We start from the raw sequence: 56,408 nt of genomic DNA on the forward strand, positions 1-56,408 counted from the left end.
TGCCGCCGTCGACGGTGCCGAGATCGGCCGCGTCGAGGACCGCATCCACGGTGCCGGTGTCGACGATGCCGAGGTCGGCCGCGTCGAGCACGGCGTCCACGGTGCCGGTGTCGACGGTGCCGATGTCGCCGACGTCGAGGGTGGCGTCGACGAGGCCGTCCTCCGTGCCGAGGGTCACGTCGGCGGAGATGGGCGCATCGCCGGTGAGGCCGTCGATGAGGTCGAGGTCTGCATCGGCGGACACGGCGAGGGGGGCGCCGTCCTCCAGACCGAGGTCGGCGTCGGCGGTGATGTCGATGTCACCGACGATGGCCTCGACCGGATCGAGAACGACGTCCGCGTCGGCGACGAGATCCTCGCCCGGCAGGTCCACGCCGAGGTCGACGGCAAGGTCGCTGTCGCCTTCGGCCGGCGCATACCCGCCGAGATCGACGGCGCCCAGCACATCATCCACGGTGCCGGTGTCGACGGTGCCGAGATCGGCCGCGTCGAGGACTGCGTCCACGGTGCCGGTATCGATGGTGCCGGTGTCGGCCGCGTCGAGGGCAGCGTCCACGGTACCGGCGTCGACGGTGCCGAGGTCGCCGGCGTCGAGCGTGGCGTCGACGAGGTCGTCCACCGTGCCGAGGGTCACGTCGGCGGAGATGGGCGCATCGCCGGTGAGGCCGTCGATGAGGTCGAGGTCTGCGTCGGCGGACACGGCGAGGGGGGCGCCGTCCTCCAGACCGAGGTCGGCGTCGGCGGTGATGTCGATGTCGCCGACGATGGCCTCGACCGGATCGAGAACAACGTCCGCGTCGGCGACGAGATCCTCGCCCGGCAGGTCCACGCCGAGGTCGACGGCAAGGTCGCTGTCGCCTTCGGCCGGCGCATCCCCGCCGAGGTCGACGGCGTCCAACACATCATCCACGGTGCCGCCGTCGACGGTGCCGAGATCGGCCGCGTCGAGAACAGTGTTCACCGTACCGGTGTCGACGGTGCCAAGGTCGGCTGTGTCGAGCACCGCATCCACGGTGCCGGCGTCGACGGTGCCGAGATCGGCCGTGTCGAGCGTGGCGTCCACGGTGCCGGTGTCGACGGTGCCGAGATCGGCCGCGTCGAGGACAGCGTCCACGGTGCCGGTGTCGATGGTGCCGAGGTCGGCCGCGTCGAGGACGGCATCCACCGTGCCGGTGTCGATGGTGCCGAGGTCGGCCGCGTCGAGGACGGCATCCACCGTGCCGGTGTCGATGGTGCCGAGGTCGGTCGCGTCGAGGACAGCATCCACGGTGCCGGGGTCGACGGTACCGAGGTCACCGGCGTCGACGCTGGCGTCGACGAGACCGTCCTCCGTGCCGAGGGTCACGTCGGCGGAGATGGAGGCATCGGCGGGCAGGCCGTCGTCGGCCGGGTCGGGGGTGGGGGCAGCGGGGAGGATGTCGTCGGCGGGGCCGGATGAGGGCGGGGTGGCGTCCACGGGGGCGTCGGTGTCGGCGACGACCGGGTGGGCCGGGCCTTCGGGCGCACCGGCACCGGCGGTGTCAGCCGCGTCGGCATGCTCGGCGCCAGGAGCCTGCGCGGCGTCGGTCGGCGTCTCGTCGGCAGTTTCGCCCACGGGGGCGGGCGGCGCGCCGAGCTCGGCCGGAGACGCAGCCAATCCGGACGCTGCGGGGGAGGGGATGGCGGCGCCGGCCGAAAACCCAGGCGCGGACGTGCCGAGGCCGGCCGATCCGGCCGCAGCCGGACCACCCGCAGCCGATCCGGCCGCAGCGGGACCACCCGTGGCCGGATTGCCGGAGGCGGCAGGATCGGCGGCAGACGGGGCGGACCCGCCCTCTTCGGGGGCATCCGTGGTGGACGGTGCCGCGCCGACGGGATCGGACTCGGCGGAACCGGCGGGCTGACCGGGAAGGGACGGGGCCGCCGCGGCAGGGTCGAAGTCCTGCGCCTCGGGGGCGAGCCCGTTCAGCTGAACGCCGACCGGCACAGCCGCCGGCGCGGCGGAGGCCGCAGGGGCCGGAGGCGTGGCCGCCGGCTCAGAGCCGATGGTCCCCGCCTCTTCGATGTCGAGTTCGAGTTCGGTGACAACGCCGTCGCGCTGCGACGCGGCCGAGCGGTCGGAGCCGGTAGTGGGCACGGAGTCCGGACGCACGTCGCCGAACAGGTCGAGCTGGTTTTGCGGCTCGACGACCCCTTGCGGCGCGGCGCTGGTCAGCGTCGCCGTCGGACTGGACTCGGCGCGGTCCAGCCCCATCGGCGCCATCGGCGTGGCGGTGGTGGTATCGAGCGTGCCGACACCGTTCGCACTGTCTGCGGACACTTCACCTGCGGGATCGAAGACATCGATCGCCTCGTAGAGCTTCGACTCCAGCGGCGTGCTCATTTGGTCGACCATAACAAATCCCTCCGCAAAACACCGAACTTGACTGCAAGATATATGCAGAGAAGCGTCCGTCGTTCCACGCGCGGCCCGGCATATCAAAGTGTAAATCCTGGAATATTCTTTGGATTTAAAGAAAAGAAGCGCGCCGTATCCAAAGGAACAGCGGTGCGGTGCGGCAAGCTCCAAGGAATGGCAAGGCTGTAATCATCGGGAGGCACCCCTTGTGCGAACGGGACCGCAATCGGCTCGTTCGCGCCCGGGGTCTGCTGAAGAGGACATTGCGTCTTCCCCGCCATTCAACCTTGCGACGGCTTCGTTGGACCGGTCCCTTCCGCTTCTGGACCGGACGCACTGAGGACGCCGCCCAGCCGGGCCCGAAAGAACCATGACGAAAACCCGCCGCCTCCAAAGGTCACTGCCCATCCTCGTGGTGACCGTGATGCTGACGCTCGTCGCCGCGATGCTCAGTTGGTACCTCGCGCAGGAAATCAAGGTTTCACGCAACCGCTTCAAAATCGAAGTGGAGCTCTATGCGCAGGCCTTCCACCAGCAGATCGATGCCAACCTGTTGCGCCTCAAGGACGCGATGGGGTTCGTTCTCGCCGGAAAGGGGGACGACATCGCCAGAGACATGGCGGACCTGGGCGGTCAACCGACCAGCATCACCGAGCTCGGATACTTTACCTTGTCGGGCCTCGCCTTCCATGCGTCGCACCGCACCCCGCTCGCGGTCGAGCGTGTGATGGGCGAAAGCGTGGTCTTCGATAATCCGTCCTATGGGGACGCCACGAAGATCGGCGCCCGTCTGATGCAGAACCCGGGTGAAACCGTCGCGCTGAGCCCCACGATGTGGCGCAACGTCATGCCTCATCTGTCCGCCGACCATATCGTGATCGCGCAGGCTCTTCCCACCGGTGAGGGCAATCGCCTCGTCGTCTATGCGGCGATCGACATGCGGCTCGCAGCGCTTCAGGTGCAATCGGGTCTTCTGGTCAATGCCGGGCTCACGAGGATCGAGCTGAACTCCGACAACGCCGAGGTCACCCTCAACTTCGACCCGCCGCCGCAAAACCTCGACAGGCTGTTCGGCGTGACCTTCGGAGACGCGGAAGTTCATGTGACGCCGAATTTCACCGTCACCGCAACCCTGCGCTCCTACATGAAGGGGCTCTTCAGCGTCATCGTCATGATCGCGGGGGTCCTGCTGATCGGTCTCGCCGGTCTGACGATGGTTCTCTTCTATGCGCGCATGCAAAGCCGCGCCGATGCCGCGATGAAGAAGGCCCTGAAAAAGGCAGAGCAAGCCTCCGAGGCGAAATCGGTCTTCCTCGCCAACATGAGCCACGAGATCCGCACGCCGCTGAACGGCGCGTTGGGCATGGCCGAACTCCTGACCCGCACGGACCTGACCGAGAGCCAGCGCCGCTATGCCGAGCAGATCAAATCGTCCGGCCACACGCTTCTCGCCATCCTCAACGACATTCTCGACATCTCGAAGCTCGAAAGCGGTGAGCTCGCGATCGATCCCGTTCGCACGAGCCTCAACCATCTCATCACCGATATCGTGCGCTTCTACGCCCCCAGCGCACAGCACAAGGGGCTCGGCTTCCTCCTCGACCTCGACCCCAATCTCCCGGCCGTGGTCGAAGTTGATCCGACACGTCTGCGCCAAGTGCTCGGCAATCTCATCTCCAACGCGTTGAAGTTCACCAACCACGGCAACATCATCGTGCGCGCCCGCTCGGTGTGGGACGAGGAGACAGGCGAGAAGCGGATCTATTTCGCGATCGAAGACCGCGGGATCGGCATCGCGCCGGAGAACATCCACAAGCTGTTCTCGCGGTTCAGCCAGGCGGAGGAGAGCACCACCCGCCGGTTCGGCGGAACCGGCCTCGGGTTGAACATCAGCAAGCAGATCGTGGAGCTGATGAACGGCTCGATCGGTGTCGAGAGCACGGTCGGAGAAGGGTCGACCTTCCACTTCGAATTGCCGCTGACGGAGCTCGAAGGCCCGCTGGTGACTGAAGGTGCCGGACGGCGCGTCGCTCTCATCGCCAGCGATCCGGACGTCACCCTCATCGTCGAGAGCAACCTCGAGAACCGGGGCATCGAGGTGGTCACCTTCGCGCCGCACGTGCGCACGCTGCGCTTGATCGCCGAGGAGCACGAGCTCGAGCCCTTCGACGCCATCCTGCTCGACGACAAGCCGAACATTCAGGACGCGGTGACGCTCGCCGAGCGGATGAAGCGGAGCGGGGCGCTGGTGGACGTGCCGACGATCGTGCTCGGATCGCAGGAAGCCTGCGAAGATTATCTCAAGTTCGATATGGCCGTGGTGAAGCCGTTCAACGGTCATGCCCTTGTCTACAAGATCATCCGGATCGCACGCAGCGATAGCGACGACAGCGAGGCTGAAATGGCTGCCATTCCCTCTGCGCCGACGGGGCCGCTTTACGAAGGGCGCCGGGCTCTTCTCGTCGACGACAATAACGTCAACCTGATGTTCGGCAGCGAAATCTTGTCCGATCTCGGATTCGAGGTGACCCAGGCCAACAACGGTCTGCGGGCCGTGGAGGCAGCGGCGACGGGCGATTTCGACGTGATCCTGATGGATTGCCAGATGCCCGTCATGGACGGCTACAAGGCGACCGGTGAAATTCGCGCGGCGATGGACCGGGGCGACGTGCGGCGCGTGCGGATCATCGCGCTGACGGCCAATGCGCTGAAGGGCGACCGTGAGAAATGCCTCGCCGCGGGCATGGACGACTTCCTGACCAAGCCGCTGATCCTGCGCGATCTGGAGCGAGTGCTGGGAGATATTGAAGGGCTGCGGCGCGATCCCGCCGCCGAGCACGCCGCCGCACGGGCCCAGCGCCAGGCCTCGGCGCCGCAGCCCCAGGCAGCCTCGGCCCAGACTACCCTTCCCCAGGCTGCACCGGCTAAAACTGCTCCGGCCAAGGCTGCTCCGGCTCAGGCTACAGCGGCGAAGACTGCTCCGGCTCAGGCTGCTGCGGTGAAGGCCGCGCCCGCCGCTGGACGGGCCGCGCCACAGGCGTCTCAGGGGGCCCCTGGATCCGCTGCGAAGGCATCGACCGGAGCGGCGCGAGCCCAGCGTGAGGCGGCCCCGTCCGCCGGGCCGGCGGCCCCGGCACCGGCGCGGAAGGCGGCACCGACGTCTGCCGCACAGGCGAATGCCGCGCCCGCGGCGCAAGCGGCCCAACCTGCGGCGGCAGGATCGCCCCAGGCCGCCAAGGGTCCGAAGGCGAAGATGGCGGCTTTGGCGGCGAAAGTCGCCGCTGCGAAGGCGGACGCGGCGGCTTCGGTGGCGAAGCCGGCGACGGCGCAACCGGCAGGAGCGCGATCCGAGGCGGCGCAACCCGCTCCGGCGCAACCCGCTGCGGCCAAGCCGGCCGTGGCCACGGCCGCCACGCCGGCTGCTGCACCGGCAAAGGCGGCCACCCGAACCGCTGCGCCCGCTCAGGCCAGTGCCCCTGCCAGCGCTCCGGCGGCGCGTGCCTCAGCAAGCGCTCCCGCGGCGGGTGCACCGGCGGCGAGCGCCAAACGGACGCCCGCAGCGAACCCGGCGCCGGCGCCCGCTGCGGCGGCCAGCGGTGCCCCGGCCGCAGCCGCGAAGCCCAAGGTGCCGGTGCTCGACCTCGCGATTTTCGAGGAAACACGCCGCTCCATGAAGAAATTCCAGACCCTGCTGGACTTCTACAAGTCCGACACCGAGGCCTATCTCGAAACCATCACCCAGGCGCTGGCGGAGGGGAAGATCGAGGATGCGGTCATGCCGGCTCATACGATCAAAAGCTCTAGCCGCATCATCGGCGCATCGGGCCTCGCCCTTCTCGCCGAACGGTTCGAGACGAGCGCCCGGAGGGACACGCCTCCCGTGGCCGAGCTCAACGCGCTGCGGCAGCACATGGAGCGCATCTTCGCGATGACCCTCACCGCGATCGCCAAGCAAATGCCGCCCGAAACCAACGCGGCATCCGACGCGGCCTGAGGGCCACGAAACGGACGGAAGGCGGGATAGGGCAACCCATCCCGCCTTTTCGCGTCTGGTGGATCTCCGGGCCGCCGCCTCCGCCGGCTCATCCGGCGACGTCGATCGACGAAGACGAGGAGCGCGACCGCGGATTCCGGTCGCGCGCCTCGTCCGCGCTGTCAGCACAGGCGGCAGCGAGGGTGAAGGCCCAACCCCCTGGGGCCTTCACCGCGATCACCGCCGACCTTCCCGCGAGGGATTTCTCTTCCCGCGCACGGCCGTCGCACCGCCGGAGCGCGACGTTCAGCGCACGCCAGCCCGGTAGAAGACACGGCCCTCGGCGGCCTCACCGCCGAATGCGAAGACGTCGTAACGGGCCTGCGGATCATTGCCCATTCCGACCGATCCGGCCGGCATGCCGGGCACCGCGATCCCGCGCACGTCCGGCTTCTCGCTCAGCAGGCGCGCGATCGCCTCCGGCGGAACATGGCCCTCCAGCACATAGCCTTCGACCACCGCCATGTGGCAGCCCTCCATCGCCTGCGGGACACCGACGCGCGAGCGCAACTGCGACAGGTCCGTGAGTTCGGTCACCTCCACCTCGTAGCCGAGCCGCGCCATATGGTCCGCCCAATCGCCGCAGCAGCCGCACCACGGTGTCTTCGCGACGTTGATCCTGTGTTCCGCGGGGTCCGCGTCGGCCGGTGCAGGCCTCGCGATCGCGGTAACGCAGACGAGTGCGAGCGCCGCAGCCGCCCATCCGCCTTGCCGTGTCATCATGCCCGCTCTCCCTCGATCTCGACGTAAGCCATCATCCCGGCGGACTGGTGTTCGATCATGTGGCAATGGAACATCCACTTGCCCGGCTGCTCGGCGACGAAGACGACCGACACTCGGTCCTCCGGCGCCATGACCGTGGTGTCGCGCCATGCGCCGTCCACCTGCGAGCCGTTGCGCTCAATTTCGCGGAAGTGCGTGCCGTGCAGGTGCATCGCGTGCGGGAAGGCTGTGGCGTTCACCATGTCGACGACGACCGTCTCGCCCGTCTTCAGCGTGGCGAGCGGCGCCTCCATGCCTCCCGCGACACCGTTGAAGGCCCAGACGCGCCCGGCCGCGACGAGTTCGCGCATTCCCATCATGCGGCCGCCCATCATCGCCCCGCTCATTCGACCCATGGCGCCGCCCTCCATCGTCAGCGGGATGCGCCGGGCGTTGGCAAGGTCCGGCGTCGGCCGCGCATTGGGCTCCAGCGGCGCGACAGGGCGGCCCGCAAGCCCGCTGCCGCCCGGCGCGTCGCCGTAGACGAAGCGCGCCAGGTGGAGCTGGTCGGTCAGCGTATCGGCGTCGAGCTGCAGCGTTGCGCCGGGCTCGGCCGTCGCGTCGAGGATCAAGTCGGCGCGCTGGCCGGGGCCGAGAACCAGATGCTCGTCGCCGAGCGGTCGCGGCGTGACGGGGTTGCCATCCTCGGCGATCAGAACGGGCGCATGTCCGGGAAACTTCAGCGCGAAGATCTGCGCGTTCGCGACGTTGACGAGCCGCAGCCTGACGCGCTCGCCCGCGCTCAAGCCGATCGCGAGATCGGAGCTGTTATTGACCGTCGCGACGTTGCCGAGGCGCCCGGCGTGGGCCGCGCTGTGCATGTCGCCGAAGGAGGTGTCCAGCGTGAAATCGCGCGTGACCACCCAATCGTCGATCACCAGGACCAGGTCCCGGTCGACCTGAGGCGGGTTCCGCTCGTCGACGATCAAGACGCCATAGAGCCCGCGGTCCTGCTGGTTCCAGCCGCGGAAGTGGGTGTGATACCAGTAGGTTCCGGCGTCCGTCAGGTCGAACTCGTAGGTCATGCGCGCACCGGGTTGGACGGGCGGCTGAGTGAGCGGCGCTGCGCCGTCCATCGCGTTCGGGGGGCGCAGCCCGTGCCAATGGACGGAGGTCGGCTCGGGTAGCCGGTTCTCGAAGTCGACGCGGAGCCGGTCGCCGACGCTGTAACGCAGCAGTGGACCAGGGACCGCACCGCCATAGTTCCAGGTGTCGACGAGGTGCGTGGCCGTGCCGAAGGCGAGCGCCTGGCGGCCGGCCGCGGCGACGAGGGGGCGCGCGGGCGGGGCCTGCGGCGCCGCAAGGGCAGGGTAAGAGGCCACGAGCGCGGCACCGGCCGCGGTGCAGCCCAGGAACCGCCGGCGGGTGAGGTCCGCCACGGCCGTTTTGATCGTCATTGCAACATCCAATCCGTATGAGCGCCGCCATGTGGGGCGCATCGCATCAAATCCAGCGGCAGCGGGCCGTGAGGGCGCGCACCGCCGTTCGTGGACGCGGGCAGCCGGGCCGCCTGCGCCGATCAGATGGATGATTTGGGCGGCGGCGGATCTCTCGTGATCGCGAAGGCCTGCACCGCCTGGTCTCGCGTTACGGCGGGCATTGCCCCTCGCCGTCGTGCGAGGGAGGTTCGCGGCGGAAGGACGGCGAGAAGCTGTGCCCCGCAGGCCATGGTGGATGCGCAGTCGGTGAAGGTTTGGGGTGCGTCGCCGCAGTCCCCCATCGGGCATGGCGCCGCGGCCCCGTGCGTCTCGGCCGATCGATGCTCCGCGATCTTCCCCGGCGGTGCCGCCACGGCGACGGTCGTGGCCGCGATGGGCGGCGCCATGATGGTCGCCACAGTGGGAGTCGGCGCCGTCGTGGTCGTGGCCTCTGTGGTCGCAGCCGTGCCCAGCGCGCCATTCGTCGCCGCCGCCGCAAAGCCCGAGACCGGGGTGGCCAGGGCGAGGCATAAGGCGAGGGTCAAACGGAGGATCGGACCGGTCCAACTCATGGACCCGACGATGAAGCCGCCCGGCCCCGCCGTCAATCGACGTGCGTGCCGCAGGGGCCCCATCCCGCCGGCCCTACACCCACGCGCATCCGTCGCTGAGACACACGCGGCCACCGAGAGCCAGATCGCCGCTGCAAGGCTTCGGCTGGTGCCGTGAGTTGCCTGCGTCGAGAAATCCGGCGCGGGTGTCGCGGAACGCTCGCCCTGTCGGCGGGAAGGTCGGGCCCGGCGCGTTTCCGACGCCGCGATGCAGGTCGTGCTTGTTTCGTCCTGCGGGACCACCAATCGGTGATGCGCTGCGCCTATCGCACGGTCGCCGGACGGCTATCGGGCGGGTTTGACGCACCAAAGCGCGGGAGAACCGTTCAGGTTGGCGAAGCACGGGAGGCTATAGCGAGGGCCAATGGCGGAGGGAGAAGGTCTGGCAGCCAACGTTCTCCGCGTCTTACCATATGGAACAGCCACGATGTTTTTCGACTGCTCCACTTCGGCTTAAGTCGCATCCCCGTCAGAATGCTTCTTTCAGGATCAGTGCAATATGTCACCCTTCTCGAACAAGGCGCTGAGGCATCTCGACGTAACGAAATAGCCGATCGACCACTCACGGTTCAAAAATTCTGAATCTTTCTCTGTACTGCGCTGGTGTGAGGCTTGTGAGCTTCAGGAACGTCTTTCGGAACGCGCTCGTGTCGGCGTAGCCGACGCTCCAGGCGACGCGATCGACCGGCGTAGTTGTGCGCTCCAGCGCCTCCCGGGCCTTTGCGATCCGGACCTGCTGTAGGTAGTCGTTCGGTCCGTGCCCTGTGGCCGCCTTGAAGCGGCGCAGGAAGGTGCGCTCCGTCATCCCGGCAATACCGTGAAGCTCACTGATTTTGATTTGAGATGCAGCGTGTGCGTGCAGGTGGTGCTGGATGCGCAGGATCGCCTCGTCGCCGTGGTTGAATCGCGGAGTGAACTGCGCGAACAGCAGCTGGCTTCCCCGTGGCGGGTCGATCACCAGGAATCGGGCGGTCGATAACATTGTGGCGGGGCCGAGAAGGCGCTCCACAAGCGTGAGGCCGAGATCGGCCCAAGCGAGGATCCCGCCGGCCGTGATGATGTCGCCGTCATCGAGGACCACATGCTCTGCAGCGAGCTTCACCTTGGGGAACTGGGCGCCGAGATCCGCTGCGAACGCCCAATGCGTGGTCGCTCGGCGACCGTCGATCAGCCCGGTTGCAGCAAGCATGAATGCCCCTGCGCAAACCGAGCAGAGCGTCGCGCCCTTGCCGTGCAGCGCCGTCAGCCATTCCGTCGCAACGGGGCTCGATGCCATCTTTCTCGGCACGATTAGGCTCGGCGGTGCGATGACATGGGTGATGGCATGCGTGCCGGCCTGACTGTCCCACACGCATTCCATTCCAGCATCGGTGGGGCGCCAGTGGCTGACGCGGATCGGGAGTGTGCCCGCCGCCTCGGAGGCGATCCTGAAGACGTCGGTGAGGCCGTAGACGGCAGAGAGCTGACAGTCCGGATAGATCAGCAAGGCGATTTCCGCGCTCGCCGCTGTCCGCGGCGGCTGTGTCGGTTTCGCCCTGCTATTTGTCCGTTCCGCCACGCGCGAGCGTCCCATTGAGCACTTAGCTCTGTCTAAGCGAAATCGAGGGGATCGACGATGCCGCTCAAGGTCAACCGGCGCTCATTGATGTTGACGGCCGCAGCGACCGCCGTCGCGGCGGCCCTGCCGCGCCCCATCCACGCTCAGACACAAGGAGACTTCACCATGGCGACGATCGAAACACGCGACGGAACGGAAATCTTCTACAAGGACTGGGGACCGAAGGACGCGCAGCCCGTGGTCTTCCACCACGGCTGGCCGCTTTCGAGCGACGATTGGGACAACCAGATGCTGGTCTTCCTGGCGAACGGTTACCGGGTCATCGCCCATGACCGGCGCGGCCACGGCCGCTCCGAGCAGGTCTCGGGCGGGCATGACATGGACCATTACGCCGCCGACGTCGCGGATCTCGCCGCAGCGCTCGACCTGCGCAACGCGGTCCACATCGGTCACTCGACCGGCGGCGGCGAGGTTGCGCGCTACGTGGCGGGAGCCGAGGCGGGGCGTGTGGCGAAGGCTGCGTTACTCGGCGCCGTTCCGCCCGTGATGGTGCAGTCGGAGGCGAACCCGGACGGCATCCCGAAGGAGGTGTTCGACGGCTTCCGCGCCGCACTGACGGCAAACCGTGCGCAGTTCTACCGCGACGTGCCGTCCGGGCCGTTCTACGGCTTCAACCGCGACGGTGCCGAAGTCAGCCAGGGCTTGATCGACAACTGGTGGCGGCAGGGCATGGCCGGCGGTGCGAAGGCTCACTACGATGGGATCGCGGCCTTCTCCGAGACCGACTTCACGCAGGATCTGCAGTCGATCACGGTGCCGGTGCTGATCCTTCACGGCGAGGACGACCAGATCGTCCCGATCGAGAATTCGGCGCACAAGGCGATCAAGCTCCTGCGGAACGGCGAGCTGAAGACCTATCCGGGCCTGTCGCATGGCTTCTTTGCCACGCATCCCGATGTCGTGAATGCGGACCTTCTGGCGTTTGCCCGGAAGTGAGCAGTGCCCGGGTCCTCGTCCTGACGGCGAGGACCCGAGACCGCGGGTCAGTCTTGCGGCGCGACGAAGCGGAAGACCGGCGCGGGTGCGGGGGTGTCGACACCCGGTCCGGCCGGCGGTGGCACCTGATGGTCGACCGGCTCGAGCGATTGGAGGTAGGCGGCAAGGGCCGCGGCGTCTCCGTCGGTGAGGTGCGCGTAGTTTGCGAAGGGCATGGCGGGCGCCAGAATCCGGCCGTCCGGCCGCTTGCCCGATCGGATCGCGGCCATGATGTCGACGGTCGTCCAGCCGCCGAGGCCGGTGTCGTGAGGCGTAAGGTTGGGTGGCCAAAATGCGCCGAGCCCCGGAACCTCGAACCCGACCGTCCCCCCGGAAAGGCCGGCGCCGGGGAGGGGCACACCGTTTGCGTCCCGCGGCGCATGGCACCCGCCGCAGTCCATGATCGAAGCGAGATATCTGCCGCGGTCCACATCCGGTGTCTGTGCGCCGGCGGGCGATGCGGCGAGGATCAGGAGCGCCGACGCCGCCAAACGGCGAGCGATGTCGGGCCTTCTGATTTTGCCAGGAGCGTTCAAGCAGTCTGCGGGTTTCATTGCACGTCCTTTCGCCGGTGAGGTCGATCGGACCTGAGCCTTCTCGAATGCCGCCGGATGTCAGAACGCCGGCGTCTCGTTTCGGCTGAAACGGTTGTGGCGCGCCAGCCAGACCCTTTATCGCCGGCCGAGGTCGCGGGCGAGGGCGAGGAAGGCCTTCATCGCGGCGGATGCGTTGCGGCGGCCGGGGTAATAAAGGCAAAGGTCCGCGAGCGGCGGTGTCCAGTCTTCCAGGACGCGCACGAGATCGCCTGCCGCAATGTCGGCCCGGACGTTGGCTTCCATGAAGTAGCCGAGGCCGACACCGTCGAGCACCGCACTGCGCGCCAGCGACGCTTCGTCGAGCGTGAGCGGACCCGTGACGTCCACGTCCGCCGTTTGTCCATCCTTCTCGAAATGCCATCGGTAGAGGGCGCCGTTCGGCAGGCGGACGCGGATGCAGCGGTGGCCGGGTAGATCGGCCGGCGTGCGCGGCTGGGCGTGCGCCTCGAAATAGGCCGGCGACCCCACCACCGCGGCGCGCTGCGGGAGGCCGAGCGGCACGGCGATCATGTCGCTCGGCACGAGGTTGCGGGCCCGCACGCCGAGGTCGAACCCTTCCGAGACGATGTCCACCAGCCGGCCCTCGGTCACGAGATCGACGTGCACCTCCGGATATCGCCGGATGAAGGCGAGAATGAGCGGTGCGAGGATCTCGCGCGCCGCGGTCGCGAACGTGTTGATGCGCAGTGTTCCAGACGGTGTCGCCTGCTGCGAGCGTGCCGCATCCATCGCCGCCCGGATGTCTTCGAGCGGGGCGGCGATCTCGTCGACGAACGCGCGGCCGGCGCCGGTCAGCGAAACGCTGCGGGTGGTGCGATTGAAGAGCCGCACACCCAGATCGGCCTCCAGCTTCGCGACCACGTTGCTGAGTGCGGTGGTGGACATCCCGAGGTCTGCCGCAGCGGCACGAAACGAGCCCCTCCGCGCGATGGCGAGAACGGCGTGAAGGTCATTGAGCGCCGGCCGATACATTGTTGCGAAATCCGCAATGTCTCATCCCGATTCATCCCGCTAAACGGGATGGCTGTCGACCCTTAATTCCGATGCTCAAGCAGAGAGACGGAAGGGATACGACTCATGAAACTGCCATCGCCGATCAAGACGTACTTCGACGCCGACGGGAAAGCCGACGGAGCCGCGCCGATGAGCGCGTTCGCGATGGACGCCGTCGTCGAGGATGAGGGGAAGACCTACCGCGGCTCAGACGCCATCGAGACATGGTGGCGGGCCGCCAAAGCGAAGACCGAACACACCGCGGAGCCTTTCGCCATCGCGCAAAAGGGTGACGTCACCGAGGTGCAGGCGAAGGTCGCCGGCAACTTCCCCGGCAGTCCCGCCAATCTGACGTTCGCCTTCCGTGTTGCGGATGGGGCCATCACCCGGCTCCGGATCGGCGCATGAGCGGGTTTCTGACGCTTGAAGGTCGCCGCGCGGTGGTGACGTCCGGCACGCGCGGTGCGGGGGCGGCGACCGTGGCCCTGTTCCGCGAGCTCGGCGCCACCGTGCTGACCTCCGCACGCCGGAGGCCGGAAGACATGCCGGAGGAGATGTTCGTCGCCGCCGACCTCACGACGCCGGAGGGATGTGCCACGCTGGCGAAGGAAGCCCGAGCGCGGCTCGGTAGCGTCGACATCCTCGTCCACATGCTCGGCGGCTCATCGGCGCCGGCCGGCGGATTTGCCGTGCTGGGTGACGCGGAGTGGGCCGCAGAGATCGACCTCAACCTCATGGCCGCCGTCAGGCTCGACAGAGCGCTGGTGCCGGCCATGGCAGAGGAGGGAGAGGGCGTGGTGATCCACGTCAGCTCGATCCAGCGCCAGCTTCCTCTGCCGCAGTCCACCACCGCCTACGCCGCGGCAAAGGCGGCGCTGTCCGCCTACAGCAAGGCCCTGTCCAAGGAGGTTTCGCCGAAAGGCGTCCGCGTCCTGCGCGTCGCGCCGGGCTGGATTGCGACCGAATCCTCGCTGGAGCTCGCCGAGAGGCTTGCGCAGGAGGCCGGCACCGACCTCGAAGGCGGCAAGCGCATCATCATGGACGGGCTGGGCGGCATTCCGATCGGCCGCCCGTCTGCGCCGGAAGAGGTGGCGAGCTTGATCGCCTTTCTCGCGTCGGAGAGGGCGGCGACGATCACCGGCGCCGAATACGTCATCGACGGCGGCACCATCCCGACGGTCTGAACGATGCCGCACTCCGGAACGCGAGGCTCAGTAGGGCCACATCGGGATGGGCGGTTCGACGGGCGGTCCGAACGCGCGTTCGAGCCATCGCATCAGGTGTGGCGAGAGGGGATCCGGCTCCTCCAGCGATGCGATGTGCCCGGCGCGGGGGAGTGCCACGAACTCGGCGTCCATCGCGCTCGCCATCGCCTTGCCCTCGGCGATGGTGCGGGACCTGTCCTCGCCGCTCGCGATGACGAGGCGCGGCATCCTGAGCGCGCCGACGGCGGCGAGGCGATCCTCCCGGCCGAAGATCAGCTTGCCAAGCGGAACGATGCTGTCGAGGAGGCGCTCGGGGTGCCAGCCGAGAAGTCGGGCGCCGAAGTCGGCCATGAGGCGGGGCGAGCGCTCTTCCTGCGCCGGAGAGAAGAAGAGCTGCGCGACCGCCTCTGCGACGGCAAGCGGCACGCATCCGGCGGCCTCGACGGTGCGCAGCAAGGCGTCATAGCGGGCGCGGGTGGGTTCGGGTTCGGGCGTCAGCGCGCTGTTGATCAGCGCCACGCCGGCGACACGGTCGGGCGCCATGAGGGCGAGCTCGGCCGCCCACATCGCACCCACCGAAAGGCCGACGACCGCGAACCGACGGATCTTCATGCGGTCCATCAGCAGGAGATGATGCTCGGCAAGGTCGCGCATCGTCGTGCCGGCGGGAAGCGGGCCGGACCCGCCGTGGCCCCACAGATCCGGCGCGAACACGCGGTAGCGGCCGGCGAGCATCTCCATCTGCGGCCGCCACATCTCCCCGTCCCAGAGGTAGCTGTGGCCGAGGAGCACGGCATCGCCGGCGCCGGCCTCCCTGACGTGCATGTGCGAGCGCGCGATGGAGGCCGTGAATTTTGCTCGTTTGGAATTGCAGAACATCGAGATCTTCCTGATCCGCCCTGTGAAGATCTCAAGGTGGCGACGATCGGTTACACGCCCGCACTCGATCCGGGCCGCAATGGTTACAGCCGAAACCTTCCGCGACCGGATGCTGTGCAACACACGAGTGATTACAGAGGCAATACGCATCACCGGAACAGAAACACTGAGAACACACCGGGCCTCCAGCTAAGGCGGCAGCGGATCGACCCGTCGCGCTTTGCCAAGCAGGCGGCGACATCCGTGCCGATCCCAATGGAGTTCTCCGATGAACGTGAAGACCCTGACACTCGTCGCGATGTCCGCCCCGGTGCGGCAGACACCGTCGCACACCACCGCGCTCAGCCGCGTCCGCGCTCGGCTGCGCGATTTCTGGCGCGCCAGCCGGGAACGGGCGCGCCAGCGGCGCCAGGCCCGCCGCACGGCGGCCGCGCTGGAGCACCTCAGCCCGCGGGAGCTTCGCGACATCGGCCTCGTGCGCCTCAGCGACGCGCGCCGGACGCGCTACGTCAGTCACCCCGAGTTCGGCTAGCCGAGACGCGGCCGCACGCCCTCAAACATGGGCTGGCGGCCGCCGCACACGCAGTCCGGCAACAGGATTTACTCGGTGGCCGGGACGCCGGACGAGGCGCTCTCCGCGCCTCTCGGCTCGCCCGCCTGTGATGAACGTTCGTCGCCAGCCGCTGCGTGCGCTTGTGGAACGTCGCGGGGCGGACGCTGACGCGGTGTTCGCGCTCGGCACCTCCAAGCCGCCCCTCCGTCCGAAGCGTACGCACGATCCTGACCTCAATCCGGCCAGAAAGAATCTTCCATACTTTGGCGCATTATCGATGGATTTAGGATGATTTGTGCGGATGCGCGATATGTAGACGAAATTTTCAATTCAACTTAGAGAATACCTTTCAAACGAAAAGGTCTACTCTCCACCTATTCTCGAGACGAGGCTTTTCGATGCCGCTACTCACTCCGCCTGACCGCAACCCGCTCACCTCCGGCCCTGCGTCGACGGAGCGTCCTCCGCACTTGCCGGGTGCAATCGGCGGGTCGATGGAGATCTGGGCAAAGTGCGGTCACTGCAAGTCCAGCCACCCCCTTGGCGGCAGAAGGCTCGAGTCCATCATACCGGTGAGACGCAGTCATGGACAGACTTGACGATCGGACGGCCCCTCATCGGGCGGGCGCACGCGCCATGACCGGACTTGCAGGCGACATGCCGCAGCGCACCGGCTCCCTTCTCGTCGTTGACGACGATGAGACGATCCTGCGCATGATGGTCGACTTCCTGGGTGACAACGGCTTCTCCGTCCTGTCCGCGGCGAGCCGGGCGGAGATGCGCCGCCACCTCACCCATGCGCAGGTCAGCCTCGTCATTCTGGACGTACAGCTTGGCCAGGACGACGGATTCGATGTCCTGCGCGAGATCCGCTCCGGCTCGGACGTTCCGGTCGTGATCCTCACCGGCCACCGCCGCGACGAGATCGACCGCGTGGTCGGTCTTGAGCTCGGCGCCGACGATTACCTCACGAAGCCGTTTTCGCTCCGGGAGCTGATGGCGCGCATCCGCGCGATCCTGCGCCGGCAGGAATTCGGACGCACTCAGCGAAACCGCGATCCGGAGCGGGGAGGCTATCGCTTCGCGGGCTGGCAGCTGGCGCGGCGCCACCGCCGGCTCACCGACCCGTCCGGCAACCTCGTGCCGCTCACCAAGGGCGAATACACGCTCCTCCACGCGTTTCTGGAGTCGCCTCAGCGGCCGCTGTCGCGCGAGCGGCTGCTACAGGTGACGCGAGTGCACGAGGATGTCTTCGACCGCAGCATCGACGTGCAGGTGCTGCGGTTGCGCCGCAAGCTCGAAGCGGACCCGAGCGCGCCGCAGATGATCCTCACCGAACGCGGGATCGGCTATGTCTTCGCCGCCCGCGTCGAGCCGTTCTGATGCGCGATCGCGGTTGGCGGTGGGCCTGCGTTGCCCTCGCGGCCTTGACGGGCGCTGGCCTGATCTGGACCCGTGATGGCGTCGGCGACGCTTCGGCGCAGCCTCAGCCGGCGGGCGGCGCCGCCTTGGAGCCGATCGCGCCCCTTCCGGCCGAGCCCTGGCTCGACGAGGCGCGCGTCGCCCTCGGCGAGCGCCTCTTCCACGACACCCGGCTGTCCGGCTCCGGCACGCTGAGCTGCGCCTCATGCCACGACCTCGCGACCAACGGCGCGAGCGCCGCGGAGCTGGACACAGGCGATGCCGGCGACATGCTCGCCGTGAACACGCCGACGATATTCAACGTCGCACACAACTACCGTCTCGGCTGGGAGGGGCGCTTCCGAGACCCCGCCCGGCACGCCGTGGCACTCATCGAGAACCCGCGCATCATGGGGGCGTCCCTCCCGGCCGTCGTGGAGCGGTTGAGAGCGGATGGCGCGCTCACTGCCGCCTTCCGCAGCGCCTACGGGCAAAACATCAATGCCGCCAACGTCGTGGACGCGCTGGTCGAGTTCGAGCGCTCGCTCGCAACACCAAACGCGCCCTTCGACCGCTGGCTGAAGGGCGAGACGGATGCGCTCTCCGAGATCGAGTTCGAGGGTTATCGGCTCTTCAAGTCGACGGGCTGCTCGTCATGCCACCAGGGAATTGCCGTCGGCGCGAATCTCTTCCAGCGGCAGGGCGTGTTCCAGCCCCTCGTTCCGCCGCCGCCCGACATTGTGCGGGTCCCCGGCCTTCGCAATGTCGCGGCCACTGCGCCCTATTTCCACGACGGCAGCGCGGCGACGCTCGCCGAGGCGGTGCACCGGATGGCGCGGGCGCAGCTCAATGCATCGCTGTCGGACGAAGAGGTCGACAAGGTGGTCGCCTTTCTGAGGACGCTGACGGGTGAGTATCGCGGCGTTCCGGTCCATCCGGCCCCATGAAGGGGATCTGGCTCGCCGTCGGCGCGACGCTGATCCTCCTCGCCGCCAGCTGGGGATGGCTGCAGAGCATCCGCGCGAACGAACACGCGAGCGCCCACGCGATGGCAGCGTTCGACGACTTCGTCACTGCCGAGAACGATTTGCATCGCGCGGTCCTCTCCGCCCGTGCCGGCTCACTCCGACACTACGACCCGCTCGTACGCGCGCTCGACGCCATGCTGCGTGCGCAGGACCGTCTGCGGCGGACCGCACCGGCGCGCGACCTATTCATCCGTGCAGCCGATGCGCTGGGGCCGCGGATCGAGGCCGAGGACGCGTTGGTCGAGCGCTTCAAGAGCACGAACGCGCTGCTTCACAACTCGCTCGCCTACTTCAGCCGCCTCAGCGAAGACCTCGACGCGGCGGCGACACCTGCCGCCCGCAAGGCGGACGGGATCGCCACGGCGGTGCTCCACATCATCGTCGATCCGTCCCCGGCGAGCCTCGCGCAGCTCGATGCGGAGATCGCACGGATCGAGCCGATCCATCCGGAGCGTCATCCCGGTCTCTCTGCCCTCATCACGCACGCTCGCCAGCTTCGCCTCCTTCTGCCCGAGATGGAAGAGACGCTGGCCGCGCTCACCGATCTCGGGTCCGCGAACGGCCTCGCCACCGCACGCAACGCGCTTCTCTTCAGGCAGGCGAGCATCGCAGCGTCCGCCGATGCGGCCCGCTTTCTCCTCTACGCGATCGCACTCACGCTGGTCGGCCTGCTCGCCTGGGCTGGGGCTCAGCTTCGGGCGCGGATCCTACTGATCCGCCGGCGCGCAGCGATCGAGCATGTGGTCGCGACGATCTCGCTTCGCTTCCTCGACACGCCGCGCGGGACGATGGAAGCGCAGCTCCAGCGCGCGCTGGGGGAGCTGGGAACGAGTTTCGGCGCCACGCGCGGCTGGTTCATCGTAAGTGCGCCGCTGAAGAGCGTGTACTGGGCGCGCGGTGGCCCGCCTTTCCCGCCCGGCTGGCCACGGGACGTCGTGGCGTGCATGACGAAGGCAGATCGGGGGGACGGCGGCATCGTACACATCGAAAATCTTCGCGCACGACGCGCGAGGATGCACACGCCGCTCGCCGGATCCTGCGGCGGAAGCCTTCTCTCTATCGCGCGTGTCAGCGGCGGTGAGGTCCGCGCGGTGCTGGGGTTCGACTGCCTTCGCGCACGCACATTTCGCGAGTCGGGCGCCGACCAGCTCCTTGCCTTGGCGTTCGACGTGCTGACCAACGCCGTCGCCAAGAGCGCGTTGGAGGAGGAGCGGGAGCGCCTGGAGGCGCACCTCCAGCACGCGCGGCGCATGGAGACGGTGGGCGTCTTCACGAGCGGCATTGCGCATAACTTCAACAATATCATCGGCGCGATCATGGGCTATGCCGAGATGGCGTCGGTCGGCGCTGCGGCAGGCTCGCGCCTCGCCGAGCACATCGAGGCGATTGCGGCTGCGTCCGAGCGGGCACGACAGCTCGTGGATCAGATCCTCGGCTTCGGGCGCCGCAGCGAGAGCGTGCGCCGCGCGGTCCCCGTCGACGCGCTCCTCGCCGAGACCGTGTCGCTCCTTGCGACCTCGCTACCGCCGTGCGCGCGCCTCGACGTCGCACGACCGCCGGATTCCCTTTCGGTCACGGCGGACCCCGGCCAGTTGCAACAGATTCTCCTCAACCTGTGCCGTAACGCAGCCGAGGCGATGGACGGCGACGGGACGGTTTCGCTTTCCGCCCGCCCCGTCGACCTAGCGGAGCCGCAGGGCGCCGGGGCGGACACGCTGGCGGCGGGCGCATATGTCGTCATCAGCGTGGAGGACGCCGGACGCGGCATGGACGAGGCGACGCTGGGGCGGATCTTCGAGCCCTTTTTCACCACCCGGCGGCAGGGCAACGGTCTCGGCCTCGCCACGGCGCTGGAGATCGCCCGCGATCACCATGGCACGATCACCGTACAGAGCACGCCAGGGGCCGGCAGCCGCTTTGAGGTCTGGCTGCCGCAGGCACCCGCGGTGGCGGCATGCGCGGACGATCGAGCGCTCCCGTATGGCGCCGGAGAAACGGTCATGCTGGTGGAGGCGGACGAGCGGCAGCGCATGCGGCTCGAGGAGGTGCTGGCCGCGCTGGGGTACGAGCCCGTCGCCTTCGCCGAGTGGGCGCGCGCCGTCGAAGCCGTCCGCGCCGCGCCGATGCGATTCGATGCCGCCGTGATCGTCTCGGGCGACGGAGTGTTCCTCGGCGCCGAATGCCCGGGCGCGCTTCACGAGGCTGTGCCGGAGATGCCCATCATCCTCTCCGCCCGAACCGCGAAGCGGTTCGACATCGGGCGGCTGACGGGTGCCGGCATCGCCGAGATGATCCCTTACCCGCCGACGCCGGCACAGCTTGCCGACGCGCTCGCGACATGGCTGAGCGCGGCGCGCGACCCTCGGACAAGCCTCGTGCTGGACACCGCCCCGCCCGCGTAGGACGGGACGAGGCTGCAAGGGACGGCCGCAAGGCCACCCCTCATCGCGGGCGCGTCAGATCCCGTGGGACGCGCGGATCATGTCGGCGCAACGCTCGCCGATCACGACACAGGGGGCCATTGTATTGCCACTGGTCACGTTCGGCATCACCGAGGCGTCTGCAACCCGAAGGTGATCGACGCCATAGACCTTCAGCTCGCCATCGACGACCGACATCTCGTCCCGCCCCATCTTGGCGGTACCGGCCTGGTGCCAGAACGTCACCGCGGCGTTGCGCAGATAATCCTCCATCGCGGCGCGGGAGAGATTGCCGGGCAGGGCCTCGCCCTTCACAAGATCCTTGAACGCCGCGTCGCTGCCGAGTTCTCGCGCCAGCTCCAGCGTGGTGAACGCGGCCGCGATGTCATCCGGATGCGACAGCGTGTTGGCCACGATCCGGATCCGATCACGCGCATCACAGCCCGTCAGGTGCAGCGATCCGCGGCTTTTGGGGTGTGCGAGGCCGGCGAACATCGTCCACCCGTTGGCCGGGACCGCGGACGAGGCGGTCTCAGCGCTCGGCACCGGGAATTCCAGCTGGCAGTGGAAGATGTCTGGCCGATCCAGCGCCGCATCGCTCGTCCAGTAAAGCGTGGCTTCGGAGCCGCCGTAGTTGACCGCTTGCGGCGCCTTGCACTCGAAGATGCAGCCGAAGGCGACATGGTCCTGGTGGTTCTGGCCGACGCCTGCGAGGTGCTGGACAATATCGATCCCGTGACGGCGTAGCTCGTCTTCCGGCCCGATCCCCGACTGCATCAGGAGCTTCGGCGTATTCACGGCGCCCATCGACACGATGACCTCATGCCGTGCCTCATAGCGTGTGACCCGACCGTTCCTGATGACCTCGACGCCCCTGACCGCATCGCCGGAGTACGTGAGGCGGCTGACGAGCGTGTCCGTCAGGACGGTGAGGTTCGCCTGCCCCATCCGCGGGCGGACGTAGGAGCGGAAGACCGACGAACGCTGGCCGCCTTTCACCAGAAGATCGGTGATCGCCGCGCCACCGCGCCCTTCCATCATCGCGCCGTTCGGGCTGTCGAATGTGGGGATGCCGAGCCCGCGCGCTGCCTCCACCATCGCGGTGGCGACGGGTTGAGGGTCTTGCGCGGGGCTCACGTAGATCGGCCCGCCTTCGCCGCGGCGCTCCGGATCTCTGACGCCGTGCCAATCCTCGACCCGCTTGTAGATGTCGAGGACCGACTCGTAGCGCCACCCGGGATCGCCGGATGCTTCCGCGAAGTGCTCCCAGTCGTTCTTGTGGCCGCGCGCCCAGACGCCGACATTGATGCTGGAGCTGCCGCCGAGCAGCTTGCCCATGTTGAGCGCCATGCGTCGCCCGTTGAGGTGCTGGTTGGGCTCTGCCGAGAATGCCCAGTCGCGCGCCGAGCCGAGGTTTGCGGGCCATTGGCCCGGCGTCGTCACCTCGGGCACCTCATCGGTGCCGCCCGCCTCGATCAGAAGCACGCTCACCTGTGGGTTCTCCGCCAGGCGGCCCGCGACGACCGAACCGGCAGAGCCTGCGCCGCAGACGATGAAGTCGTAGGATCGATGGTGATCGCCGCCGTTGCCGCGCGCCGAAGCGGCACTCAGGGAGAATAATTCAGTCACATGCACCTCCGCAAACGGAACAAGCCGAAGGAATTTCCGGCGGACGTGCAGGTAGGCAGCGCGCATTACGGAGCGAGTACTGAAGAGTTACAGATGAAACACTTGCATGACACCGAAAGGGGAGCGGGGAGGTGGGCTCAGAATGGCAGTCGTGTGTTGTCCTTCACCTCCTTCATGACGAAGAACGTGCGGGTTTGGCGCACGCCGGGCAGTGCGATCAGCTTGGCTCCGTGCAGCTTGTTGAAGTCGGCCATGTCGCGCACGCGAATTTTGAGGAGATAGTCGAAGTCGCCGGCGACGAGGTTGCAGTCGAGGACCTCCTTCATCGCGAGGACCGCGGCTTCGAATTCGGCAAAGCTTTCGGGCGTCGAGCGGTCGAGCACCACGCCGACCATCACGAGCGCGCCGAGGCCGACTGCGGTGGGCGCGATCTCGGCCCGCACACCGGTGATGAAACCCTCCTCGAACAGCCGCTGCGTGCGCCTGTGGCACGTCGCGGCGCTGACGCTCACGCGCTGCGCAAGTTCGGCGTTCGTGAGCCGGCCCTCCGACTGAAGCAGGCGCAGGATCTTGAGGTCGATTCGATCAAGAGTGGCGGAAGAAACTTCCATTTTTGTTGCTTCTCTCGGACGATCTTCAAGGGATTTAACCAGGTACGCGCGCAAGTGGTAACTCAATCGCTCAACTTAGACAGCACCTTTCACAGTGAAAAGTCTAATCTCCAGCTGCTCCCAAGACGAGATTTCTCGATGTCGCTTCTGGCCCAATTCGACCGTCATCCGCTCACATTCGGCCCAACGCCGATCGAGCGTCTGCCGCGCCTCTCCGATGCGATTGGCGGGTCGGTGGAGATCTGGACCAAGCGGGACGATTGCAAACCCGGCCTCGCCATGGGCGGCAACAAACTACGAAAGCTCGAATACATCGTGCCGGACGCCAGACCCGGGCACAGGTGCGGCAGATCGTGGACGGCACGGCGGACCTCGTCGGCTTGGGACTCGCAGCCCGCACGGAGGCCATGATCATCGACCCCGTCTACGAGAGGAAGTCGATGCAGGGCCTCATCGACCTCACGCGCAAGGGCTTCTTCGCCGAAGGCTCGCGCGTGTCTTTCGCCCACCTCGGCGGCGCACCGGCCCTCAACGGGTACGGTTACACCTACCGCAACGGCTGAGCCCGCGTCAGCCAACCCCGCACTGAGGCTCGTACCGCCGGCGGTCCGTTCCGCCGGGGAACCCTTCCTGCAACCTCATCAACGGAGTCTGAAATGCAACTGACCATCAATGCCGTCTCCCTTGCCGGTGCGGCTCTCCTTGCCCTGACTGCCCCACTGCCTGCCGGGGCCGAGCCGATCAGGAACGTCGTCATCGTGCACGGCGCCCTCGTCGACGGGTCCGGCTGGCGCGGCGTCTACGACCGGCTGACCGACCGCGGCTACAACGTCACGATCGTGCAGCCGCCGATGACGACGCTTGCCGACGACGTCGCGGCGACCCACCGCGTCCTGGAGCTGCAGGACGGACCCTCGGTCCTCGTCGGACACAGCTATGGCGGCATGATCATCACCGAGGCCGGCACCACGGATGATGTGGCGGGCCTGGTCTACATCGCTGCCTTCCAGCCGGACGAAGGCGAGACCCTCGCGGGCCTCGCCGGAAAAACCCCGCCGGCCACCACCGGCATCAAGGCGACGTCCGACGGCTTCCTCTATCTCGACCCCGCCGTCTTCGCGGCCGACTTCGCGGCGGACCTGCCCGCGGCGGATGCCGAATTCCTGGCGCATTCGCAGGTCTTCCCCGCGACGGTGACGTTCGAGACGAAGATCTCTACTCCCTCCTGGAAGACAAAACCGAGCTGGGCGCTCATCCCGGGAAAAGACCGAGCGATCAACCCCGACCTGATGCGTGAAATGGCGGAGCGGGCCGGCAGCAAGGTCGAGGAGATCGACGCGAGCCACGCCGTCTTCATCTCACGGCCCGACGCCGTGGTAGCAATCATCGAGGATGCCGCCAACGCGCTCGCCGACTGAGCGCCGGCGAGCGGCTTCACTACAGCCGTAGTCTCGCCGCGCCCGGCTGAAATCGCGCGGTCGTCCGTCACTGTTCCCATCGAGCGTGACCCGTCACGGCGCGCTCGATGGCTCGCCTCAACCATGCGGGACGGAACAGGACTTCAGTCATGCAACGCTCAGCGACCCTCTCCCACGTCGACACCTCGCACGGCCGCGTGGCCGTGGAAGACAGCAGGGAGGACAGTGGCACCGGCGGAACGCCGGTTGTTCTCCTCCACGGCAACTCGTCCTCCCGCGAGATCTTCGAACACCAGCGCCACTCCCCCTTCGCGAGAGGCCGGCGACTGATCGCCGTCGACTTCCCCGGCCACGGGGCCTCCGGCGATGCACACGATCCGCTCCGCACCTACACACGCAGCGGTCTCGCCGACGTCATCACCGAGCTCTTCGCTATCATGCGCATCGGGGAGGCGATCGTCGTCGGCTGGTCGCTCGGCGGCCACGTCGGCATCGACCTCCTGTCGCGCTTCGCCGGGCTGAAGGGGCTCATGATCACCGGGACGCCGCCGGTGCGACCCGGCGCAATGGCGGAGGGATTCCACGCTTCTGCGCAACTCGGTTTCGCCGGCCGTCCCGATCTCTCGGACGAGGACGTGTCGGCCTTCGCGCGCGCAATGGTCGGCGACCCCGTCCCGCCGTTCCTCCCGGCTGCGATCCGCCGCACCGACAAGAGGTTCCGCGACGTCCTGTTCAAGGCCGCCCGCGCCGGCGCCGGAGGCGACCAGCGCGATGCGGTGGAGACCAGTAAGGTTCCAATCGCCGTGGTGAACGGCGCCGCCGATCCGCTGGTCAATCTCGATTATTTCGACAGGATCGCCTACGGCAACTTGTGGGACGGCCACTGCCACCGGCTGCCGGGCGCAGGCCATGCCCCGTTCTGGCAACAGCCGGCAGCATTCAACGCCGTCCTGGGACGCTTCCTCGACTCGGTCGCGTGAGAGGGAACGCAAGATGGACAAGGTCAAAACATCGGCGACCGTCGCGGGCGACGCGGCTCGCCGGCACCGCGCCACGGGGCTGACGGTGGCCGTGCTGGGCCTCGGCGGGATCGGCGCGGTCGCGGCCGGATATCTTCAGGCCGCAGGGCGCAATCGTATCATCGCCTGCGCCCGGCAGCCGCTCGAACGCATCGTGATCGAGCGGTCTCACGAGGAGCTCGCGGTCCAGCTCCAGGCGATCACCGATCCGAAAGACGCCGGCCCCGCCGATTGGGTCCTCCTCGCCACCAAGGCGCATCAAACGCTTTCGGTCGCGCCCTGGCTCGCGCGCCTGTGCCACCGCTCGACCCGCGTCGCGGTCTTGCAGAACGGGGTGCGACAGGTCGAAAGAACCGCGCCGTGGATCAGCGAGGCAACGGTCGTTCCCGCCGTCGTCAGCTACAGCGGCGAACGGGTCAGCGCTGATCGCGTGGTGCTGCGTCAGCCGGCGGCCTTCGACCTCGCGGTTCAGGCTGACGCAGACGGCCGTGCGTTCAGCGATCTCTTTGCCGGAACGCCGCTGCGGATCCTCATCAGCGATAATCTCTCCACACTCGCCTGGCGCAAGCTCCTCATCAATTCGGTTGCCAATCCGATCACCGCCCTCACGCTGCAGCGCCTCTCCGTCTTCCGGCGAGACGACATCCGCGCGCTCGCCGAGACCATGTTGAAGGAGGCCGTCGCGGTCGCTCGCGCAGACGGCGCACGGGTGACGGAGGACGACATCTCGCAGATCCTCGGCACCCTTCGCGACATCCCGGCTGACATGACCACCTCGATGCACCTCGATCGGCTGGCCGGCCGGGCGCTGGAGCTCGACGCCCTCAACGGGGCGATCGTGGCCGCCGGCGAAAGGCTCGGCTTTGCCGTGCCGCTCAACCGCGCGCTCCTGACTCTCCTGCGCGCGGCGCAAAGCGAGGAGCCCATGGTGCCGCGGCCGGATGACGCCGGGCGCCCCGACGATGGTGCGTCGCCGGCTGGCGCTCCGGCTGCGTTTGCGCCTGACGGTCCGCTCACAGAGCGCAATCGGCAAACCGCTCCAGCAGGAACTGCGTGAGAGCGCGCAGCTTTGCCGGCGGCGGACCGGCTGAGGGCGGGCGCACCACGTAGAGCCCGGCCCCGGGCGATCCAAATTGCGGCAGCACGACATCGAGCGCGCCCAACCGTAGCGGGCCCGCACAGGAAGAGTGGCTCGAGCTCGGTGACCAGCGCAGGAAGGCTTTCGGCCGCGATCGCCCCGCCGCTGGCGACGGCGATGCTCGTCCCTTGGACGACGCCGGACTTCGCCAGCGGCTCGATGTCAGGCGGCAGCGCGACGTCGCGCGGCCAGCGATAGCCGAGCAGCTGGCTCGCGGAGTACGGCCGGATGCTGACGGCATCGCCCTGGTTGCCGCCGAGGACGAGGATGACGCCGTTCTTCGCGCGACCGGCGTAGAACCCGACGTGTCGCTGCCAACTGTCGCGCCTGCCGCGACAGAACACGACGACGCAGCCGATCGTCGATTTGTCGAGGTTGCGGCCCCAGCTGAGCCTCTATTACAACAGCCACGACGCGCTGCGCCGCCACCTCGCCGACTTCGTCGCAGCCTACAACTTCGCACGCCGTCTCAAGACCCTCAAAGGCCTCACGCCCTGCGAGTTCATCTGCACGACTTGGACGAATCAACCCGAACGGTTCACTCTCAACCCGCTCCAGCAAATGCCGGGACTAAACATTTAGACGAAAACCCGGCCGCAACCGGATCGAGAGAACCGTTTTGCAAGGGGCAATGGCGGAGAGACAGGGAGCCATATCTCCCTGCTAGTTTGTTGCGATTGCTAGCTATATTGCGCCTTCTCGACTTTAAGCCCCACATTCCACCCCACATTTTCTGAAATGTGACTTTGGATCGATTGCTAGCGATGCGCGTACCCAAGACCGGCTGACTGTAGGCGTTACCGGCGCACGGCTTGTGGTGCGGCACAGTTCATGTAGCACAGATTGCGATTGGTCTGCCGCCTATCGCTCGTTTGCCGATGTCACCGCTTGGAGCCGGCCGAAGCCTACCGCCTACGGGTCCACCGGTCGTTTTTGCCACTACAGCGCTTCAAATAGAGGCGTATTTGAATGTGGCTGCACCCGAATTACTGGAAGGTGTGCTGCGCAGCGGTGCAGTGGGTCGGGGGGAGGTATCTTGTAAGTCCTTCAAGCCTGCCGGTGAGGCTGCCAGAGTACAGTCTAGAGGGACACACTAATGCATGGCTGAATTTGTTATTGAATGCGCTTCTTCTGGAGGGCGCGACAGGTACGGCAGCCCCATTTTGAATGAACGGCGCCTGTTGTCGGCTTGACCAGACAAGACTTGGCAAGGAAGCTTGCTTCTCCGAAAGCGCCATGTCGCCAGATTCCCATGGGGATCAGCTTGGCGTGGATTAGGGACTACAGAACTCCTTTGCGCGGGACAGGTTCACTATGTGGCATTTCCGTTGGCTCATCATTTTCGCGGGAATTATGGCTGCGGCTCCAGCTTTCAGCAAGACACGCTTTCACCGTGCAGCGAAGGCCGCCCGCGGGAACTGGCCTCCAGAGGTGGGAAGCAAGTTTTCATGTTGCCCATGCGCCCCCCCGCCAATAAGCGCTGCTCAATGCGAATGAATATGCCCGGTCATGTGCGCCTTTACGGTATCCGCGTGGCGAAAGCACCGAGCGTTAGCCGACTTGTGACGGTCCGGCGAAATCGGATCGTATATCAGGCCGGAACCGGCGCCGATGTGTTCACGCTCGAACTCGACGTATCGAACCGATATGGGCGGCGAAAGATTTTGTTCGACGTTCAAGTGAGGACGCACTAGGGCCTTTGTGGACCAGTCGAGGCCCCCCGTGGCGTATCAATCAATGCAAAGCCGCTTTGCGCATTGATGCAGGCCGAGCCAGCTGTCGAACCACTCCCGATCAACATCGACTTGATCTGTTCCCACAGAAGGGAGGGGGGATGCGCAATGCGGGGTGGGGGTGGTGCCTGAATAGGTTCCATACCTTTCCGACAGGCAGGCAATTTTTAGAAATGGCCGGTTTCACCGAGCAGGATGGCACCGCGCCGCAGCCGCGCTTGGGTGCGCGCTGCGACGACCAACGCAGTCGAAGGGGCGGAAGGTTCAGTACCCTTCCCATGGTATATACATGCGGTACCGAGATGGAGCCGGAGGAAGGCTCATTTAGGCCGTGACGGGTACTCATGCGGAGCCATCGAATTTGCTCGGGTACCGAGGTGAAGCCGTCGCCACACGGTTATGCTCCATATGAGTACCGTGTTCTAAATTTTGCGCCTTCCAGATCCGCTCCCAATCGCGCGTTGGCGGCATCCCATCGCAGGACTTGTCGGTCACGCGCCACTCGGTTGCCTGCCGTCCATACCATTGGCCCTGCTTCATTTTGACGATGAAGCCGGCAGCCTCCAGTTCGAGGAGGGCGCGGTGGACCGTGGCCTTGCTCATGTGCAGAAGTCGGGCGGCATCGTGCTGCGAAAGGGCGAGGGTGCCGTTGTTGTCCGTCCTGGCGTCGCCCCGCATGGTGTAGCGGCAGCGCAGCTCGATCAGGATTTTGACGGCGGGGCCGCTTAGTTGCCGGAAGGCGGGGTGCTGGGCCGTGCTGTAAGGGAGGGGCCAATACTGCCCCTCCGTATGTTTGGAGCGCCGACGCTTACCCATGGGCAGGCTCCAGCACGTTGATTGTCGAGCGGAGCACGTAGCGCGCATGCGTGCCGGAAAATGGCCCTCCGTGCGGCTCGTGGATCGTCTCCACCGAAACGCCGAGCCGACGCAGCTTGAACACGTAGGCGCTCCAGCGCGGCGCAGGGTTGTCTATCGGCGTGCAGCCGCGTTCGTCGGCGACAATGAGCTGTAGGAGTGCCCAGGCGACGCGACCTTCGGCGGTGATGGTCTCGGCTCCTTCACCGATGCAGAACCGGATGGATATGCGCCTAGTCATGGTAGCCCTCCGGCTCGACTCCATTCATGCGCGCGATGACGCCCGCGAGCGCCAAACTGCAACGGTTGCGGCGCTGGACAATCAGGCATGCGGGGGTGGGTGATGTTGGATGAGGAAGGACGGCCAGCTTTCGCTGCGCCCAGTCGAAGAGAGGCAGCCCGTTGAGGCGAGCGCCATCGTTCGGTAAGGTCATGGGACCTCCGTAAAGACCAGTTTCGGGGTGCCCCGGTCGCAAGCGGATCGCCGGCAAGCATTGGCTGGCGGCCGGGGCGATCAAATTTAAGAGGTGTCAGGCCTGATGGCGCACGACGGCCGCTTCGAGGTCCTTGCGAACCCAGCGTGTCACGCCGTGAATACGGACGGGCTTGGGAAAGGTGCCATCGTTGACGCGGCGCCAAAATGTGGCACGAGAAATCCCGAGCCATGACGCGGCAGCCGCGTCGGTTAGAAGAAGGGGGGCTGATTCGTTCATTTCAACGCGGCTCTCCATGTGGATTTGCGTTGCACGGAGAGTTGCGCCCCTACGCCTCTGATTGGAAGTCTATTCCCAATAGACCAATTGGCCGCCTCGCATCATTTAGGTCTTGCTCGGAGATGTTGGCGACGGCCGCTTCCGCAGCGGATTGCCCGTCTGTTCCTAAGCGCAAAAGGGCGCAGATTTCCGTAATAGCCTTTGCGAAGGGCGTGATTGGCTCTTGCTTCGAATTCCACCCAAGCTCTGGTTTTTCGCGTCGGCACCTGACATACGCTGCGGCAAGTCTTGCTGCTACAAAATGTGCTCTGGGGTTGATGGGGGCACCAGGTCCGCTGCTTGGAAAATGAAGGTTCATCTCATCTTCCAATTCGGTTCGGGCGAAATTCATGCGTTTCAACGTATTAACGCTAATTGCGACCGATGAAATCGTTAGACCTTCGAGGCGTGCGATGTTTTCTATGCTCGCCCTCTGATTTTTTTCTGGCAACTCGTCATCGACAATCTCCCGTATTGTAGTATTTTTTATGACTGTTAATATAGATGCGAAGTAGCTGTGAGAAAGTCTTTCGGCTTTCTTCAGGGTTGAGATTGCTTCCTTGTATTCTTTTCTAGATTTCAAGCGAGGCATGTTGCGGGCGAAATCGTTCATAAGATTTCCGATCCATATTGCCTCAGGATTGTACAAGGATGGTTCAGGTAGGAGTAGATCGGTGACAACGGCCCTTATTTCAGCAGCGTGCCCATTTAGAACCGTCGACTGATTGAGCAGAGTAGCGGCTAGCTCTCGTTTCTCGCTGTTCATAGGTGTGCCGAACCGCTTGCGTCACGGCCACTCAATGCGAACTTTGCCCAAGCTCCCATCATCTCGCGTCGCGGCTCAAACAGGTCCGTGCGTCGGTAGGCCCGCTCAGTCTTGCTCGCCACCGTATGAGCCAGCGCAGCCTCTTTGACCTCGTGCGGATAGTCCGTCACTTCCTCCGCCCAATCGCGAAAGGTGGAGCGAAAGCCGTGAACCGTGACGGCCACGCCGAGCCGCTTCATGACTGCGGCGAGCGTGGCGTCGCTCAGAGCGCGCCCCGGCACGCGGGAGGGGAAGACGAGGCCACCGTTGCCCGCCAAAGGACGGACAATCTCCAGAACCGCCACAGCGGCCTCTGAGAGCGGAACGCGATGCTCCGTCCGCGCCTTCATCCGATCAGCCGGCACGGTCCACACACGCGCGTCAAGATCAATTTCATCCCACCCGGCGCCGCGCACCTCGCCGGAGCGAGCGGCGGTGAGGATGGTGAAGCTGAGCGCAAGTGCGCCCATGCCGTTAACGGCGCCAAGCTTTGTCCAGAAGTCAGGAAGGGAGTTATAGGGCAGCGCCGCGTGATGCTCGGTCTTGTCGCGCTGTTTCGCGAGGCCCTTTTCTACGCCCTCAACTGGATTGACGCCTTCGCGATAACCAGCCGTCCGCGCCCAATCCAGCACCGTGCGCAGACGCTGCCGGACACGTCGCGCCGTCTCCGGGCACTCGGTCCAGATCGGCGCCAGAACGCGCAACACGTCTGCCTGCTCGACCGAGGCCACGGGAAGGTCGCCAATCGTCGGAAAAGCGTATCGCTCCAACGTCGCCAGCCACTGCTGGACATGCTTCCCGTTTCTCGAATTGGGAACGATGTGTTCGGCGTGGACCGAACAGGCCGCATCCGCAAAGGTCACGGCAGGCGCCCGGCCCTTGTCCCGCTCTGTTATCGGGTTGCCGCCGGAGCGCGCCACCGCGCGCAAGTGCTGCGCAGCGGTGCGCGCATCGGCAAGCGATACAATGGACGCAGAGCCAAGCCCAATGTCGCGCCGCCGCCCATGCACGACCGTGCGCAGCGTCCATCGTCGCGCGCCGCTCGGATCGACTTCGAGGTAAAGGCCGTTGCCGTCACTATGGCGTCCGGGCCCCGCGCGGCGCACATGGGCCGCTGTCAGTCTGCGTTGCGGGTGCGGCCCTTTGGGCTTTCCCGTCGTGTCCGTCCGAACGTCCGCTGAAACCGGCATCGCGTCCACCCCACATTCCACCCCACATTTATGATGCGATATGGTGAGACATGTCGAGCCTAGGTGAGAGCATCACCAGTCGGAAACACAGGCTATGTGAGGATATTTTGACGATACGAGAGCGAGTGAAAACGAAAGTGGCGGAGAGACAGGGATTCGAACCCTGGGTACGGTTGCCCGTACAACGGTTTTCGAGACCGCCCCGTTCGACCGCTCCGGCACCTCTCCCGTGACGCGCAACCTAGTCATGTTGCGCGGGTTCGGCAAGGACCAAACTCAGATCCCGAACGATGATTCTGGGGACAGCTCGGACGCTGTCCCATCGCGCCCACGGATGACGGTGCGGCCCCGTCTCCCGGGTCGGTCCCGCGTCGACCGTGCGCCATGGGCAGCGGTTCGGAGACCCGCGTGGAGAGACGCCCCGAGGGTGGGGCGCCTGGTGCCCGACTTTGGGCGGCGGAGGCGAACCGCCGCCCGTGGAACGGATCAGTAGGGGCTGTCGGGGTAGTAGAACTGCTCGGCATTTTCCGGAGTGATCACCTGGCTGCCGATGATGAAGCGGCCGGACACCGGCGTCGGCGAGACGAGGCCGAGCGCGGTCAGCTCGATCGCCGTGGCGATCTGGGCCGGCGGGTAGGTCACGTTCACCGGAAGCTGCGGATCGCCGTCCATGATGCGCTGGACGATCTCCTTCATGCCGGCGCCGCCGACCACCCACATCTCGTCCTCGCGCCCGGCCTGGGCGATCGCCTCAAGAACGCCGATCGCCATGTCGTCGTCGGCCGCCCACACGGCGTCGATGTCGTCGAACTTCGAGAGGAAGTCCTGCATCACGTTGAAGGCGTCGTCGCGGTTCCAGTTGCCGTGCTGCATGTCGAGCACGTTGATGCCGGAGCCTTCGATCGCCGCGGTGAAGGCGTCCACGCGCTCGTTGTCGAGCGTGGTCGGGATGCCGCGCAGCACCACCACGTTGTCGCCTTCGCCCAGATGCTCGGCGAAATATTCGCCCGCAGTGCGGCCGAAGCCGGTGTTGTCGCCGGCGACGTAGAGGTCCTCGATGCCCTCCTGGCTCAGCCCGCGGTCGACCACCGTCACCCACACGCCCTGATCGGCGACGTACTGGACAGGCGCGGTCAGCGGCTCGGACTCGAAGGGAAGCACCACCAGCGCGTCGATGCCGCGGGTGGCCATCATGTCCTCGATGTCGGACACCATTTCGCCAGCGTCGCTGGCGGTGGCGAGCACGAATTCAAGCTGCGGGTAGGTGGCCTCCAGGCGCTTGATCGCCGCTTGGGCGTGGTAGTTGAGGCCGCCCATGAAGCCGTGGGTCGCGGCCGGGATGGCAACACCGATGGTCTTCGTCTCGTCCTGGGCGAAGGCGGGGCCGGCCGCCGCGCCCGTCATGGCCGCCGCGAGGGCGGCCGCCGTCAGAATGCGATTCATGTTTCAGTTCCTCCGGTTGGCGCGCGTTAGTCCGCGGCCTTTTTCTCCCGCTGCAGCACCACAGCGAGGATGACGATGACGCCCTGGATGGCGCCGTTGAGGTACGGCGAGACCATCGAGGCGAGGTTGAGAATGTTGTCGATCAAGCTGAGGATGAGGACACCGACCACGGTGCCCCAGACCCGCCCGAAGCCGCCCTTCAGCACCGTGCCGCCGATGATGACGGCGGCGATCGCCTCCAGCTCCCACAGGACGCCGGTGGAGGCCGACGCGGAGCCGAGCCGCGGCACGTACATGATGACCGCGATGCCGACCAGAAAGCCGAGCAGCACGTAGGTGAGGATGCGCGTGCGGTCGACCTTCACGGCCGAGTAGCGCGCCACCTGCTCGTTGGCGCCGAGCGCGGCGCAGTGCCGCCCGAACGGGGTGCGCCGCATGACGATCTCGCCGATGACCGCGACCAGCGCGAAGACGATGATCGGCCAGGCGACGCCCCAGATGCCGCCATAATAGACCGGCCGGTAGAGCGTGCGCAGCGCATAGTCGAGCGACAGGGTGCCACCGTCCGCCAGCCACGTGACGAGGCTGCGGTAGATGCCCATCGTGCCGAGTGTGACGATGAAGGCCTCGATCCCGACCTTTGCGATCAGCACCCCGTTGAGGAGCCCGGCGAGGAGCCCCGCTGCGATCGCCGTCAGCATCCCCGCGACGATGGTGAGCCACGAGACGCCGAGCGCGGGGATGAGCGCGTTCATCGTCAGGATGACGACACCGGCGACGAAAGCGGCCATCGAGCCGACCGAGAGGTCGATGCCGCCCGCGGTGATGACGAAGGTCATGCCCACCGCGATGATGCCGATGAAGGCGGAGCGGGCGAGAACGTTGGTGATGTTGCCCGCCGACAGGAAGTTGTCGTTGATCGACGCGCCGATGAGGACGAGGGCGATCAGCGCCAGCAGCGGGCCGAGGACGTGCAGGTCGAGCCGGAAGGTGCGCCCGGAAGATGCGGTATCGTTCATGGTGCCGGCGCCTCCTTCAGGTCGCCTCCCTTGGTGGTGTGGACCGGGCCGGCCGGGTGGCCCCCAGCGGGGCCGAGCCCCATGGCGAGGCGCACGATGGCCGCTTCGCCGATCGCCTCGCCGGTCACTTCCCCGGCGATGCGGCCCGCCTGCATGACCACCACGCGGTCGGCGAGGCCGATCACCTCCGGCATCTCCGACGAGATGACGATGACGCTCTTTCCGGCGTCGGCGAGGCGGCGGATGAAGGTGTAGATCTGCTGCTTGGTGCCGATGTCGATGCCGCGCGTCGGCTCGTCGATGATGACGATGTCCGGCTCGGCCAGCATGGTTTTGGCGAGCAGCAGCTTCTGCTGGTTGCCACCCGACAGGTTGCCCGCGCGCATTAAGCGGTCCTTGGCGCGGATGTCGAACTCGGCGATGGCGTCGGTCAGCGCCGTCGCCTCGGCTTTGGTGTCGATGGTGAGGCCGGAAAACTTGTCGAGCGCCAGGAGGGTGAGGTTCTCGGCCAGCGACTTGCCCAGCAGCAGGCCCTTCTCCTTGCGGTCCTCGGTGAGATAGACGAGGCCGGCCTCCCGCGCGGCCAGAACGTCGCCCCGCTTCAGCGCGCGCCCGTTGATCTCGACGCGGCCGGTGGAGGGGCGCAGGCCGACGACGCCTTCCATCAGCTCCGTGCGGCCCGAGCCGACGAGACCAGCGAAGCCCAGCACCTCGCCGCGTTTCAGGGTGAAGGACGCGTCCTCCACGTGGCCGGGGACGGTGAGGCTGGACACGCTGAGCACCACGTCCGCGCCGCCGGGGCCTTTGGCGGGGTAGAGGTCGGTGAGGTCGCGGCCGACCATCGCCTCGGCCATCTGGTCTTCGGTGAGGTCGGCGGCGGGGGCTTCCAGCACCTTGCGCCCGTCGCGCAGCACGGTCACGCGGTCGGCGATGGCCTTCACCTCGCCCAGCTTGTGGGAGGTGTAGAGGATCGCGGTTCCGGCGGCGCGCAGGCGGTCGATCTGGACGAGAAGCGTCTCGGTCTCGCGGGTGGTGAGGACGGCGGTCGGCTCGTCCATGATGAGGACGCGGGCGCTCCGGCCGAGCGCCTTGGCGATCTCCACCATCTGCCGGTTGGGCACCGAAATGTCGGCGATGCGGCGGCGCGGGTCCAGCGGGCAATCGAGCCGTTCCAGCAGGCGGCGGCTCTCGGCCTGCATGGCGCGCCGGTCGAGGAACGGACCGCGGCGCATCTCGCGGCCGAGGAAGATGTTTTCCTCCACGGAGAGCGGCGCGGCGAGGTTGAACTCCTGGTGGATCATGACGATCCCGGCGTCCTCCGCCGCGCGGTGGTCGGCGAAGGCGGCGGGCGCGCCGTCCACCATCACCGTGCCCTCGGAGGGGGAGAGGAAGCCGGCCATGATCTTCATCATGGTGGACTTTCCGGCGCCGTTCTCGCCGATGAGGGCGTGCACCTCGCCTGGGCGCAGGTCGAAGTCGACGCCGTGCAGGACGGCGATGGGGCCGAACCGCCGCGTGACGCCGGAGAGGGCGAGGACGGGCGTCACCGGGGGCCTCTCACAGCGCGATCCACGCCGCGTCGGCGGCGGAGGAGCGCACGCAGGCGTCGACGAAGGTGACGCCGAGGAGACCGTCGCGCACCGTGGGAAGGAGCAGATCCTCAGGCATTGGCTCCCCGGCCTTGCGGGCGCGGATGGCGCGGGCGGCGTCGCGGTAGAGGTTGGCGAAGCCTTCCAGATAGCCTTCCGGGTGGCCTGCGGGGATGCGGCTCAGAGAGGCGGTCGCCTCGGTGCCGGGGCCGCCGCGTGTCAGCCGCCGCGTCGGCTCGCCGTGCGGGGTGAAGAGCAGCACGTCCGGCGTCTCCTGGCACCATTCGAGGCCGCCCGCATCGCCGTAGACGCGCAGCCGCAGCGCGTTCTCACAACCGACCGCCACCTGGCTCGCCCAGATGAGGCCTTTCGCGCCGCTGGCGTAGCGAAGCATCACGTGGGCGTTGTCGTCGAGCCGGCGGCCGGGGACGAAGGCGGTGAGGTCGGCGGCGATCCGCGCCGGGGCCTCGCCGGTGACGAAGGTGGCGAGCTGCAGCGCGTGGGTGCCGATGTCGCCGATCGCCCCGCCCGCGCCGGACTTCGCGGGGTCGGTGCGCCAGGCGGCCTGCTGGTTGCCCTCCGCCTCCACGGGGGCTGCGAGCCAGCCTTGCGGGTACTCCACGTTGACGACGCGCACCGTGCCCAGCGCGCCCGCCGCCACCATCGCCCGCGCCTGCCGCACCATCGCGTAGCCGGAATAATTGTGCGTCAGCACGAAGAGCGCGTCGCTGGCCTCCGCGGCGACGGCGAGCGTGTGCGCCTCGTCCAACGTGCCGGTCAGCGGCTTGTCGCAGATGACGTTGATGCCGCGCTCCAGAAAGGCCAGCGCCGGGGCGAGGTGGACGTGATTGGGCGTGACGATGGCGACGGCGTCGATCCCGTCGTCCCGCGCCGCCTCGGCGTCCGCCATGGCGGTAAAGTCGGCGTAGACGCGGGCGGGATCCAGCCCCAGCGCGGCACCGCTCGCCCGCGCGCGGTCCGGCGAGGAGGAGAGGGCACCCGCGACGAGGGTGAACTCACCGTCGATGCGGGAGGCGATGCGGTGGACGGCGCCGATGAACGCGCCTTCTCCGCCGCCGACCATGCCCAGTTTGAGCGGTGCCGCTGGCCGGGGCGTCATCGGTCGAGCCCCAGCATGGCGCGGTTGGCGGCCTCGTTGGTCCCGCCGGACGCGAAATCGTCGAACGCGGTTTCGGTGACGCGGATGATGTGATCGCGCACGAAGGCGGCCCCTTCGCGCGCGCCGTCCTCGGGATGCTTGATGCAGCATTCCCACTCCACGACGGCCCACCCGTCGAACCCGGCGGTCGTCAGCTTGGAGAACACGGAGGTGAAGTCCACCTGCCCATCGCCGACGCTGCGGAAGCGCCCGGCCCGGTCCACCCAGGATTGGAAGCCGCCATAAACGCCCTGCCGCCCGGTCGGATTGAACTCCGCGTCCTTGACGTGGAACATGCGGATGCGCTCGCCATAGATGTCGATGTTGGCGAGGTAGTCGAGCGCCTGCAGCACGTAGTGGGACGGGTCGTAGAGCATGTTGGCGCGGGCGTGGTTGCCGGTGCGCTCAAGGAACATCTCGTAGCTGATGCCGTCGTGCAGGTCCTCGCCGGGGTGGATCTCGTAGCAGAGGTCGATCCCCGCATCGTCCGCCTTGTCGAGCAGCGGGCGCCAGCGGCGGGCGAGCTCGTCGAACGCGGTTTCCACCAGCCCGGCGGGGCGTTGCGGCCAGGGATAGAGGTAGGGCCAGGCGAGCGCGCCGGAGAAGGTCGCCAGCGCGGAAAGCCCGAGATTGCGCGAAGCGGCGATCGCCAGCTCCACCTGCTCCACCGCCCAGGCTTGGCGCGCGGCAGGGTCGCCTCGCACGGTGGGCGCTGCGAACCCGTCGAACGCCACGTCGTAGGCCGGGTGGACGGCGACGAGCTGGCCCTGAAGGTGCGCCGAAAGCTCCGTCACCGTGACGCCGTTCGCCTCGGCGACGCCCTTGAACTCGTCGCAATAATCCTTCGACGTGGCGGCGGCCTTCAGGTCGATGAAGCGCCCGTCCCAGCTCGGCACCTGGACGCCGACATAGCCGCATTCGGCCGCCCAGCGGGTGATGCCGTCCCACGTGTTGAACGGGGCCGTATCGCCGGCAAATTGCGCAAGAAAGAGCGCGGGGCCCTTGATCGTCTTCACGTCGTTCCTCCCGTCCGCACGCCGCCCGCTCTGACGGCGGGTCGACTGTCGCAGGGTGCGGACCCGCCTGGTGAAGGGGCGGATCCGACACTCGCCATCGCGGCTGCAATCGATTACATCAGAGCTGCCATGCGATTGCAAGACAGCTCACAGCAATTTCGGTTAAGCGGCAGGGGCCAAGGCTCAGGAAACAGCGCAGGAAGCTGATGACACGACCGGAAGACCGATCGAGACGGCGGCCGAAAATCGCCGATGTCGCCGCAACGGCAGGGGTGTCGACGGCGACGGTGAGCCGTGCCCTGTCCAACCCCGGCTTGGTGGGGGAGGCGACGCGCGCCCGCGTGATGGACGCGGTGGAGGTCACGGGTTACCGCATCAATTCGGCTGCGCGCGACCTGAGGCAGCGCCGCGCCCGCTCGCTCCTGATTCTGGCGCCGAACCTGTCGAACACCTTCTTCGGGACGATCTTCGCCGCGATCCAGAAGGTGGCCGGGGAGGCGGGGCTGGCGGTGCAGATTTCCGACAGCCGGCTGGAATCGAGCCGCCTCGCCACGCTGGGGCACGACGGGCGGACGGACGCCATCGTCCTGCTCGACGGTGCGCTGGATCCCGAGATCGTCAACGGCTGGCGGTTGCCTCTGGTCCAGCTCTGCGAGTGGAACGAAGATTATGATGCGCCGGCCATCACCATCGACAATGCGGCCGCGGCCCGGCTCGCGGTCGACCATTTGGCCCAGCTGGGACACCGGCGGATCGTTCACGTCGAGGGGCCGCCGGACAACGTGCTGGCCATCCACCGCCGCGCCGGGGCGCAAGCGGGGGCTACGGCGCGCGGGCTGGAGTTGACGCTCCTTCCCGGCGATTTCACGATGGAGTCGGGCGAAACGGCGGCGCGCCGTTGGGCGGCGATGACACCGCGCCCCACCGCGGTCTTCTGCGCGTCTGACGAGTGCGCCTTCGGTTTCATCGCCGAGTGCGCGGCCATGGGGCTGGCCGTTCCGGCGGACGTCAGCGTCGTCGGCTTCGACGATGTGGACTTCGCAGGCCGCTTCCTTCCGGCGCTCACCACGGTCCATCAGCCGCGGGCCGAGATCGGCCGCATCGGCGCCGAACGGCTGTTGGCGGCGCTGGAGGGGGGGCGCCCGCTGGGCCCGCGCGCCGAACCTGTGCCGACCCGCCTCGTCGTCCGCGCCTCCACCGCGGCGCCGCCCACGACGTCGCCGCGCCCGAAACAGTAACGGGCCGGGGGTGCGCCCCGGCCCGTCGCCTCTGTGCCGAGGTCGTCAGGCGTCCAGCTTCGGCAGCACCGCCTCGATCTCGCGGCGCTGCGCCTCGTACTGGCGCGGCAGCTTCAACGACTGGCCGAGCGACTCGAACGGCTCGTCCACGGTGAAGCCCGGAATGTCCGTCGCGATCTCGAACAGCACACCGCCCGGCTCGCGGAAGTAGAGCGAGCGGAAATAGTCCCGGTCCCGCTGGTCCGTGGTGCGGATGCCGTGCTGGCTGAGGAGCTGCTCGCGCAGGGCGAACTCGGCCGCGTCGTCCGGCGCGCGGAAGGCGATGTGGTGCACCGATCCGGCGCCCTGCCGGCCGCGCGGGAAACCGCCCACCGCCCGCAGATCCACAACGCTTCCGAGGCGCGCACCCGCGACCTGGTAACGCGTCGTCGGCCCCTCCGTGGCGCCTTGCTCGAACCCGAACACGTCGGTGAGGATGGCCGCCGTCGCCGCCGCGTCCTCCAGCAGCAGGGTGACGCCGTGGAGACCGCGCACCGCATGCTCGGCCGGAACCTCGGCGGTCTCCCAGCCCTCCTCGGCCTCGATGCCGGGGATGCCGGCGAGCGCCAGACGCATTCCGTCCGGGTCGCGAAAGGCGATCACCGTTTCGCCGAAGCGCTTTGCCGGCGCCTCGTGGGTCACGCCCTTGGCGAGCAGGCGGTGAGTCCAGAAGCCGATCGACGCTTCGGGCACGCGCAGAACCGTCTCCTGCGTCTCGCCGACGCCGAGGCGACCCGCGGCGGCGTTCTCCCACGGGAAGAAGGTGAGGATGGACCCAGGCTCGGCATTCTTGTTGCCGAAGTAGAAGTGGAAGGTGCCGGGATCGTCGAAGTTCACCGTCTTCTTGACCATCCGAAGGCCGAGCGTCCCCGTGTAGAAGTCGAGGTTGCGCTGGGCTGGGCCCGAAATCGCGGTGACGTGGTGCAGTGCATAGCCCGTCATGGTGTCCTCCTGTGAGGCGGGGGCGCCTCGTTCAAGGTGAGGCGGGGGCGCCTCGCTGAAACGAGAGATAGACACGAGAGCGCCCCGGCGCCGCCCCTTCGTCCTTGCGCTGGTGCAAATTTAACCTTGCAAAACCGGCAATTGTATTGCATCAACGGCGAACGATCTGTGCGTCACCGGGCCGACGGTCGGCCCCTCAACATCGTGAGACCTGCCATGATCGATTCCCGTACCGCGCCCTACGGTGCCTTCCTTCTGCGCGTCGCCCTAGGCGCCATGTTCATTTCCCACGCCTATCTGAAGCTCGCGGTCTTCACCGTGCCGGGCTTCGAGGGTTACCTGACCTCGCTCGGCCTTCCTGCGCTGTTCGCCTGGCCGATCATCCTGGCCGAGCTTCTCGGCGGTATCGCCATCCTCGTCGGCTTCCACGCCCGCATCGTCGCGGTGGTGACGCTGCCGGTGCTCCTCGGCGCCATCGTCGTGCATGCCCCGAACGGCTGGGTGTTCAACGCGACGGGTGGCGGCTGGGAATATCCGGCCTTCCTCGCCGCTGCGGCCGCGGTGCTGGCGCTGGTGGGTGACGGGGCCTTCGCGCTCCGCCGCAGCGCCCTGCCGCACCTCGGCAGCAACGCGCCGCTCCACCGCGCCGCCTGACGCTTCGCCCACCCGGCCCGGTGCGGGCCCGATAAGGATGCCCCGCATGGCCGCACCCGACGACCTGTCCTGGGACGACTACCGCCTCGTGCACGAAATCGCCGATGCGGGCGGCATGACGGGCGCTGCCGCGGCGCTCGGCATCAACCACTCCACCGTGTTCCGCCGCCTCGGCCAGATCGAGGCGGCGCTCGACGTCACGCTGTTCGAGCGGCACCGCACCGGCTATGCCCTCACCCCGGCGGGCGAGGAGATGGTCGCCGTCGCCGGGCGGATGGACGCCGGCATCGCCGCCTTCACGCGCAAGCTCGCCGGGCAGGAGTTGGCGCCGGAGGGCGAACTGCGCGTCACCACCAGCGATTCGCTTCTGCTCTATCTCTTCACGCCGATCTTCGCCGTGTTCCGCGCCGCCTATCCGAAGGTGCGGCTCGACATCGTGGTCGGCAACCAGGCGCTCAACCTCTCGCGCCGGGACGCCGATGTCGCGATCCGTGCCACCGGGGCGCCGCCGGGCACGCTGGTCGGGCGTCGGGCGGCCCACATCGCCTGGGCGCTCTACGGCCGCCGCGCCGACTTCGGGGCAGGGGATGTCGCCATCGCCGCCGCGGTGGAGACACACACCTGGGTCGGCCTCGGCGACAGCTTCACCGGCCTCAAGGTGGTGGAGGCGGAGCGGCGGCTGATCGCCCCGGAGCGCATCGCCTACCGCCTCAACTCGGTGATGGGCCTCGCCGAGGCGATCGAGGCGGGGATCGGCATCGGCCATCTTCCGTGCTTCGTCGGCGATGCGCGGCCGGACCTGATGCGCCTCGGCCCGCTGATGCCGGATTATGCGGCGGACCTGTGGCTTCTCACCCATCCGGACCTGCGCCATTCGCCCCGCGTGCGCGCCTTCATGGACGTCGTGTCAACCGAGATCCGCCGTCGCCGCGCCTTCATCGAGGGTGAAGACGCGGGAAGGCTTGTGCCCGCGGCGGACGCGGCCCTGCCCGGCGGGGCGTGAGCGGTCAGCCTTCGATGAAGGCGAGAAGGTCGGCGTTCACCGTGTCCGGGTGCGTGGTGCACATGCCGTGCGGCAGGCCCGGATAGGTGATCAGCGTGCCGTTCGGCAGGAGGTCCGCCGACAGCGGCGCGGAGTCCGCGTAGGGCACGATCTGATCGTCGTCGCCGTGCATGACCAGCACGGGCAGATCGATCGCCTTCAGGTCCGCGGTGAAGTCGGTCTCCGAGAAGGCCTTGATGCAGTCATAGTGCGCTTTGATGCCGCCCATCATGCCCTGCCGCCACCAATTGGTGATGACGCCCTGGTCCACCTTCGCCCCCGGCCGGTTGTAGCCGTAGAAGGGGCCGGACGGCACGTCGATGTAGAACTGGGCGCGATTGGCGACGAGGGCGGCGCGGAAGCCGTCGAACACCTCCAGCGGCAGCCCGCCGGGATTGGCCTCCGTCTTCAGCATGATGGGCGGAACGGCGCCGATCAGTACCGCCTTGGCGACGCGCCCCTTGGCCGCCCGCGCCACATAGTGCGCCACCTCGCCCCCGCCGGTGGAGTGGCCGATGTGGATCGCGCCCTTCAGGTCCAGCGCGTCGGTGAGCGCGGCGACGTCGGCGGCATAGGTGTCCATCTCGTTGCCGCTGTCGGTTTGGGTCGAGCGCCCGTGGCCGCGCCTGTCGTGGGCGATGACGCGGTAGCCCTTCATCAGGAACGTCATCATCTGGTTGTCCCAGTCGTCGGCGGTCAGCGGCCAGCCGTGATGGAAGACGAGGGGCGTTGCGTCTTTCGGCCCCCAATCCTTGTAGTAGATCTCGGTGCCGTCGCTGGTGGTGATGAAGGCCATGGGGGCGGGTCCTTGGTTGATCGGTGTCTGTGCGAACGATGGGGCCGGGGCGAAGGGCAGCGCGGCCGATGCGGCGAGCGTGGCGGCTCCGTAAAGGGTGGTGCGGCGGGTGAGGAGGGGGCCGTGGCTACTCCGCTCTCCGCCGGCAGGAGCCGCCTCGTCTGTCATCTCGGTGTGCATAGCGCCTGCCATTGTGGGCCTCCGGGTGGCTGGCCGTTGCGGCGCTGTCGGCCGCGCCGGGATCGGCCGCGTTGACGGCAAGGTGGGCGCTCTGCGGTGCTGGTGACAATTATACGGGCGTATCATCACCGGCCCGGACCGGCCGTGACGTGCCAAAGGGCTTGGCGTCGATCTAACATTCATGTATCCATGAATTATGGAAGAGATGCTCGACATCGACGCTTTGACCGCGCTCGGCCATCCAGGCCGCCTCGCCGTGTTTCGTCTGTTGGCGCGCCGCGCACCCCATGGCGTGCGGCCGAGCGAGATCGCCCACGCGCTGGATCTCAAGCCGAACACCCTCTCCGTCTACGTGACGGCGTTGACCCGCGCCGGCCTGTTGACCAGTTGGCGCGAGGGGCGTTCCGTCTTCTACGGCGTCGCGCTCGACCGCGTCGGCGCGTTGATCGATTTCCTCGTCAACGACTGCTGCCACGGGCGGCCGGATGTGTGTGAGCCTCTCGCGGCCCGCGCGCTGCAACGACTCCCGCAGAGCGCGGAGGTGACCCACGCCCACACCATCCTCTTCGTCTGCTCGGCCAATGCCGCGCGGTCGCAATTCGCCGAGGCGATCCTCAATCGCGACGGCGGCGCCCGCTTCCGTGCCTTCTCCGCAGGGACGCGCCCCGGACCCGGCCTCAGCGCGGATGCCGCCGCCGTGCTGACGGCGCGGGGGCATGACCTCGCCGGCCTCGCGCCCAAGCCGGTTGCCGCTTTCGCCGCGCCGGGCGCCGCTCCGATCGACATTCTCATCACCGTTTGCGACGAGGCGGCCAACCGGGAGCGGCCACGGCTGCCCGGCCTTCCCCTCACCGCGCATTGGAGCGTTGCTGCGCCGGGATCGGCGCCGGGCGACCGCGCGGCCGCATTCGGCGCCGCCTACGACACCATCAAGGCGCGGCTGGACCGGCTGATCGCGCTGCCCATCGCCGCCCTCGGCCCCGCCCGGCTCCAGGCCGAGCTGGACGCCATCGGCACCCCTTCAACCTGACCCTCACGACCCTGAGACGGCCCCACGCCGATAGGCCCCACGACGGACCCGCCATGACCATCACCATCTACCACAACCCCGCCTGCGGCACGTCGCGCAACGTGCTCGCCATGATCAGGAATTCCGGCGTCGAGCCGGTCGTGATCGAGTACTTGAAGACCCCGCCGGACCGGGAACGCCTCACGGCGCTCATCGCCGCGATCGGCCTTCCGGTGCGCGAGATTATGCGCCGCAAGGGCACGCCCTACGATGATCTCGGCCTCGACGATCCGAAGTTCTCCGACGACGACCTGATCGGCCTCATGCTGGAGCACCCGATCCTTCTCAACCGGCCGATCGTCGAGACGCCGATCGCCACCCGCCTCTGCCGCCCGTCCGAAACGGTGCTCGACATTCTGCCGGATGCGCAGAAGGGCGCCTTCACCAAGGAAGACGGCGAGGCGGTGGTGGATGCGGCGGGCAACCGCGCCGCTCCGAACAGCGGGGCCGCGTGATGGGGTCCTCCGCGACCGTCGCCGCCGCGCCCTCGGCCGCACCGGGCGGCATCGGCGTGTTCGAGAAATGGTTGTCCCTCTGGGTGGGACTCGCCATCGCCGCGGGTCTCTTTCTCGGCACCATGCTGCCGGGCCTTTTCGAAGGGCTCGCCGCCATCGAGGTGGCCTCCGTCAACCTCGTCGTCGCCGTTCTCATCTGGGCGATGGTCTACCCCATGATGGTGGCGGTCGACTTCGCCAGCCTCTCCCACATCGGCGATCGGCCGAAGGGCCTCGTCCTGACCCTCGTGGTGAACTGGCTGATCAAGCCGTTCACCATGGCGGGCCTCGCCGTCCTCTTCTTCGACGTTCTGTTCGCGCCGTGGATCGCGCCGGCCGATGCGCAGCAATATATCGCCGGGCTCATCCTCCTCGGCGCGGCTCCCTGCACGGCGATGGTCTTTGTCTGGTCGCAGCTTACGCGCGGCGACGCGACCTACACGCTGGTGCAGGTGTCGGTGAACGACGTCGTCATGGTGTTCGCCTTCGCGCCCATCGTGGCGGTGCTCCTCGGCGTTACCGACATCACCGTGCCGTGGGAGACGCTGATCCTTTCGGTGGGGCTCTACATCCTCATCCCGCTCGCGGCGGGGGCGCTGACCCGGCGGCACCTCGCGCGCGGCGGGGCGGATGCGGACGCTGCGGTCGCGCGGTTCACCGGGCGGGTGAAGCCTCTCTCCGTCCTCGGCCTTCTCGCGACGGTGGTGCTCTTGTTCGGCTTCCAGGGGCAGGTGATCCTGGACCAGCCGGTACTGATCGCGCTGATCGCGGTGCCGCTGCTGATCCAGTCCTACGGCATCTTCGCCATCGCCTACGCGGCGGCCTGGGCGTGGCGGGTGCCGTTCAACGTCGCGGCACCGTGCGCGCTGATCGGCACCTCGAACTTCTTCGAGCTGGCGGTCGCGGTGGCCATCAGCCTGTTCGGCCTGTCCTCGGGCGCCGCGCTCGCCACCGTCGTCGGCGTTCTGGTGGAGGTGCCGGTGATGCTCTCGCTCGTCGCCTTCGCCAATCGCACGCGGCACCACTTTCCCGCTGCGTGAAGGGCGTGACCCGGCGGGCGCGGCGGCGTAAAGGCTGAGATGCCCGCACGCGCCGCGGCGACGAACCCCGCCAGAGACCCGCCCTGTGATCCCGCACGAAACGAACGCCAGATGAGGCCGCCCGCGCTCCGCCTGTCGCCATGGACGGGGACGGCCTCCGCCCTCGGCGTGGTCGAGATCTTCGCCTGGGGCAGCACCTATTATCTGATGGCCGTTCTCGCCGGGCCGATGGCGGCGGACACGGGGTGGAGCCCCGGCGCCATCGCGGCGGGCGTTTCGGTGGGGCTTCTGGTGTCGGGCCTCTCGGCGCCGCGGGTGGGGCGGCTGATCCGCCGCACCGGCGGGCGCCCTGTTCTCGCGGCGGGGATGGGCCTCATCGCCGCCGGACTGGCGCTGCTCGGGCTGGCGGAGAGCCTGCCGGTCTACTTCGCCGCGTGGGTGGTGCTCGGCCTCGGCATGTCGGGCGGGCTCTATGATGCGGCGTTCTCCACCCTCGGCCGCCTGTTCGGGCGCGATGCGCGGGCCGCCATCACCCAGCTCACCCTGTGGGGCGGGTTCGCCAGCACCGTCTGCTGGCCGCTGTCGGCGTGGCTCGTCGGCGAGCTCGGCTGGCGCGGGGCCTGCCTCTTCTATGCAGCGCTTCACGTCGGCGTCACACTGCCGATCTGCCTCCTGCTGCTGCCCCGCGCGCCCGCTGTCGCCCCGCCGGACAGGGACGCCGCGCAGCCCGCGCCCGAGACCCCGCCCAGCCTCCTCGACGTGCGCCTTCTCGCCATCCTCGCCACCGGCGTCACCTTCTCGATGGTGTCGGCCATCCTCGCCATTCACCTCGTCACGCTGCTGTCGGCGCAGGGCTACCAGGTGGCGGCGGCGATTGCGGTGGGCACGTTGATCGGCCCGGCGCAGGTGGCGGCGCGGGTCGGCGAGATGATGGGGCGCGGGCGGCATCACCCGATCTGGACCATGGGGGCGGCGACGACCCTGGTTCTGGCGGGGGTGGCCGGTCTCGTCCTCGGCGCGCCGGCCTCGGCGGCGCTCATCGCCTACGGGGCGGGCAACGGGCTCTGGTCCATCGCGCGCGGGGTGCTGCCGCTCGCCCTGTTCGGGCCTGAGCTTTATGCCGAAACCATGGGTCGCATCGCCAAGCCGGTGCTGATCGCGGGGGCTGCCGCGCCCACCATCGGGGCGCTCATCATCGACACGGCGGGGCCGGCGGTGATGCTCGACGTTCTCGCCGCCGCGGCGCTGGTGCCGGTGGTCGCCATGGTCGTACTGGCGGCGCACCTCAAGGCGGCGCGTCCGGCTCCGTCGATCTGACACCGCCTGCGAAATGCGTCCGGCCGCTGGGGCTCATCCCCGGCGCGCGACGCGCGGGCCGAGCGCTGTTCGACGCGGTAGGGTGGCGGCTTGCCCGTGCCCGATGGCGACCCCGGCAGGATTCGAACCTGCGACCGTCGGATTAGAAGTCCGGTGCTCTATCCAGCTGAGCTACGGGGCCGTGAGGGCGGCCGCGCGGGAGGGGCCCACGCGGCGGTCTGTCAATGCGTCCAGGGGGCTGCGCGGTCGCCGCGGAAATTGTCGGAATAGGCGACCTTGCGGGTTTCGCGCGGCTTTTCGTCCTCGATCCAGAAGTCGAGGCCTTTCTTGTGGGCGTAGGCGATGGCCGCCTCGCGGGTCGGGAAGTCGAGACGGATCTGGCGCCGGGTATCGGTGCCGGACGTCCATCCCATCAAGGGCTCGATCTCGGGTTCGCCGAGGCCCTGCAGCTCGAGCCGCCAGGTCTTGGTGCGGCGGGTGCCCGACTGCATCGCATTACGGGCAGGTTTGAAGATTCGTGCGCGCATACGCTCCTCGGGGCGGCCGGTGGCCGGCTGAAACGGATGGTCGGGGCAGCAAGATTCGAACTTACGACCCCCGGTTCCCAAAACCGGTGCTCTACCAGGCTGAGCTATGCCCCGACACGCTTTCGTCTAGCGAACATCGGCGCGCCCCGCAATGTGGCGCCGGCGACTTCCGGTCATCTGTTCAACGGATCGCGAGGTGGCGGCTCATTCGGGGATCCGGCGGTGGATGAGCCTGTCGCCGGGGGCAAGGCCGATCGCGTCGCTGACCCCGGCATTGAGTTCGAGTACGAACTGAGCGGGGCCGTCGGACGGGATGGTGGCGGTGGAGTAGGGGGTCGTGTCCTTGGCGATGGAGACCACGACACCGTCCGCGTCGGCATAGATGATGTCGAGCGGGAGGATGGTGTTCTGCATCCAGAAGGCGCGCTCGTCTTCGCGCGCGAAGATGAAGAGCATGCCGGCGTCGGCGGCCATCTCTTCGCGGAACATCAGACCGCGGGCGCGCTCGATCGGATCGTCGGCGATTTCGACCGAGAACAGGTAGGTCTCGTCCGACGTTCGGACCGCCAACTGGCCGGAGGGGAGGGCGTCGACGTCGATCTCGCCCGCCGGTGTCAGCGCACCGGCGAAAGGTGAGGCGGCGGTCGCAGGCGCGGCCGCTGCGCCGTCCTGTGCGCGGGCGGCGGCACTGGCGGGGGCCTCGTTCTGGGCGCTGGCGGTGCGGGCGGACGGGCCGGCACCGATGGCGATCGCGAGGGCCAGCGCCCCCGCGACACGGATCAGTTGGCGCACGGTCAGTGCGACTGCGGGACGGTGTGACCGCTCTCGGGCAGGATCTCCGCCGCCATCAACCCCTTGGGGCCGTTGCCGAAGCGCACCTTCACCACCTGGTTGGGGCGCAGCTCCGTCACGCCGAAGCGGCGCAGCGTCTCCATGTGCACGAAGATGTCGGGCGTGCCGTCTCCGCGGGTGAGGAAGCCGTAGCCCTTGGAGCGGTTGAACCACTTGACGCGCGCCAGCTCGGCCGGACCCTCGGGCGACACCTGGATGTTGGTGCGCGAGGGCGGGAGCTGGGAAGGGTGGGCGGCCTGCGACTCGTCCATCGACAGGATGCGGAAGGCTTGGAGGCCTTTCGAACCCGAGACGACTTCACACACAACCCGTGCGCCTTCGTAAGCACTTTGGTAACCGTCTCGGCGTAAGCAGGTTACATGAAGGAGGATGTCGGACCCTCCATCATCCGGCACGATAAAGCCGTAACCTTTGCCGACGTCGAACCATTTGATGCTGCCGGAGACTTCCGTCAGGTCACTGAGGCCGTCAAACGGCTCGCCACCACGGTCCTCGACAGAGTATTGCTCGATAAATCGCACCAGCTTGTTGTCGCTCACCACTATACCCGTCGCTTACCTACTGCCGTCGCCACGATGCGCATCCGTGACTCGGATGTTACCATTCATTGACCGTTGAGGCGACAGGTTTTCGCACTTGAGTGCAGGCCTGTTGCCCCGATGACACACGAATTTAAGCAAATTTCATCTTTTTCAGTGGTCCAAACGTGTCCGCGAGCGGTGTTCGCACCACCAAATCGGCGGCTTGATCCTGATCCGTCGGTGCTTGTGAACAAATGATCAGCCGTGCGCCCGCCTCTTTCGCCATCATCGGCAAGGCCGCCGCCGGGTAGACCACCAGAGATGTTCCCGCCGCCACGAAGAGATCCGCCATCACCGCCTCCCGCATCGCCTGTTCCAACGCCTCTTCAGGCATCGGCTGGCCAAACGAGATGATGGCCGCTTTCAGAAGTCCGCCGCACCGTGTGCATCGCGGCGACTTCCCCGTTGTCGCAATCTGATCTTGCGCAAAGCTGATTTCGTGGCGCGTGTGACACTCCAGGCATGTGGCATGGTCGCCTGCGCCGTGGAGTTCGACCAGCTTCTCGGGCGGAACGCCGGACCGGGTGTGGAGCCCGTCGATGTTCTGGGTGACCACGAGGGAGACCGGCCCTTCCGCGGCGAGGTGCGCCACCGCCTCGTGCGCCGCATTCGGCGCGGCGGCGGCGAAGCGCTCGGCCATGTCGAAGCGGCGTTTCCAGTCTTCCAGCCGCGCCTCTTCGGAGGTGAGGAAGGCGTCGAAGAGGATCGGCTCCATACGAGACCAGATTCCGCCGGCCGAACGAAAGTCTGGGATGCCGGACTCGGTCGAGATGCCGGCACCGGTGAAGACCACGGCGCGTTCGGCCGAAGCGAAGGCTTCGCTCAGCGCCTGTTGGGCTTTTTCGGTGCGGTCGAATATCGCATGAGCCATGCGCAATACCTGTCCTGAGCCGAACGCGGTTGACAAGGCGATTCAGGGGCCCTGCGGTGCTTCCCTCTCGATATGGTGAACGATGCAACACCATGGTCGGCGGTGAGCGAGCCGCCCGCAGTACGGGCTGGAAACCATGAGCGCGGGCCGGGTCAGCCGAGCGCATGGCGGTAGCCCAATGCCTCAGCGACATGGATGCGGCGCACGGCGGCGCTGCCTGCGAGATCGGCGATCGTCCGGGCCACCTTCAACGTGCGATGAAAACCGCGTGCGGTCATCCGCCCGGCCTCCGCGGTGCGCTCGATGAGGGCGTAGGCGTCGCTGTCGGCGTCCACCGTTTCGGAGATGGCGGAACCGCCGAGTTCGGCGTTCAGCCTGGCCGGCTCGTTGGCGAGGCGGTGGGCCTGCCGCTCGCGCGCGGTGCGCACCCGCGCGGCCACGGTGGCGGACTTTTCGGCGGGGGCGGCGCGAAGGTCCGCCGGGCTTACCGCGTTCAGGCGGATGGTGAGGTCGATCCGGTCGAGCAGCGGGCCGGAGAGGCGGGCCTGATAATCGTCCCGGCAGGCCGCGCCGCGCTTGCAGGTGTGCCCCGGATCGTCGGCCCGGCCGCAGCGGCACGGGTTCATGGCCGCGATGAGCTGGAAGCGGGCCGGGTAGGTGACGCGCACATTGGCCCGCGCGATGTGGGCCTGACGGGTCTCGAGCGGCTCGCGCAGCGCGTCGAGCACGGTGGGGGCGAACTCGGGCAGCTCGTCCAGAAAGAGGACGCCGCCGTGGCACAGCGAGATTTCGCCCGGCCGCCCGCGCGGACCGCCGCCGATGAGCGCGGCCATCGACGCCGAGTGATGCGGCGCGCGGTAGGGGGCGGCAAGGTCGAGCCGCCCGCCCTCCAGCGCACCGGCGACGGAGCGGATCATCGCGCTTTCGAGGAGGGTGGCGGCGTCCATCTCCGGCAGGATGGAGGGGAGGCGCTCGGCCAGCATCGACTTGCCGGAGCCGGGCGGGCCGACCATCAGGAGATTGTGGCCTCCCGCTGCGGCGATCTCCACCGCGCGCTTGGCGCTCTCCTGGCCCTTCACCTCCGCAAGGTCGGCGGCGAAGGGGTCGGACAAGCGCGTGCTGGGGGCGGGGCGGGCGAGGGTCTGCCGCCCGGCGACGTGGTTGAGGAAGGCGGTGAGGCTGGCGGGGGCGAGGATCGCCATGTCCCCCGAGGCCCATGCGGCTTCCGGCCCGTCCACCGCCGGGCAGATCAGCGCCTGGCCGAGACCGTTGGCGCCGACGGCGGCCGGCAGCACCCCGGCGACGCCGACGATGCGCCCATCGAGCCCCAGCTCGCCGAGGATGACGCAGCCGTCCACCGCCTCCTGCGGCAAAGCGCCCAAAGCGACCATCAACGCCAGCGCGATCGGCAGATCATAATGGCTCCCGGCCTTCGGAAGGTCGGCCGGGGCAAGGTTGACCGTGATGCGCCGGGGCGGCAGCGACAGGCCGCATGCCGCCAGCGCGGCGCGCACACGCTCACGGCTTTCGGCGACGGCTTTGTCACCGAGGCCGACGATCATGAACCCCACGGAACCGCTGAGGATCTGCACCTCGACGGCGACGGGAACCGCGTCGATCCCGCGAAAAGCGATGGTGGTGACCCGGCTTTGCACGTTCTGTCACTATCCGATATCGCAATTTCAAATAGCACGGCGCCAGATGACATTGCAATCGAAAGGTGTGGTCGGTGGACGCGCTACCGTTTGGTGCTGGAAACGGCGTTGAATTTGCGCCAATGCGACATCACGTTTGACACAGTCCCGATGGCTGTGACCGGCGCCGTTGCGTCGGCCGCGGGCTGACACTACCGTCAGTCGCGTCCGTCGACGCTTGAAGACGCCGGCGAACGGGGAGGGAACCGAAGTCGATGATTGACGCTCAGCGTCCGCTGAGGGCCGGGTGACGTGACGCTCGAACCTCATCATGGCCGTCGCCGCCGCCGGGTAGCCAGGCTGAAATCCCTGCCGCCCGTCGTCCGCCGCTTCGTCCCCCAGGGGCGCACCGTCTATCCGCCGACCATCGGCGGCAAACCGCGCCTTCCGGGCATGCGCATCTCACCGCTCGACCGCGTGGCCCCCACCTACGGACAGCTCGGAACCCTCGAGGTGCGCCTCGCTCGCACCATGGGCGAAGTGCGCCGCGCCCAGCAGATCCGCTACGAAGTCTTCTACGAAGAGATGGCCGCCCAGGCCGATCCCTTCACCATGGCGACCCGCCGCGACCGCGACCAGTTCGATTCCCTGTGCGACCACCTCTTGGTGCTCGATCACAACGTCACCGCGCGCCGGTTCCGCAAGACCAAGCCGCGTATCGTCGGCACCTATCGCCTGCTCCGCCAGCAGATCGCCGAGCACAACGGCGGCTTCTACTCCAAGTCCGAGTTCGATATCGCGCCGATGATCGCGCGTCACCCGGACCTCAACTTCCTGGAACTCGGCCGCTCTTGCGTTCTGAAGCCCTACCGCGACAAACGCACCGTCGAACTACTGTGGCACGGCGCGTGGTCCTACACCCTGCGCCACAATGTCGACGTCCTGTTCGGATGCGCCTCCCTGTCCGGCACCAACCCGGACGATCTCAAGGTCCCTCTCTCCTACCTCTATCATCACCACCTCGCCCCGGAGGAATGGCGCTCGTCCGCCCTCACCAAGCGCAAGGTGGAGATGAACCTGATGCCGAAGGACGAGATCGACGTGAAGACCGCCCTGCGCGCCCTGCCGCCCCTCATCAAGGGCTACCTCAGGCTCGGCGCCTACGTGGCGGACGGCGCGGTGGTCGACCACCAGTTCGGCACCACGGACGTGATGATCGTGCTGCCGGTGGCCGGGATTTCGCACCGGTACATCAAATATTACGGCGCCGACGCGACGCGCCACGCCTGACCTCCGGGCGGCCGGACCCGGCGCGCCGCCAACCCGGCGCGCACCTTATGTCTGGCGCGCCCGCCCGGCGCGCACCTTACATTTCTGGCGCGCCGCCGGCCCGGCGCGCACCTTGCACCTCTATGCCGGGTCACAGGACGGCGGCGCGGCCGCGGGGGCCAGCGCGAACGACACCGAGCGACAGCCGCCTATGCGGCAAATGCAACAACGGGCGCCCCGAAGCGCGGACGCCCGACAGCATGACACTGCGGGAGATGCCATGACCATCGCCATCATCGGCGCCGGGATCGCCGGCGCCGCCGCGGCCCTCCACCTCGGCCGCGCAGGTCGAGACACCGTCCTCTTCGACAAGGGGCGCGGGGTCGGCGGACGGCTGGCCACACGCCGCATCGCGGCAGCGGCGGAGGGCGCGCTCGCCTTCGACCACGGCGCCCCCTTCGTCACCGCGTCGGGCGGAACGTTCAGCCGCTTCCTTCACGCCTCGGTCCAAAACGGGCATGCGGCCCTGTGGGGCGATGCCGGTGTCGAAGCGCGCACCGTCGGCATGCCGGGCATGAACGGCCTCGTCAAAGCCGCTCTCCTCGGCTCGGAGGTGCGCACCTCATTCGAGGCCGCCTCCCTGTCCCGCACCGCCACCGGCTGGACCCTGACCGCCAAGGACGGCGCCACGGCGGAGGGATTTTCCGACGTTCTCGTGGCCATCCCCGCCCCGCAGGCGGCAGCGCTCCTCGGGCCCGTCCACCCCGCCTTCGCCGCCGCGGCAGAGGATTCGCGCTACATGCCCTGCTGGACGCTGATGCTGGCCGCGGACGGCGTCGATCCCGCACTTGCCGGCACGCCCGAAACGGCGCTCGCGGGGGAGGGGATCGCCACCCTCATCCACAACAGCGCCAAGCCCGGCCGCAGCGCGGGCACCCTCGTCGCCCACGCCAGCCCCGCCTGGTCCACCGCGCGGCTGGAGGACGACCGCGAGGCCGTGGCGGGCGACCTCGCCGCCATCGTCACCGGCGCCCTCGGCCTTCCCGCACCCGCCGTCGCCGTCGCTCACCGCTGGCGCTATGCGCGGCTTGCCCGCGTCAGCGCCCGCGGGCCGGACTACGACGCCGATGCGGGGATCGGCATCGCCGGCGACTGGTGCCTCGGCCCGGACGTGGAGGACGCCTTCCACTCCGGCATCGCGCTCGCCGAAGCCGTGCTGACCGCCGGCCGCCCTCACGTCGCCGCTCCTGCAACGGCACGCTGACGCTCCCGCCACGGCACTCTGACGCCACTCACAGGCGCACGTCAGTTCCGCCGCGCGCCACGTTGCCGTTCACCGGGGAAACCTTTAAATCCCCGCCATGAACACGCTCGCCCCATTCCCCGCCGAAGCCGGGCTCAAGCCCGAGATCGCCCGCCGGCGTACCTTCGCGATCATCTCGCACCCGGACGCCGGTAAGACGACGCTGACCGAGAAGCTGCTGCTGTTCGGCGGCGCCATCCACCTCGCCGGCGAGGTCGCGGCCCGTGGCGAGCGCCGCCGTACCCGCTCGGACTGGATGGAGATCGAAAAGAAGCGCGGCATCTCCGTCTCCTCCTCGGTGATGATGTTCGAGCGTGACGGCCACGTCTTCAACCTTCTCGACACCCCCGGCCACGAAGACTTCTCCGAAGACACCTACCGCACGCTGACGGCTGTGGACTCGGCGGTCATGGTGGTCGATGCGGCGAAGGGCATCGAGGCGCAGACCTTGAAGCTCTTCGAGGTCTGCCGCCTGCGCGATATCCCCATCATCACCTTCGTCAACAAGGTGGACCGGGAAGGCGTCGACCCGTTCGAGCTGATGGACGAGATCGCCGACAAGCTGGCGCTGGAGCTGTCGCCGGTCACTTGGCCGATCGGCATGGGCGGCCAGTTCCACGGCGTCTACAACCTTACCACCAACGACTGGCACAAGCTCGTCGGCGACGGCTCGACCCGCTACGGCTCCACCGAGAAGCTGTCCGGGATCGACGATCCGAAGCTGGACGCCGCCGTGAAGGCCGACGTCCTCGCCGAGTTCCGCGGCCAGGCCGAGCTGGCCCGCGAGGCGATGCCGCCGGTGGACATGAACGCCTATCGCGAAGGGCACCTGTCGCCGGTGATCTTCGGCTCGGCGCTGCGCGATTTCTGCGTCAGCGACCTGCTTGACAGTCTCGCCGCCTTCGCCCCGCCGCCGCGCCCGCAGCCGGCCGGCGACGAGATGATCGACCCCAACCGGGACGACGTCTCGGCGCTGATCTTCAAGATCCAGGCGAACATGGACCCCAACCACCGCGACCGCATCGCGTTCGCGCGCATCTGCTCGGGCAAGTTCCAGCGCGGCATGCGGCTCAACCAGGTCGGCTCGGGCAAGGCGCTCGCCATCTCCGCGCCGATCTTCTTCCTCGCCGAGGAGCGGGAACTGGCCGAGGAAGCCTGGGCGGGCGACATCATCGGCATTCCCAACCACGGCCAGCTTCGCGTCGGCGACACCTTGTCCGAAAAGGGCGACTTCCGCTTCACCGGCCTGCCGCGGTTCGCCCCGGAAATCCTGCGCCGCGTGCGCCTCGGCGATCCGATGAAGACCAAACAGATGCGTAAGGCGCTGCAGGACCTGTCGGAGGAGGGGCTCGCCCAGGTCTTCCGCACGCACCTCGGCGGCGACCACATCGTCGGCGTCGTCGGCGCCCTGCAGCTCGACGTGATGAAGTCCCGCGTGGAGGCCGAGTACAAGGTCGCGATCGACTTCGAGCCCGCGCCCTTCTCCACCGCCCGCTGGCTCGCCGGTGATCCCAAGCTCGTGAAGGCCTTCGTCGACGGCAACAAGGCTGTGGTGGCGGACGACGTGGACGGCGACCCGGTCTACCTCGCCCGCAACGCCTGGGAGCTGAATTATACGCGCGAGAAGCACCCGGACATTCGCTTCTTCGAAGTGAAGGAGATGCAGTAGGTTTTTCGGGCGGCGGACAGGAACCTTAGGTCCGCCGCACGACTCCCCAAGGGTGTCAGTCACGGCATCAGAAAGGGGAGGTCATCCATGCCGCGTCGCGCATCCGGAAGGTCCGTCAAGGCCGAGGATATCAAGTGGCAGGACTGGAACGACCAGATCAGAGGCCAGTTCGACGGGGTGCGCTGGGGCAGCGTGTTCGACTTCGACGAACGGCCCGGCATCGGCCTGTTCGAGATAGCACCCGGCGCCGAGCTACCCAAGCATCATCATGACGCCGCCGAGGTCTACTTCGTCGTCCAAGGCGAGGGTTACGTGAAGGTCTACAACGTAGATCATGCGTTGGAGGCGAGCACCACGGTCTTCATCCCGGCCGACGCGACCCATGTGACGGTGAATACCGGCAAGTCGCCGCTGCGCATCCTCTACACCTTTCCTTTCGACCGGTTCGACGACGTGACGTATCACATCCTGGGCTGAGACTCCGGAGGCGCCCGCGGGGAGGCTGCAGGGCGGGCGCCCGCCGCGGCGTGTGGCCTCGGGCGGGCAACTGGAATAAGTGGAATTCCACTTCAGCTCTTTGCATGCGGCGGGCCGGTCCGGCCGCGACCTCAAGTCCCCAAGCGAGGCAATCTGTGAGTTCCGTTTC

The 56,408-nt window shown here is 67.7% G+C and carries 50 protein-coding genes, 3 tRNA genes and 2 pseudogenes (1 of these 55 running past the window's edge); 26 read left to right on the forward strand and 29 right to left on the reverse strand.

Features of this window, described 5'->3' with window-relative positions:
- A partial coding sequence (locus tag BIX52_RS09225) for a hypothetical protein (protein WP_075220800.1) occupies positions 1-2,374 on the reverse strand: 2,374 nt, incomplete at its 3' end.
- A 373-nt stretch (positions 2,375-2,747) separates the two neighbouring features.
- Between BIX52_RS09225 and BIX52_RS09230 the strand changes: the two genes are divergently transcribed.
- Positions 2,748-6,371, forward strand: coding sequence for a hybrid sensor histidine kinase/response regulator (locus tag BIX52_RS09230; RefSeq protein ID WP_075220801.1), 3,624 nt, complete (start codon positions 2,748-2,750; stop codon positions 6,369-6,371).
- 285 nt (positions 6,372-6,656) lie between these two features.
- Here the strand turns inward: BIX52_RS09230 and BIX52_RS09235 are convergent, their stop codons facing one another.
- The 3 genes from BIX52_RS09235 to BIX52_RS09250 form a co-directional block, all read right to left on the reverse strand.
- The gene (locus tag BIX52_RS09235; RefSeq protein WP_245803162.1) at positions 6,657-7,133 is read right to left on the reverse strand and encodes a DUF411 domain-containing protein; all 477 of its coding nucleotides are present in this window, start codon (positions 7,131-7,133) and stop codon (positions 6,657-6,659) included.
- Entirely contained in the window at positions 7,130-8,569 is a 1,440-nt protein-coding gene (locus BIX52_RS09240; protein WP_075220802.1) for a multicopper oxidase family protein, read from the reverse strand. Before BIX52_RS09240 ends, BIX52_RS09235 begins: the two co-directional genes overlap by 4 nt.
- Positions 8,570-9,763: 1,194 nt before the next feature.
- A complete protein-coding gene (locus BIX52_RS09250) occupies positions 9,764-10,687 on the reverse strand; it encodes a GlxA family transcriptional regulator (protein WP_075220804.1) in 924 nt (307 codons plus the stop codon).
- A 237-nt stretch (positions 10,688-10,924) separates the two neighbouring features.
- On the opposite strand from BIX52_RS09250, the gene BIX52_RS09255 reads away from it, so the two are divergent.
- The gene (locus BIX52_RS09255) at positions 10,925-11,755 is read left to right on the forward strand and encodes an alpha/beta fold hydrolase (protein WP_075220805.1); all 831 of its coding nucleotides are present in this window, start codon (positions 10,925-10,927) and stop codon (positions 11,753-11,755) included.
- Between the two features lie 47 nt (positions 11,756-11,802).
- Here the strand turns inward: BIX52_RS09255 and BIX52_RS09260 are convergent, their stop codons facing one another.
- Both BIX52_RS09260 and BIX52_RS09265 read right to left on the reverse strand, forming a co-directional pair.
- Entirely contained in the window at positions 11,803-12,348 is a 546-nt protein-coding gene (locus BIX52_RS09260; RefSeq protein ID WP_075220806.1) for a c-type cytochrome, read from the reverse strand.
- Positions 12,349-12,465: 117 nt separating this feature from the next.
- Complete coding sequence (locus BIX52_RS09265; protein ID WP_075220807.1) at positions 12,466-13,362, reverse strand: LysR family transcriptional regulator; 897 nt, start codon at positions 13,360-13,362, stop codon at positions 12,466-12,468.
- Between the two features lie 105 nt (positions 13,363-13,467).
- Between BIX52_RS09265 and BIX52_RS09270 the strand changes: the two genes are divergently transcribed.
- Both BIX52_RS09270 and BIX52_RS09275 read left to right on the forward strand, forming a co-directional pair.
- A complete protein-coding gene (locus BIX52_RS09270; RefSeq protein WP_075220808.1) occupies positions 13,468-13,791 on the forward strand; it encodes a nuclear transport factor 2 family protein in 324 nt (107 codons plus the stop codon).
- The gene (locus BIX52_RS09275) at positions 13,788-14,567 is read left to right on the forward strand and encodes an SDR family oxidoreductase (protein ID WP_075220809.1); all 780 of its coding nucleotides are present in this window, start codon (positions 13,788-13,790) and stop codon (positions 14,565-14,567) included. Before BIX52_RS09270 ends, BIX52_RS09275 begins: the two co-directional genes overlap by 4 nt.
- A gap of 27 nt (positions 14,568-14,594) precedes the next feature.
- Here the strand turns inward: BIX52_RS09275 and BIX52_RS09280 are convergent, their stop codons facing one another.
- Positions 14,595-15,467, reverse strand: a complete 873-nt coding sequence (locus BIX52_RS09280) for an alpha/beta fold hydrolase (protein WP_075220810.1) — start codon at positions 15,465-15,467, stop codon at positions 14,595-14,597.
- A gap of 268 nt (positions 15,468-15,735) precedes the next feature.
- Between BIX52_RS09280 and BIX52_RS09285 the strand changes: the two genes are divergently transcribed.
- From BIX52_RS09285 to BIX52_RS09300, 4 genes are all read left to right on the forward strand, one after another.
- Positions 15,736-15,999 carry a YjiS-like domain-containing protein gene (locus BIX52_RS09285; protein WP_075220811.1) on the forward strand — a complete coding sequence of 88 codons (264 nt, stop codon included), beginning with the start codon at positions 15,736-15,738 and terminating at the stop codon, positions 15,997-15,999.
- Positions 16,000-16,656: 657 nt separating this feature from the next.
- Positions 16,657-17,403 (forward strand): response regulator, encoded by a 747-nt coding sequence (locus BIX52_RS09290; RefSeq protein WP_245803173.1) that lies wholly within the window; start codon positions 16,657-16,659, stop codon positions 17,401-17,403.
- Positions 17,403-18,368, forward strand: coding sequence for a cytochrome-c peroxidase (locus BIX52_RS09295; RefSeq protein WP_075220812.1), 966 nt, complete (start codon positions 17,403-17,405; stop codon positions 18,366-18,368). The genes BIX52_RS09290 and BIX52_RS09295 overlap by 1 nt, the downstream gene beginning before the upstream one ends.
- Entirely contained in the window at positions 18,365-20,851 is a 2,487-nt protein-coding gene (locus BIX52_RS09300; protein WP_075220813.1) for a two-component system VirA-like sensor kinase, read from the forward strand. Before BIX52_RS09295 ends, BIX52_RS09300 begins: the two co-directional genes overlap by 4 nt.
- A 54-nt stretch (positions 20,852-20,905) precedes the next feature.
- On the opposite strand, the gene BIX52_RS09305 is transcribed toward BIX52_RS09300, so the two are convergent.
- Together BIX52_RS09305 and BIX52_RS09310 are read right to left on the reverse strand one after the other, a co-directional pair.
- On the reverse strand, positions 20,906-22,564 hold the full coding sequence (locus BIX52_RS09305) for a GMC family oxidoreductase (RefSeq protein WP_083660145.1): 1,659 nt from the start codon (positions 22,562-22,564) through the stop codon (positions 20,906-20,908).
- Positions 22,565-22,635: 71 nt separating this feature from the next.
- The gene (locus BIX52_RS09310) at positions 22,636-23,109 is read right to left on the reverse strand and encodes an Lrp/AsnC family transcriptional regulator (protein WP_075220815.1); all 474 of its coding nucleotides are present in this window, start codon (positions 23,107-23,109) and stop codon (positions 22,636-22,638) included.
- A gap of 326 nt (positions 23,110-23,435) precedes the next feature.
- On the opposite strand from BIX52_RS09310, the pseudogene BIX52_RS24060 reads away from it, so the two are divergent.
- The 5 genes and pseudogenes from BIX52_RS24060 to BIX52_RS09335 form a co-directional block, all read left to right on the forward strand.
- A pseudogene (locus tag BIX52_RS24060) lies at positions 23,436-23,672 on the forward strand (1-aminocyclopropane-1-carboxylate deaminase); the annotation flags it as partial.
- 93 nt (positions 23,673-23,765) lie between these two features.
- Positions 23,766-24,527: an alpha/beta fold hydrolase gene (locus BIX52_RS09320; protein ID WP_075220817.1), complete on the forward strand. Its 762-nt coding sequence runs from the start codon at positions 23,766-23,768 to the stop codon at positions 24,525-24,527.
- A 149-nt stretch (positions 24,528-24,676) separates the two neighbouring features.
- On the forward strand, positions 24,677-25,507 hold the full coding sequence (locus BIX52_RS09325; protein ID WP_075220818.1) for an alpha/beta fold hydrolase: 831 nt from the start codon (positions 24,677-24,679) through the stop codon (positions 25,505-25,507).
- The gene (locus BIX52_RS09330; protein WP_205647788.1) at positions 25,437-26,603 is read left to right on the forward strand and encodes a 2-dehydropantoate 2-reductase; all 1,167 of its coding nucleotides are present in this window, start codon (positions 25,437-25,439) and stop codon (positions 26,601-26,603) included. The genes BIX52_RS09325 and BIX52_RS09330 overlap by 71 nt, the downstream gene beginning before the upstream one ends.
- 477 nt (positions 26,604-27,080) lie before the next feature.
- Positions 27,081-27,266, forward strand: a pseudogene (locus BIX52_RS09335) (IS481 family transposase); the annotation flags it as partial.
- Positions 27,267-28,759: 1,493 nt separating this feature from the next.
- On the opposite strand, the gene BIX52_RS09340 reads toward BIX52_RS09335, so the two are convergent.
- From BIX52_RS09340 to BIX52_RS09385, 11 genes are all read right to left on the reverse strand, one after another.
- Positions 28,760-29,233, reverse strand: coding sequence for a helix-turn-helix domain-containing protein (locus tag BIX52_RS09340; protein ID WP_075220821.1), 474 nt, complete (start codon positions 29,231-29,233; stop codon positions 28,760-28,762).
- Positions 29,226-29,513 (reverse strand): winged helix domain-containing protein, encoded by a 288-nt coding sequence (locus BIX52_RS09345; RefSeq protein WP_075220822.1) that lies wholly within the window; start codon positions 29,511-29,513, stop codon positions 29,226-29,228. Before BIX52_RS09345 ends, BIX52_RS09340 begins: the two co-directional genes overlap by 8 nt.
- Positions 29,506-29,706 (reverse strand): hypothetical protein, encoded by a 201-nt coding sequence (locus tag BIX52_RS22820; RefSeq protein WP_139312745.1) that lies wholly within the window; start codon positions 29,704-29,706, stop codon positions 29,506-29,508. Before BIX52_RS22820 ends, BIX52_RS09345 begins: the two co-directional genes overlap by 8 nt.
- Positions 29,707-30,034: 328 nt before the next feature.
- Positions 30,035-30,637 (reverse strand): hypothetical protein, encoded by a 603-nt coding sequence (locus BIX52_RS22825; protein ID WP_139312746.1) that lies wholly within the window; start codon positions 30,635-30,637, stop codon positions 30,035-30,037.
- Positions 30,638-30,786: 149 nt separating this feature from the next.
- Complete coding sequence (locus tag BIX52_RS09355) at positions 30,787-32,019, reverse strand: tyrosine-type recombinase/integrase (RefSeq protein WP_075221170.1); 1,233 nt, start codon at positions 32,017-32,019, stop codon at positions 30,787-30,789.
- Between the two features lie 138 nt (positions 32,020-32,157).
- A tRNA-Ser gene (locus tag BIX52_RS09360) sits at positions 32,158-32,247 on the reverse strand.
- A 258-nt stretch (positions 32,248-32,505) separates the two neighbouring features.
- A complete protein-coding gene (locus BIX52_RS09365) occupies positions 32,506-33,462 on the reverse strand; it encodes an ABC transporter substrate-binding protein (protein ID WP_075220824.1) in 957 nt (318 codons plus the stop codon).
- A gap of 26 nt (positions 33,463-33,488) precedes the next feature.
- Positions 33,489-34,481: an ABC transporter permease gene (locus tag BIX52_RS09370; protein WP_075220825.1), complete on the reverse strand. Its 993-nt coding sequence runs from the start codon at positions 34,479-34,481 to the stop codon at positions 33,489-33,491.
- Positions 34,478-36,028 (reverse strand): sugar ABC transporter ATP-binding protein, encoded by a 1,551-nt coding sequence (locus tag BIX52_RS09375; protein WP_083660146.1) that lies wholly within the window; start codon positions 36,026-36,028, stop codon positions 34,478-34,480. The genes BIX52_RS09370 and BIX52_RS09375 overlap by 4 nt, the downstream gene beginning before the upstream one ends.
- Positions 36,029-36,038: 10 nt before the next feature.
- Positions 36,039-37,190, reverse strand: coding sequence for a Gfo/Idh/MocA family protein (locus BIX52_RS09380; RefSeq protein ID WP_245803163.1), 1,152 nt, complete (start codon positions 37,188-37,190; stop codon positions 36,039-36,041).
- Positions 37,187-38,245, reverse strand: a complete 1,059-nt coding sequence (locus BIX52_RS09385; RefSeq protein ID WP_075220827.1) for a sugar phosphate isomerase/epimerase family protein — start codon at positions 38,243-38,245, stop codon at positions 37,187-37,189. Before BIX52_RS09385 ends, BIX52_RS09380 begins: the two co-directional genes overlap by 4 nt.
- Positions 38,246-38,451: 206 nt before the next feature.
- Here BIX52_RS09385 and BIX52_RS09390 point away from each other — a divergent pair, with 206 nt between their 5' ends.
- The gene (locus BIX52_RS09390; protein ID WP_075220828.1) at positions 38,452-39,483 is read left to right on the forward strand and encodes a LacI family DNA-binding transcriptional regulator; all 1,032 of its coding nucleotides are present in this window, start codon (positions 38,452-38,454) and stop codon (positions 39,481-39,483) included.
- A gap of 45 nt (positions 39,484-39,528) precedes the next feature.
- Here BIX52_RS09390 and BIX52_RS09395 read toward each other — a convergent pair whose 3' ends face one another.
- On the reverse strand, positions 39,529-40,464 hold the full coding sequence (locus tag BIX52_RS09395) for a ring-cleaving dioxygenase (protein ID WP_075220829.1): 936 nt from the start codon (positions 40,462-40,464) through the stop codon (positions 39,529-39,531).
- A gap of 216 nt (positions 40,465-40,680) precedes the next feature.
- On the opposite strand from BIX52_RS09395, the gene BIX52_RS09400 reads away from it, so the two are divergent.
- Positions 40,681-41,118, forward strand: a complete 438-nt coding sequence (locus tag BIX52_RS09400) for a DoxX family protein (protein ID WP_075220830.1) — start codon at positions 40,681-40,683, stop codon at positions 41,116-41,118.
- Positions 41,119-41,164: 46 nt separating this feature from the next.
- Entirely contained in the window at positions 41,165-42,121 is a 957-nt protein-coding gene (locus tag BIX52_RS09405) for a LysR family transcriptional regulator (RefSeq protein ID WP_075220831.1), read from the forward strand.
- 4 nt (positions 42,122-42,125) lie between these two features.
- Here the strand turns inward: BIX52_RS09405 and BIX52_RS09410 are convergent, their stop codons facing one another.
- Entirely contained in the window at positions 42,126-42,956 is an 831-nt protein-coding gene (locus BIX52_RS09410; RefSeq protein ID WP_075220832.1) for an alpha/beta fold hydrolase, read from the reverse strand.
- 385 nt (positions 42,957-43,341) lie between these two features.
- Here BIX52_RS09410 and BIX52_RS09415 point away from each other — a divergent pair, with 385 nt between their 5' ends.
- From BIX52_RS09415 to BIX52_RS09430, 4 genes are all read left to right on the forward strand, one after another.
- Positions 43,342-44,166 (forward strand): arsenate reductase/protein-tyrosine-phosphatase family protein, encoded by an 825-nt coding sequence (locus BIX52_RS09415; RefSeq protein WP_170126418.1) that lies wholly within the window; start codon positions 43,342-43,344, stop codon positions 44,164-44,166.
- Between the two features lie 53 nt (positions 44,167-44,219).
- Positions 44,220-44,660, forward strand: coding sequence for an arsenate reductase (glutaredoxin) (arsC, locus tag BIX52_RS09420; RefSeq protein ID WP_075220834.1), 441 nt, complete (start codon positions 44,220-44,222; stop codon positions 44,658-44,660).
- The gene (gene arsB, locus BIX52_RS09425) at positions 44,660-45,739 is read left to right on the forward strand and encodes an ACR3 family arsenite efflux transporter (protein ID WP_075220835.1); all 1,080 of its coding nucleotides are present in this window, start codon (positions 44,660-44,662) and stop codon (positions 45,737-45,739) included. The genes arsC and arsB overlap by 1 nt, the downstream gene beginning before the upstream one ends.
- 111 nt (positions 45,740-45,850) lie before the next feature.
- A complete protein-coding gene (locus tag BIX52_RS09430; RefSeq protein ID WP_075220836.1) occupies positions 45,851-47,056 on the forward strand; it encodes an MFS transporter in 1,206 nt (401 codons plus the stop codon).
- Between the two features lie 104 nt (positions 47,057-47,160).
- On the opposite strand, the gene BIX52_RS09435 is transcribed toward BIX52_RS09430, so the two are convergent.
- The 5 genes from BIX52_RS09435 to BIX52_RS09455 form a co-directional block, all read right to left on the reverse strand.
- Positions 47,161-47,237: transfer RNA gene (locus BIX52_RS09435), tRNA-Arg, on the reverse strand.
- Positions 47,238-47,277: 40 nt separating this feature from the next.
- Complete coding sequence (locus BIX52_RS09440) at positions 47,278-47,583, reverse strand: ETC complex I subunit (protein ID WP_075220837.1); 306 nt, start codon at positions 47,581-47,583, stop codon at positions 47,278-47,280.
- 37 nt (positions 47,584-47,620) lie between these two features.
- Positions 47,621-47,697: transfer RNA gene (locus BIX52_RS09445), tRNA-Pro, on the reverse strand.
- Between the two features lie 90 nt (positions 47,698-47,787).
- On the reverse strand, positions 47,788-48,375 hold the full coding sequence (locus tag BIX52_RS09450) for a DUF192 domain-containing protein (protein WP_245803164.1): 588 nt from the start codon (positions 48,373-48,375) through the stop codon (positions 47,788-47,790).
- A 2-nt stretch (positions 48,376-48,377) separates the two neighbouring features.
- A complete protein-coding gene (locus BIX52_RS09455) occupies positions 48,378-48,890 on the reverse strand; it encodes a cold-shock protein (RefSeq protein ID WP_193602250.1) in 513 nt (170 codons plus the stop codon).
- Between BIX52_RS09455 and BIX52_RS23455 the strand changes: the two genes are divergently transcribed.
- Entirely contained in the window at positions 48,795-49,046 is a 252-nt protein-coding gene (locus BIX52_RS23455) for a hypothetical protein (RefSeq protein WP_205647807.1), read from the forward strand. The two genes, BIX52_RS09455 and BIX52_RS23455, sit on opposite strands and share 96 nt — an antisense overlap.
- Positions 49,047-49,107: 61 nt before the next feature.
- On the opposite strand, the gene BIX52_RS09460 is transcribed toward BIX52_RS23455, so the two are convergent.
- Complete coding sequence (locus BIX52_RS09460; RefSeq protein ID WP_075220838.1) at positions 49,108-49,887, reverse strand: SIR2 family NAD-dependent protein deacylase; 780 nt, start codon at positions 49,885-49,887, stop codon at positions 49,108-49,110.
- Between the two features lie 152 nt (positions 49,888-50,039).
- Entirely contained in the window at positions 50,040-51,542 is a 1,503-nt protein-coding gene (locus BIX52_RS09465; RefSeq protein ID WP_075220839.1) for a YifB family Mg chelatase-like AAA ATPase, read from the reverse strand.
- Between the two features lie 432 nt (positions 51,543-51,974).
- Between BIX52_RS09465 and olsB the strand changes: the two genes are divergently transcribed.
- From olsB to BIX52_RS09490, 5 genes are all read left to right on the forward strand, one after another.
- The gene (gene olsB / locus BIX52_RS09470) at positions 51,975-52,811 is read left to right on the forward strand and encodes a l-ornithine N(alpha)-acyltransferase (RefSeq protein ID WP_075221173.1); all 837 of its coding nucleotides are present in this window, start codon (positions 51,975-51,977) and stop codon (positions 52,809-52,811) included.
- A gap of 259 nt (positions 52,812-53,070) precedes the next feature.
- Positions 53,071-54,054, forward strand: a complete 984-nt coding sequence (locus tag BIX52_RS09475) for an NAD(P)/FAD-dependent oxidoreductase (RefSeq protein ID WP_075220840.1) — start codon at positions 53,071-53,073, stop codon at positions 54,052-54,054.
- Between the two features lie 97 nt (positions 54,055-54,151).
- The gene (locus tag BIX52_RS09480; protein ID WP_075220841.1) at positions 54,152-55,762 is read left to right on the forward strand and encodes a peptide chain release factor 3; all 1,611 of its coding nucleotides are present in this window, start codon (positions 54,152-54,154) and stop codon (positions 55,760-55,762) included.
- An 87-nt stretch (positions 55,763-55,849) separates the two neighbouring features.
- The gene (locus tag BIX52_RS09485) at positions 55,850-56,239 is read left to right on the forward strand and encodes a cupin domain-containing protein (protein WP_075220842.1); all 390 of its coding nucleotides are present in this window, start codon (positions 55,850-55,852) and stop codon (positions 56,237-56,239) included.
- Between the two features lie 104 nt (positions 56,240-56,343).
- On the forward strand, positions 56,344-56,408 hold the beginning of the coding sequence (locus BIX52_RS09490) for an ABCB family ABC transporter ATP-binding protein/permease (RefSeq protein WP_075220843.1). 1,888 nt of this gene lie beyond the right edge of the window; only the first 65 of its 1,953 coding nucleotides appear in the window; the start codon lies at positions 56,344-56,346; the stop codon falls past the right edge of the window.

This window comes from Acuticoccus yangtzensis, assembly GCF_001927245.1.
In the GTDB taxonomy this organism is placed as follows: Bacteria; Pseudomonadota; Alphaproteobacteria; order Rhizobiales; family Amorphaceae; genus Acuticoccus; species Acuticoccus yangtzensis.

Excerpts from the sequence above, each read along its gene's own strand:
- BIX52_RS09230 (WP_075220801.1), top strand. The coding sequence starts at position 2,748 with ATGACGAAAACCCGCCGCCTCCAAAGGTCACTGCCCATCCTCGTGGTG.
- BIX52_RS09235 (WP_245803162.1), bottom strand. The coding sequence starts at position 7,133 with ATGATGACACGGCAAGGCGGATGGGCGGCTGCGGCGCTCGCACTCGTC.
- BIX52_RS09240 (WP_075220802.1), bottom strand. The coding sequence starts at position 8,569 with ATGACGATCAAAACGGCCGTGGCGGACCTCACCCGCCGGCGGTTCCTG.
- BIX52_RS09255 (WP_075220805.1), top strand. The coding sequence starts at position 10,925 with ATGGCGACGATCGAAACACGCGACGGAACGGAAATCTTCTACAAGGAC.
- BIX52_RS09260 (WP_075220806.1), bottom strand. The coding sequence starts at position 12,348 with ATGAAACCCGCAGACTGCTTGAACGCTCCTGGCAAAATCAGAAGGCCC.
- BIX52_RS09265 (WP_075220807.1), bottom strand. The coding sequence starts at position 13,362 with ATGTATCGGCCGGCGCTCAATGACCTTCACGCCGTTCTCGCCATCGCG.
- BIX52_RS09270 (WP_075220808.1), top strand. The coding sequence starts at position 13,468 with ATGAAACTGCCATCGCCGATCAAGACGTACTTCGACGCCGACGGGAAA.
- BIX52_RS09275 (WP_075220809.1), top strand. The coding sequence starts at position 13,788 with ATGAGCGGGTTTCTGACGCTTGAAGGTCGCCGCGCGGTGGTGACGTCC.
- BIX52_RS09280 (WP_075220810.1), bottom strand. The coding sequence starts at position 15,467 with ATGTTCTGCAATTCCAAACGAGCAAAATTCACGGCCTCCATCGCGCGC.
- BIX52_RS09285 (WP_075220811.1), top strand. The coding sequence starts at position 15,736 with ATGAACGTGAAGACCCTGACACTCGTCGCGATGTCCGCCCCGGTGCGG.
- BIX52_RS09290 (WP_245803173.1), top strand. The coding sequence starts at position 16,657 with ATGACCGGACTTGCAGGCGACATGCCGCAGCGCACCGGCTCCCTTCTC.
- BIX52_RS09295 (WP_075220812.1), top strand. The coding sequence starts at position 17,403 with ATGCGCGATCGCGGTTGGCGGTGGGCCTGCGTTGCCCTCGCGGCCTTG.
- BIX52_RS09300 (WP_075220813.1), top strand. The coding sequence starts at position 18,365 with ATGAAGGGGATCTGGCTCGCCGTCGGCGCGACGCTGATCCTCCTCGCC.
- BIX52_RS09305 (WP_083660145.1), bottom strand. The coding sequence starts at position 22,564 with ATGCGCGCTGCCTACCTGCACGTCCGCCGGAAATTCCTTCGGCTTGTT.
- BIX52_RS09310 (WP_075220815.1), bottom strand. The coding sequence starts at position 23,109 with ATGGAAGTTTCTTCCGCCACTCTTGATCGAATCGACCTCAAGATCCTG.
- BIX52_RS09320 (WP_075220817.1), top strand. The coding sequence starts at position 23,766 with ATGCAACTGACCATCAATGCCGTCTCCCTTGCCGGTGCGGCTCTCCTT.
- BIX52_RS09325 (WP_075220818.1), top strand. The coding sequence starts at position 24,677 with ATGCAACGCTCAGCGACCCTCTCCCACGTCGACACCTCGCACGGCCGC.
- BIX52_RS09330 (WP_205647788.1), top strand. The coding sequence starts at position 25,437 with ATGCCCCGTTCTGGCAACAGCCGGCAGCATTCAACGCCGTCCTGGGAC.
- BIX52_RS09340 (WP_075220821.1), bottom strand. The coding sequence starts at position 29,233 with ATGGGTAAGCGTCGGCGCTCCAAACATACGGAGGGGCAGTATTGGCCC.
- BIX52_RS09345 (WP_075220822.1), bottom strand. The coding sequence starts at position 29,513 with ATGACTAGGCGCATATCCATCCGGTTCTGCATCGGTGAAGGAGCCGAG.
- BIX52_RS22820 (WP_139312745.1), bottom strand. The coding sequence starts at position 29,706 with ATGACCTTACCGAACGATGGCGCTCGCCTCAACGGGCTGCCTCTCTTC.
- BIX52_RS22825 (WP_139312746.1), bottom strand. The coding sequence starts at position 30,637 with ATGAACGATTTCGCCCGCAACATGCCTCGCTTGAAATCTAGAAAAGAA.
- BIX52_RS09355 (WP_075221170.1), bottom strand. The coding sequence starts at position 32,019 with ATGCCGGTTTCAGCGGACGTTCGGACGGACACGACGGGAAAGCCCAAA.
- BIX52_RS09365 (WP_075220824.1), bottom strand. The coding sequence starts at position 33,462 with ATGAATCGCATTCTGACGGCGGCCGCCCTCGCGGCGGCCATGACGGGC.
- BIX52_RS09370 (WP_075220825.1), bottom strand. The coding sequence starts at position 34,481 with ATGAACGATACCGCATCTTCCGGGCGCACCTTCCGGCTCGACCTGCAC.
- BIX52_RS09380 (WP_245803163.1), bottom strand. The coding sequence starts at position 37,190 with ATGACGCCCCGGCCAGCGGCACCGCTCAAACTGGGCATGGTCGGCGGC.
- BIX52_RS09390 (WP_075220828.1), top strand. The coding sequence starts at position 38,452 with ATGACACGACCGGAAGACCGATCGAGACGGCGGCCGAAAATCGCCGAT.
- BIX52_RS09395 (WP_075220829.1), bottom strand. The coding sequence starts at position 40,464 with ATGACGGGCTATGCACTGCACCACGTCACCGCGATTTCGGGCCCAGCC.
- BIX52_RS09400 (WP_075220830.1), top strand. The coding sequence starts at position 40,681 with ATGATCGATTCCCGTACCGCGCCCTACGGTGCCTTCCTTCTGCGCGTC.
- BIX52_RS09405 (WP_075220831.1), top strand. The coding sequence starts at position 41,165 with ATGGCCGCACCCGACGACCTGTCCTGGGACGACTACCGCCTCGTGCAC.
- BIX52_RS09410 (WP_075220832.1), bottom strand. The coding sequence starts at position 42,956 with ATGGCCTTCATCACCACCAGCGACGGCACCGAGATCTACTACAAGGAT.
- BIX52_RS09415 (WP_170126418.1), top strand. The coding sequence starts at position 43,342 with ATGCTCGACATCGACGCTTTGACCGCGCTCGGCCATCCAGGCCGCCTC.
- arsC (WP_075220834.1), top strand. The coding sequence starts at position 44,220 with ATGACCATCACCATCTACCACAACCCCGCCTGCGGCACGTCGCGCAAC.
- arsB (WP_075220835.1), top strand. The coding sequence starts at position 44,660 with ATGGGGTCCTCCGCGACCGTCGCCGCCGCGCCCTCGGCCGCACCGGGC.
- BIX52_RS09430 (WP_075220836.1), top strand. The coding sequence starts at position 45,851 with ATGAGGCCGCCCGCGCTCCGCCTGTCGCCATGGACGGGGACGGCCTCC.
- BIX52_RS09440 (WP_075220837.1), bottom strand. The coding sequence starts at position 47,583 with ATGCGCGCACGAATCTTCAAACCTGCCCGTAATGCGATGCAGTCGGGC.
- BIX52_RS23455 (WP_205647807.1), top strand. The coding sequence starts at position 48,795 with ATGAAGGAGGATGTCGGACCCTCCATCATCCGGCACGATAAAGCCGTA.
- BIX52_RS09460 (WP_075220838.1), bottom strand. The coding sequence starts at position 49,887 with ATGGCTCATGCGATATTCGACCGCACCGAAAAAGCCCAACAGGCGCTG.
- olsB (WP_075221173.1), top strand. The coding sequence starts at position 51,975 with ATGCGCATCTCACCGCTCGACCGCGTGGCCCCCACCTACGGACAGCTC.
- BIX52_RS09475 (WP_075220840.1), top strand. The coding sequence starts at position 53,071 with ATGACCATCGCCATCATCGGCGCCGGGATCGCCGGCGCCGCCGCGGCC.
- BIX52_RS09480 (WP_075220841.1), top strand. The coding sequence starts at position 54,152 with ATGAACACGCTCGCCCCATTCCCCGCCGAAGCCGGGCTCAAGCCCGAG.
- BIX52_RS09485 (WP_075220842.1), top strand. The coding sequence starts at position 55,850 with ATGCCGCGTCGCGCATCCGGAAGGTCCGTCAAGGCCGAGGATATCAAG.